Origin of the sequence: Hymenobacter cyanobacteriorum (assembly GCF_022631375.1) — a bacterium.
In the GTDB taxonomy this organism is placed as follows: Bacteria; Bacteroidota; Bacteroidia; order Cytophagales; family Hymenobacteraceae; genus Hymenobacter; species Hymenobacter cyanobacteriorum.
In genome coordinates this window covers 453811-511264 of sequence record NZ_JALBGC010000004.1, presented here as the reverse complement: position 1 = coordinate 511264, position 57454 = coordinate 453811, and the positions used below count along the sequence as shown (strand labels likewise).

The 57454-nt window shown below is 64.4% G+C and carries 48 protein-coding genes (2 of these 48 running past the window's edge); 15 read left to right on the top strand and 33 right to left on the bottom strand.

Translation table 11 applies throughout. From position 1 onward, the window contains the following. Both rseP and MON38_RS16455 read left to right on the top strand, forming a co-directional pair. Window positions 1-308, top strand: partial view of an RIP metalloprotease RseP gene (rseP, locus tag MON38_RS16460; protein WP_241937240.1) — the 3' end only. The gene continues 1033 nt to the left of window position 1, outside the view; only the last 308 of its 1341 coding nucleotides appear in the window; its start codon lies off the left edge, out of view; the stop codon is at window positions 306-308. 182 nt (window positions 309-490) lie between these two features. Continuing rightward, a complete protein-coding gene (locus MON38_RS16455; RefSeq protein ID WP_241937239.1) occupies window positions 491-994 on the top strand; it encodes a DUF6702 family protein in 504 nt (167 codons plus the stop codon). A gap of 70 nt (window positions 995-1064) precedes the next feature. Here MON38_RS16455 and MON38_RS16450 read toward each other — a convergent pair whose 3' ends face one another. The 4 genes from MON38_RS16450 to MON38_RS16435 form a co-directional block, all read right to left on the bottom strand. Next, window positions 1065-1730, bottom strand: coding sequence for a DUF2461 domain-containing protein (locus tag MON38_RS16450; RefSeq protein WP_241937238.1), 666 nt, complete (start codon window positions 1728-1730; stop codon window positions 1065-1067). A 198-nt stretch (window positions 1731-1928) separates the two neighbouring features. Further along, window positions 1929-4406: a bifunctional YncE family protein/alkaline phosphatase family protein gene (locus MON38_RS16445; protein ID WP_241937237.1), complete on the bottom strand. Its 2478-nt coding sequence runs from the start codon at window positions 4404-4406 to the stop codon at window positions 1929-1931. A 314-nt stretch (window positions 4407-4720) separates the two neighbouring features. Continuing rightward, window positions 4721-6151 carry a T9SS type A sorting domain-containing protein gene (locus MON38_RS16440; RefSeq protein WP_241937236.1) on the bottom strand — a complete coding sequence of 477 codons (1431 nt, stop codon included), beginning with the start codon at window positions 6149-6151 and terminating at the stop codon, window positions 4721-4723. A 40-nt stretch (window positions 6152-6191) separates the two neighbouring features. Continuing rightward, window positions 6192-7646, bottom strand: coding sequence for a glycine-rich protein (locus tag MON38_RS16435; protein WP_241937235.1), 1455 nt, complete (start codon window positions 7644-7646; stop codon window positions 6192-6194). 153 nt (window positions 7647-7799) lie between these two features. Between MON38_RS16435 and MON38_RS16430 the strand changes: the two genes are divergently transcribed. Beyond that, entirely contained in the window at window positions 7800-8456 is a 657-nt protein-coding gene (locus MON38_RS16430) for a LuxR C-terminal-related transcriptional regulator (RefSeq protein ID WP_241937234.1), read from the top strand. A 160-nt stretch (window positions 8457-8616) separates the two neighbouring features. Here MON38_RS16430 and MON38_RS16425 read toward each other — a convergent pair whose 3' ends face one another. Further along, a complete protein-coding gene (locus tag MON38_RS16425; protein ID WP_241937233.1) occupies window positions 8617-11610 on the bottom strand; it encodes a sensor histidine kinase in 2994 nt (997 codons plus the stop codon). A 177-nt stretch (window positions 11611-11787) separates the two neighbouring features. On the opposite strand from MON38_RS16425, the gene MON38_RS16420 reads away from it, so the two are divergent. The 3 genes from MON38_RS16420 (at window position 11788) to MON38_RS16410 (ending at window position 15256) form a co-directional block, all read left to right on the top strand. Continuing rightward, complete coding sequence (locus MON38_RS16420; RefSeq protein WP_241937232.1) at window positions 11788-12540, top strand: L,D-transpeptidase family protein; 753 nt, start codon at window positions 11788-11790, stop codon at window positions 12538-12540. 127 nt (window positions 12541-12667) lie between these two features. Next, entirely contained in the window at window positions 12668-13981 is a 1314-nt protein-coding gene (locus MON38_RS16415) for a glycosyltransferase family 87 protein (RefSeq protein ID WP_241937231.1), read from the top strand. A 186-nt stretch (window positions 13982-14167) separates the two neighbouring features. Further along, window positions 14168-15256: a TolB family protein gene (locus MON38_RS16410; RefSeq protein WP_241937230.1), complete on the top strand. Its 1089-nt coding sequence runs from the start codon at window positions 14168-14170 to the stop codon at window positions 15254-15256. A gap of 153 nt (window positions 15257-15409) precedes the next feature. Here MON38_RS16410 and MON38_RS16405 read toward each other — a convergent pair whose 3' ends face one another. Continuing rightward, window positions 15410-16849, bottom strand: coding sequence for a DUF5723 family protein (locus tag MON38_RS16405; protein WP_241937229.1), 1440 nt, complete (start codon window positions 16847-16849; stop codon window positions 15410-15412). Window positions 16850-17024: 175 nt separating this feature from the next. Between MON38_RS16405 and meaB the strand changes: the two genes are divergently transcribed. Beyond that, complete coding sequence (meaB, locus tag MON38_RS16400; RefSeq protein WP_241937228.1) at window positions 17025-18008, top strand: methylmalonyl Co-A mutase-associated GTPase MeaB; 984 nt, start codon at window positions 17025-17027, stop codon at window positions 18006-18008. 139 nt (window positions 18009-18147) lie between these two features. Here the strand turns inward: meaB and MON38_RS16395 are convergent, their stop codons facing one another. Then, on the bottom strand, window positions 18148-18627 hold the full coding sequence (locus MON38_RS16395) for a hypothetical protein (protein WP_241937227.1): 480 nt from the start codon (window positions 18625-18627) through the stop codon (window positions 18148-18150). A 355-nt stretch (window positions 18628-18982) separates the two neighbouring features. On the opposite strand from MON38_RS16395, the gene MON38_RS16390 reads away from it, so the two are divergent. From MON38_RS16390 to MON38_RS16380, 3 genes are all read left to right on the top strand, one after another. Next, window positions 18983-20605 (top strand): S8 family peptidase, encoded by a 1623-nt coding sequence (locus tag MON38_RS16390; RefSeq protein ID WP_241937226.1) that lies wholly within the window; start codon window positions 18983-18985, stop codon window positions 20603-20605. A gap of 181 nt (window positions 20606-20786) precedes the next feature. Further along, window positions 20787-23711: a PAS domain-containing sensor histidine kinase gene (locus MON38_RS16385; protein ID WP_241937225.1), complete on the top strand. Its 2925-nt coding sequence runs from the start codon at window positions 20787-20789 to the stop codon at window positions 23709-23711. A 26-nt stretch (window positions 23712-23737) separates the two neighbouring features. After that, the gene (locus MON38_RS16380; RefSeq protein ID WP_241937224.1) at window positions 23738-24154 is read left to right on the top strand and encodes a response regulator; all 417 of its coding nucleotides are present in this window, start codon (window positions 23738-23740) and stop codon (window positions 24152-24154) included. A 138-nt stretch (window positions 24155-24292) separates the two neighbouring features. Here the strand turns inward: MON38_RS16380 and MON38_RS16375 are convergent, their stop codons facing one another. The 6 genes from MON38_RS16375 to MON38_RS16350 form a co-directional block, all read right to left on the bottom strand. Continuing rightward, on the bottom strand, window positions 24293-26914 hold the full coding sequence (locus MON38_RS16375; RefSeq protein WP_241937223.1) for a DUF5916 domain-containing protein: 2622 nt from the start codon (window positions 26912-26914) through the stop codon (window positions 24293-24295). Between the two features lie 268 nt (window positions 26915-27182). Next, a complete protein-coding gene (locus MON38_RS16370) occupies window positions 27183-30179 on the bottom strand; it encodes a M56 family metallopeptidase (protein WP_241937222.1) in 2997 nt (998 codons plus the stop codon). Next, on the bottom strand, window positions 30166-30591 hold the full coding sequence (locus MON38_RS16365) for a BlaI/MecI/CopY family transcriptional regulator (RefSeq protein WP_241937221.1): 426 nt from the start codon (window positions 30589-30591) through the stop codon (window positions 30166-30168). The genes MON38_RS16370 and MON38_RS16365 overlap by 14 nt, the downstream gene beginning before the upstream one ends. A gap of 294 nt (window positions 30592-30885) precedes the next feature. Further along, window positions 30886-31254 (bottom strand): dihydroneopterin aldolase, encoded by a 369-nt coding sequence (gene folB / locus MON38_RS16360; RefSeq protein WP_241937220.1) that lies wholly within the window; start codon window positions 31252-31254, stop codon window positions 30886-30888. Window positions 31255-31425: 171 nt separating this feature from the next. After that, on the bottom strand, window positions 31426-32505 hold the full coding sequence (locus tag MON38_RS16355) for a DivIVA domain-containing protein (protein WP_241937219.1): 1080 nt from the start codon (window positions 32503-32505) through the stop codon (window positions 31426-31428). Between the two features lie 93 nt (window positions 32506-32598). After that, complete coding sequence (locus MON38_RS16350) at window positions 32599-33525, bottom strand: WD40 repeat domain-containing protein (RefSeq protein ID WP_241937218.1); 927 nt, start codon at window positions 33523-33525, stop codon at window positions 32599-32601. 126 nt (window positions 33526-33651) lie between these two features. Between MON38_RS16350 and MON38_RS16345 the strand changes: the two genes are divergently transcribed. Then, the gene (locus MON38_RS16345) at window positions 33652-34335 is read left to right on the top strand and encodes a 4'-phosphopantetheinyl transferase superfamily protein (protein WP_241937217.1); all 684 of its coding nucleotides are present in this window, start codon (window positions 33652-33654) and stop codon (window positions 34333-34335) included. A gap of 44 nt (window positions 34336-34379) precedes the next feature. Then, entirely contained in the window at window positions 34380-34961 is a 582-nt protein-coding gene (locus tag MON38_RS16340) for a redoxin domain-containing protein (RefSeq protein WP_241937216.1), read from the top strand. A 234-nt stretch (window positions 34962-35195) separates the two neighbouring features. On the opposite strand, the gene MON38_RS16335 is transcribed toward MON38_RS16340, so the two are convergent. From MON38_RS16335 to MON38_RS22900, 20 genes are all read right to left on the bottom strand, one after another. Beyond that, on the bottom strand, window positions 35196-36116 hold the full coding sequence (locus MON38_RS16335) for a helix-turn-helix domain-containing protein (protein ID WP_241937215.1): 921 nt from the start codon (window positions 36114-36116) through the stop codon (window positions 35196-35198). A gap of 149 nt (window positions 36117-36265) precedes the next feature. Then, the gene (locus tag MON38_RS16330; RefSeq protein WP_241937214.1) at window positions 36266-37153 is read right to left on the bottom strand and encodes an alpha/beta hydrolase family protein; all 888 of its coding nucleotides are present in this window, start codon (window positions 37151-37153) and stop codon (window positions 36266-36268) included. Between the two features lie 225 nt (window positions 37154-37378). Further along, entirely contained in the window at window positions 37379-38377 is a 999-nt protein-coding gene (locus tag MON38_RS16325) for an aldo/keto reductase (protein ID WP_241937213.1), read from the bottom strand. A gap of 99 nt (window positions 38378-38476) precedes the next feature. Continuing rightward, window positions 38477-39520 (bottom strand): aldo/keto reductase, encoded by a 1044-nt coding sequence (locus tag MON38_RS16320; RefSeq protein ID WP_241937212.1) that lies wholly within the window; start codon window positions 39518-39520, stop codon window positions 38477-38479. Window positions 39521-39726: 206 nt separating this feature from the next. Beyond that, entirely contained in the window at window positions 39727-40653 is a 927-nt protein-coding gene (locus MON38_RS16315) for a transglutaminase-like domain-containing protein (protein WP_338423783.1), read from the bottom strand. A gap of 102 nt (window positions 40654-40755) precedes the next feature. Beyond that, window positions 40756-42483 (bottom strand): ubiquinone-dependent pyruvate dehydrogenase, encoded by a 1728-nt coding sequence (gene poxB, locus MON38_RS16310; protein WP_241937211.1) that lies wholly within the window; start codon window positions 42481-42483, stop codon window positions 40756-40758. Between the two features lie 97 nt (window positions 42484-42580). Further along, on the bottom strand, window positions 42581-43366 hold the full coding sequence (locus MON38_RS16305; RefSeq protein WP_241937210.1) for a DUF2490 domain-containing protein: 786 nt from the start codon (window positions 43364-43366) through the stop codon (window positions 42581-42583). Between the two features lie 90 nt (window positions 43367-43456). Beyond that, on the bottom strand, window positions 43457-44101 hold the full coding sequence (locus tag MON38_RS16300; RefSeq protein ID WP_241937209.1) for a hypothetical protein: 645 nt from the start codon (window positions 44099-44101) through the stop codon (window positions 43457-43459). A gap of 4 nt (window positions 44102-44105) precedes the next feature. Next, on the bottom strand, window positions 44106-44831 hold the full coding sequence (locus MON38_RS16295; protein ID WP_241937208.1) for a hypothetical protein: 726 nt from the start codon (window positions 44829-44831) through the stop codon (window positions 44106-44108). Continuing rightward, a complete protein-coding gene (locus MON38_RS16290; protein ID WP_241937207.1) occupies window positions 44831-45220 on the bottom strand; it encodes a GntR family transcriptional regulator in 390 nt (129 codons plus the stop codon). Before MON38_RS16290 ends, MON38_RS16295 begins: the two co-directional genes overlap by 1 nt. Before the next feature lie 12 nt (window positions 45221-45232). Beyond that, window positions 45233-46006, bottom strand: coding sequence for a hypothetical protein (locus MON38_RS16285; protein WP_241937206.1), 774 nt, complete (start codon window positions 46004-46006; stop codon window positions 45233-45235). After that, entirely contained in the window at window positions 45990-46847 is an 858-nt protein-coding gene (locus MON38_RS16280; RefSeq protein WP_241937205.1) for an ABC transporter ATP-binding protein, read from the bottom strand. Before MON38_RS16280 ends, MON38_RS16285 begins: the two co-directional genes overlap by 17 nt. Window positions 46848-47115: 268 nt before the next feature. After that, window positions 47116-49341, bottom strand: a complete 2226-nt coding sequence (locus MON38_RS16275) for a xanthine dehydrogenase family protein molybdopterin-binding subunit (RefSeq protein ID WP_241937204.1) — start codon at window positions 49339-49341, stop codon at window positions 47116-47118. A gap of 134 nt (window positions 49342-49475) precedes the next feature. Continuing rightward, a complete protein-coding gene (locus MON38_RS16270) occupies window positions 49476-49721 on the bottom strand; it encodes a hypothetical protein (protein ID WP_241937203.1) in 246 nt (81 codons plus the stop codon). A 244-nt stretch (window positions 49722-49965) separates the two neighbouring features. After that, the gene (locus MON38_RS16265) at window positions 49966-51189 is read right to left on the bottom strand and encodes a 5-(carboxyamino)imidazole ribonucleotide synthase (RefSeq protein WP_241937202.1); all 1224 of its coding nucleotides are present in this window, start codon (window positions 51187-51189) and stop codon (window positions 49966-49968) included. Between the two features lie 23 nt (window positions 51190-51212). After that, on the bottom strand, window positions 51213-51746 hold the full coding sequence (gene purE, locus MON38_RS16260; RefSeq protein WP_241937201.1) for a 5-(carboxyamino)imidazole ribonucleotide mutase: 534 nt from the start codon (window positions 51744-51746) through the stop codon (window positions 51213-51215). A 143-nt stretch (window positions 51747-51889) separates the two neighbouring features. Next, a complete protein-coding gene (locus MON38_RS16255) occupies window positions 51890-53167 on the bottom strand; it encodes a dihydroorotase (RefSeq protein WP_241937200.1) in 1278 nt (425 codons plus the stop codon). Window positions 53168-53244: 77 nt separating this feature from the next. After that, window positions 53245-54225, bottom strand: coding sequence for an aspartate carbamoyltransferase catalytic subunit (locus MON38_RS16250; RefSeq protein ID WP_241937199.1), 981 nt, complete (start codon window positions 54223-54225; stop codon window positions 53245-53247). 66 nt (window positions 54226-54291) lie between these two features. Beyond that, a complete protein-coding gene (locus tag MON38_RS16245) occupies window positions 54292-54489 on the bottom strand; it encodes a hypothetical protein (RefSeq protein ID WP_241937198.1) in 198 nt (65 codons plus the stop codon). A 208-nt stretch (window positions 54490-54697) separates the two neighbouring features. Further along, on the bottom strand, window positions 54698-55006 hold the full coding sequence (locus MON38_RS22900) for a dihydroorotate dehydrogenase (RefSeq protein ID WP_241937197.1): 309 nt from the start codon (window positions 55004-55006) through the stop codon (window positions 54698-54700). Window positions 55007-55579: 573 nt separating this feature from the next. Here MON38_RS22900 and MON38_RS16235 point away from each other — a divergent pair. The 3 genes in view from MON38_RS16235 to MON38_RS16225 are tightly spaced (at most 56 nt apart) and all read left to right on the top strand, a layout consistent with a single transcriptional unit that may run on beyond the window. Beyond that, a complete protein-coding gene (locus MON38_RS16235; RefSeq protein WP_241937196.1) occupies window positions 55580-56005 on the top strand; it encodes a hypothetical protein in 426 nt (141 codons plus the stop codon). A gap of 56 nt (window positions 56006-56061) precedes the next feature. Then, window positions 56062-56718, top strand: coding sequence for a hypothetical protein (locus MON38_RS16230; protein WP_241937195.1), 657 nt, complete (start codon window positions 56062-56064; stop codon window positions 56716-56718). 54 nt (window positions 56719-56772) lie between these two features. Further along, a protein-coding gene (locus MON38_RS16225) for an ABC transporter ATP-binding protein (protein WP_241937194.1) crosses the window boundary here: on the top strand, window positions 56773-57454 show its 5' portion. The gene runs 1133 nt beyond the window's last position; only the first 682 of its 1815 coding nucleotides appear in the window; it begins with the start codon at window positions 56773-56775; the stop codon falls past the right edge of the window.

The following is a 57454-nucleotide window of genomic DNA, read 5'->3' as shown; positions in this document are numbered from 1 at the left end:
TTACCGGGAAGGCCTCGGCCAAGAACCTGGGCGGCCCGGTCGAAATTGCGCAGCAGTTTGGTGGCGTGTGGGACTGGCAGCACTTCTGGGGCCTGGCTGGCATCCTGAGCATGGTGCTGGCGTTTATGAACCTGCTGCCCGTGCCGGCTCTCGACGGTGGCCACGTGGTATTCCTGCTCTACGAGATGATTCTGCGCCGCAAGCCCTCCGATGCCTTCCTCGAAGGCGCGCAGCGTGTGGGCACGGTGCTCATTCTGGCGCTGATGGCCTATGTTATTGTCATCAAGCAGGTGCTGAAGTTCTTCTAGGCACTTCCTGGCCATAATGAACGTCATGCTGAGCGTAGTCGAAGCATCTCGCATGTGGTAGTAATCAAAATCGTTAGCCGATTGAATTACTATGGCACGCGAGATGCTTCGACTACGCTCAGCATGACGTTCTTTCGTTAGCCTTATCATCTATTCCTTCTCCCCTATCCCCTAACCCAACTATGCGTCTCCTCGCCACTTTCGCCGCTGCGTTGCTGCTGTTTCCGCTGGCCGGGGCGCGGCCGGCGCGCCACGCCTACCACTCCACCCTCACCGAGCTGCGCTACAATCCCGCCAAAAAGCAGCTGGAACTGTCGGTGAAGGTGTTTGCCGATGATTTCGAGAAGGCGATTTCGCAGGGCCAACCCAAGGCCGTAACCCTGACCGAGCCCGGCCCGCGCCCGTTGGTGCTGGCCGATGCCTACTTCCAGCGCACGCTGCAAATCAGCACGGTGGCCGGGGCGCGGCTGCCTATGCAGGTGCTGGGCATGCAGGCCGAAAACGACGGCTACTGGTTCTACTGCAAGGTGCCGCTGCCGGGTCCGGTGGCCGGCATCAAATTGCGCCAAGCCGTGCTGCTCGATGCATTTGCCGATGAAATGAACATCGTGAACGTGGAGGCCAACGGCAAGAAGCAGAGCGCGCTCTTCCGCGCCGGCCACGAGGAAGAAGTGGTGAAGTGGTGATGTAGCGCGGACTTTGCAGTCCGCGCATCGAACAAACGAACCGTGCCACTCGCGGACTACAAAGTCCGCGCTATACCTCCACCGCGCTGCGCAGAAACTGGCAGAAGGGCACCATCGCCGCAAATACCTCCGGCACGTAGGCGCGAAAATCGGCGTGGCTCAGCACCTCGGCGTCGCTTAGGGTGTGGCTGGCGGTGAAGCTTTTGTGCTTCAGCAATTCGATTTCAGGGTGCGACACGTCGTAGGCGGCGGGCGACTTCTTGAGCTTGTCGCCGCCCATCGCGCCGAAATAGCGCTGGAAATCGGGCGCGGCCAGAATGGCTTTCAGCTCGGCGGCGTTGTAGTCGATTTCCTGGCGGATGGCGGCCAGCTGGTTTTTATCGGGCATGTACCAGCCGCCGCCGATGAGCGTGTGGCCGCCGGGGCCCACCTGCACGTAGTAGCCGGGCGTTTCAATGTCCTTGCCGCTGGCGGTGAAGTAGGCCGAGAAATGCAGCTTGTACGGGTCCTTGTTGTTGCTGAATCGCACGTCGCGGTAGATGCGGAAGATGCTTTTGCGGCCCAGCGGCCCGGCCAGCGCGGGGTCGAGCTTCTGCAATTCCTGGTACCAGAACTCGGCGTCTTCCTCGAATTGTTTGCGCAGCTGGTCGTAGGTAGGCTTGCGCTCCTGAAACCAGGCGCGGTCGTTGTGCTTGGTGAGGCCGGTGAGGAAGGTGAAGAGGGGCTTGAGCTGCATGAGATTGTAAATGAGCTTGGCGGTCAAACTCCCCTCCTTACCAAGGAGGGGATGTTTCAGCGAAGCTGAAACGGGGGTGGTTGCGGGCGTTGAACAGCTTCGACAGTCTTTCGTTCAGGCGTGGCTCAACGCCTACAACCACCCCAGCTGCCGCTTCGCGGCAGCATCCCCTCCTTGGTAAGGAGGGGAGTCGATGTTCTAATCATCCCCTTCTTCCTCTTCCTCCTCGCGCTCAGCCTTTGCCTCGCGCAGAAAAGCGGCGCGGCGCGGAGCCGGCATCTGACTGTGCTCGCCGCGCACGGCCTGCCAGATGTTCTGGTTGAAAGCCAAATCCGGCGCGGCATCTTCGCGGCTCATGTCGAACTTTTCGGCGCGACGGGCGGGGGCGTTGTAGGCGGTATTGCGCACGTCCTGCGGGGTGGATGCAGGGCGCAGGGCGTAGGGGCGAAAATCGGGCTTGGCGGTGAAGCAGGCCCAGAGTGGCAGCGCGGCGGCATCGTACTGGCTCATGGGCGGCAGGCCCAGAATCAGCTCCAGCGTGCGCAGCATGCCCGAGGTGGTGTAGGCGGTATGCACCACCGCGTGCCGCCGGATGTAGGGGCCAACGAGGTAAGCCGTGGAGCGGTGCGCGTCGATGTGGTCGGGGCCGTTCTGGGCGTCATCCTCCACTATCATCACCACCGATTCTTTCCAGACCGGGCTTTTGGAGAGGTGCTCAATCAGGCGGCCCAGGGCCAGGTCGTTATCGGCGGCGTAGCTCAGGGGGCTGAGCTCGCCCTTGCGCGCGCCGTAGGTGTGGTCGTTGGGCAGGCGGATGATGCTGAGGTTGGGTAGCTTATTAGACGCTACCAGCTGGTCGAAATCGGCTTCCCACACTTTCTCGCGGTCCACGTCCTTCACCCGCAAATTGAAGCCCGCATACTCCTTGCAGTAGTTGGCCGCGATGGCCGGCTTGGTGGGTTTGCCCTGGAAAACGAACTCGCCATAGCTGCGGAACGTGCGGCCGGCGCGCAGGCAGTAATCCCACAGGAAACCGTCTTTCGGCTCGGCCACCTCGCCCTTGCTGCCCTCGAAGTCGTAGTCGCCCCCGCGGCCGCTGTAGTTGCTGGGCCAGGTTTTCTCCACAAAATCGGTGGCGTAGGCGGCCGTGCTCCAGTTGTGGCCATCGGCGCTCACTTCGGCATCGACGTAGAAATTATCGAGCAGCACAAACTCCCGCGTGAGGGCGTGGTGGTTGGGCGTCACCTTCTCCGGAAACAGGCAGAGGCTGGCGTCGCCGTTGCCGGCGGGCAGGTCGCCCAGCACCTGGTCGTACGTGCGGTTTTCCTTGATGATGTAGAAGACGTGCTTGATGGGCGACTGTTCGCCCACGCGCTGCGGCACGGGGCTGCCCGCCGCCACCTCGGGCGCGGCCTCCCGCGTTTTGCTGAAAGGTGTGTTGGCGTACACCTGGGCCGAGTAGGCGGCCAGCGCTTTTTCATCCGGCACGGGCAGGCGCGAAAGGCTGCCAGCCAGCAGCCCGCCAATGTAGCCCTTGCCGACTTCGCCCACGTCGCGCCCGGGGTTGGGGCCGTTGGGGTTAGGCCGCGAGGCTGTGCCTTTGCCGTTGGCTATCAGCAGCTGGCCACCCACCACGCGCACGGCCGTAGGGTACCAGCCCGTGGGAATAAAGCCCAGCGGCCGGCTCGTGGCCGCGTCGCGCACGTCGAACACGGCCAGGCAGTTGTTGTCGGCGTTGGCGATGAAGAGCTGGCTGTCGTCGGCGCTCAGGGCGAGGCCGTCGGGGGTGCTGCCGGCGGGCGAGGCCGGGAACAGGGCCGTATTGAGCGTTTCGGTGACGCGGCCGGCGCGGGTATCAATCACCGAAACCGAGTTGCTGTTGGCATTGGCCACAAACAGGCGGCGGCCGTCGCGCGTGAGGGCCAAGTCGTTGGGGTGACTTTCGACGGGGATGCTGGCCAGTAATTGCTGCTGCTCGGCATCGTACACCGCCACCGCGTGGCCGCCCCAGAGGCTGATGTAGAGGCGCGCGCCGTCGGGGCTGAGCTGGGCATCGTAGGCCTCGGCCGGCAGCCTGAGGGTGCGCAGGATTTGCCGGGTTTTCAGGTCGAAAATGTAGAGCGAATTGTCCTCCCGCGTCACGGCGTAGAGCACCTGGCGGCGGCCATCAACGGCGAGACCGGCCACGCCGCTTTTCTGCTTCGGCCACTTCGGGCCCAGCACCAGGGCGCTGTCGGGCTGTAATTTCTGGCCTTCGACTTTAAAACTATGAATGCGGTTGTGCTGCCCGCCCGAGGCGTAGAGTGTACGGCCATCGGGGGCCCAGGCCAGGCCGGCCCAGGCTGCCGGCACCACGCGGGTGTCGAGCAGGCGGCCGGTGGCGGCATCGAGCAGCTGCACCGAGTTTTCGCCCCAGCCGCCGTTGGTCACGGCCGCCAGGCGGCCGTCGGGGCTGATTTCCAGGCTCAGGGGCAGGTCGCCGAGCGGGGTGGCGGTGCCGGCGGGGCTCAGCTTCCAGCCGTTGGGCAGCCGGGTTTGGGTGGTACCGGCAATGGGGCCGGGCAGCACGCCGGGCGCTTCGGCGGCGGGCTGCTGGCTGGCGTTGCCCGAGCAGCCGAGCAGCGCCAGCAGCGGCAGGCTCAGGGCCAGGCGGGAGGTAATCGAGGAAAAAAGCATGGGCGGTGCAGCCGCGGCACCCCGGCCGCCGCTGCGGCTACGAAGGTAACGGGTACCAGAGCCCGCCGCCCGCCCAACAGCCCAACTGTAGGGCGTGGGGCAACTCCGCGCGGCCCGTAGGCGGCGGCCCCGCGCCAGCAATAAACCTGAATTTTAGCAGGGTGGAAAATTCGTTACCCAAAACGAGAAGATACAGGGTGCCTGCACGCCGGATATACTCATCCTATACCTAGCCTCCCCCGCCCGGCCCCAAGCAATGCACCAAAAATCGAATGGTGCGGGGAAGACGCTCTGCCTTGCAGCACGTCAGCGGTTTATTCCACCGTCAAGCGCAGCGCCTTATCGTCGGCTCGCACCACGTACACGCCCGTGGCCAACCCGACCGGCAGGGCCAGCGCGGCGGTGCCCGTGGCATCGGCGGTGGCGGTTATCACGACGCGGCCCAGCGCGTCGAATACTTGCACTACCGTGCCGGGCCGCGTGCCCGTGAGCATGGCCCCGGTGCTGGCTGGGTTGGGAAACAGGGCCAGGCCGGTAGCCGCCGCCGTCAGGGCAATGGTGCGCACCGGCGAGTAGCTGGCCGTGCCATCGGTATCGACCTGCCGCAGGCGGTAATACACCAGGTCGGTGCGGTAATTCAGCAGGTTGGGGTCGGTGAAGGTGTAGTCGATGGGCGCGCTCACGGTGCCCTGGCCGGGTACCGGGCTGCCCACCGGGCGGTAGGTCTGGCCGTCGGCACTCGCCTCTACCACGAAATAATCATTGTTCAATTCCTGCGCAGTGCGCCAGTTCAGGCGGGCCGCCGGGCCCTCGCGCCTGACGCTGAAATCAATCAGTGTGACGGGCAGTGGCGAACTGGCGGTGCTCACGGTGAAGAACGAGAGGCCGCTGGCCGGGGCCGTGCCCACGACCGTGCGGGCGCTGCCCGCGTTCTGGGCGGGGCTGATGCGCGCCCAGCCGGAGCCGGCCATCGGGGCGGCGGTACGGCCCCATACCTGGGCCACACTAAAATTGGAGAGGCCGTTGTCATCGTCGGGCAGCCAGTTCAGCTGCACCGCTCCCTTCACGGCGGCCGACGCGCTCCAGATGCGGTCGATGCCCCGATTGCCGCCGACACTGGTGCCGAAGCTGACCTGGGCGGTGGTGAGGCCCGCCCGGCGGGTTACGGTCAGGGAGGTGGTGGTGGCGGTGGGGGTGAGGGTGAAGCTGTTGGGAAAAGCGGTGGTTGCGCCGCCGGGCACGTTGGCCTTCACGGCCGCCAGGTTGCCCTTCACGTACCGGCCGCTCTGCTCGCCGCTGAGGGTGGCGCCGTTGAGCAGACGTAGCGTGGCAGAAGGGTCCGTCGTCACCATGCCGCCGCTCAGCGTGAGCGCGCCGGCGATATCCGCGTTGCTGTTGGCGGGCAGGCCGACGCCGCCGCTGGGCTTGTTCACGGTCAGGTTGAAGAGCTGCGCCCCGTTCAGGCTGAGCTGCTGGGCGGCCGTGCCGTTAAGGGTCACGGTGCTGGCGGTGCCGGGCAGCAGCGTGGCGCCGGCGTCATTCAGCAGGTTGCCGCCCACGTACACTTCGTTGGGGCCGCTGCTCAGGTCCAGCGTGCCGCTGCTGTTTTGCAAGCTGCCGCTCACCGACAGCGTGGCGCCGCCCGTCAGGCTGATGGTCGCGCCGTTGTTCAACAGGTCCTGGGCCCGGGCCGGCGTCAGGGCCGCCACGGCCACCAGCCATCCGAGGGAGATAAGCTTTTTCATGTGCAACAAGAAAGAGTGGGTAGCAGAGGCCCCGCCCCGGCTACGGGTTGACCGTGAGCTTGATGTAGCCGTTGCCGGTGTTCACGCCCTGCTGGTGCACCACGTTGGTGATGCGCGCGTTGCTGAACGCATACGAGGCCCCGCCGCCGCCGCCGCCCACGCCAGGATTGGTTCCCCCGGCGCCGTAGGTGCCCGAGCCGCCCCCGAAGTAGCCGCCGCCGCCGCCGCCCGGGCCGTACCCCTGGCTTATCCGCTGCGACGTTGTGTTCGCGTTGCCGCCCAGGCCGGCCGCCCCGTCGTTGCCGCCCGAGCCCATGCCCTGGCGTCCGCCCGACGTGCTGGTGCCGCCACGCCCGGCGTAGCTCGCGGCATTGGGATTGTTGTCACCGTCCTGGCCCTGGGTTACTAGGTTGCCGGTGCTGCGGTCGACGCGAAAGCCGCCACCGCCGCCATTGGCGTAGCGAATACCTCCCGTGCTTGGGAGAAACGAACCGCCGCCTCCGCCGCCCCCGGCCACCAGCTGCGTGGTGCTGCGCCCGGGCAAGCTGCCCGGCGTGGGCAGCGAGGTCACGTAGCGGACCTCGCTGGCGCCGCCGCCGTTCTCGCCGTTGGGGTTGGAGGCCGGGGTCCGGGTGTTGGTATCGAGGCTCAGGCCGCCGCTGCCGTTGGGGTCACCGTTGCTGCCGTCGGTGCCGCCCACCAGCAGGTACAGGGTGCTGAGGGGGGTCACCTGCACATCGGCCGACACCAGCCCGCCCGGGCCCGACAGGTCCTGCCCCAGGCGGTTGCTGCCCGAGGCGCCCGCCACTTCCAGGTGCACGGACGTGACGCCGTCGGGCACCACGTAGGTGTGCACGCCCGGGGCCGTGTAGGTATATTCGGTGGCCGAGCTGGCGGTGGTGCTCACCTCCTGCCAGCTCGTGCCGTCGTACACGTTGAGGTGGTTGGTATCGGTATTGAAAAACACCAAGCCCTGGGGCGGGGTCGTACCCAGGGCAGCGCGGGTCTGGTAGTTGAAGCGCGGCAGCACCACGCCTTTATCGCCAATGGTAAAATCGAGCACGGCGTTGTTGTCGGGCCCCCGGCCGCCGCCTAAGCCTTCGATGCGCAGCCCGACGTTGCCACCCGAGCCCACCAGCTTGTTGCCGTTGAGGTTGATGTTGGTGCCGGCCACGCCGTTGCCCAGGTTGTCGCCCTGGGTCTGGAGCGGCAGCCAGCCCCCGCCGGTGTAATAATAGTAGCCCGCACCCGGCTGCCCGCCGGGCGAGTCGGACTGGTACACCAGCATGCCGGCCACGGCGTTGGTCATGCCCACACGGTTGGCGTAGGTGAGGCGCGGCGGCAGGAAACCCTTGGTATCGGAGCGCACTTCGAGGGCCGCGCCGGCCGCCGCCGTGCCGCCGCCCGCCGGGCCAATGAGCACGCCCTGCGCCAGGGCCGAAAAAGGCAGGGCCAGCAGCGCCGCGCCAGCCAGAAAAGTAGAGAAACGAGCCATCGAAAAAGCAAAAAGTAGCCGCACTGGGCGGGCCGGGCTAGTGGATGGGGCAAAGGTCTGGCCGGGGCCGAAGGGCGGGCAAGCCGCCGGCATCACTCAAATGCGGTAGGCACAGCCCTTTTTTCAGGGCCGAAAAGCCTGGACCTTTGCCTGATGTCTGCTGCTTTCTCCACCACTGCTCCTCTGCGCTTAGCCTTGGTCGAAGACGACCCCGAGCTGCGCCAGCTGTATTCCGACTACCTCTGCCGCCAGCCCGAGCTAAGCTGCGTGCTGCTGGCCGGCTCGGCCGAAGCTTTCTTCGAACAGCTGCCTGACCTGCTGCAAGCCCCGCAAGTGGTGCTGCTCGACGTGGGCTTGCCCGGCCGCAGCGGCCTCGATTCGCTGCCCCGCCTCAAGCAGTTGTTGCCCGACACCGAAGTGGTGATGCACACCGTGTTCGACGACCCCGACCGCATTTACCAGGCCCTGTGCCGGGGCGCGAGCGGCTACGTGCTCAAAAACCAGCCCCTGGCCGAACTCAAAGCCGCCGTGCTGGAAGTGGCCCGCGGCGGCGCCCCCATGAGCCGCGCCGTGGCCCGGCAGGTGCTGGCCCACTTCAAGCCCACCCCCACCGCCCAGGCCGGCCTGCTCTCGGAGCGCGAGCAGCAGGTGCTCGAAGGCATGGTGGACGGCCTCGGCGACAAGCAGGTGGCCACCCGCCTCGGCCTCTCGCCCGACACCGTGCGCACCCACGTCAAAAACATCTACCGCAAGCTGCAAGTCAGCAGCCGCGCCGAGCTGCTGAGCCGCCACGCCAAGGGGCAGCTATAGTCAGACCCAGATAAGCCGTCAGAATAGTCATGCTGAGCGCAGCCGAAGCATCTCTACTGCGCAACGCAATTCATTCGTTTGATTTACTATTGAGGTAGAGATGATTCGACTCCGCTCAGCATGACCGTTTTGAAGTATTTTTTCTGATTCAACCAGCCGCTTAATCGGGCAGCGGCACTTCCAGCCGCACCTCGAACCCGCCGGTAGGCTGCGCTTCCGCGCGCAAGCGGCCGCCCAGCCCGGCCGCCCGCTGCGCCATGTTCAGCAGGCCCATGCCGGTGCGGACCGGCTTGGCAGGCTGCGCCACTCCGTCGTCGGTAATACTGAGCATCAGTTGGTTGGCCCGGCGGCTCATTCGCACGCGTAGCAGGGTGGCGCCCTGGGCGTGGCGCACGGCATTGGTCACGGCTTCCTTGAAAATGCGGTACACCGACTGGCGCACGGCTGGCGGCAACGGGGTCGTATCGGGCCAGTCGGTGGTGCTGAGCTCGGTTTGCCAGCCGGCGGCCGCGGCCGTCTGGTCGAGGTACTCGCGCATGCGGTCGAAGAGCGAGCCGGCCGAGTCGGCGCGGGCATCGATGCCCCACACCACGTCGCGCATGGTGCTGGCGGCGGCGCGGCTGTTGCGCAGCAGGCGGTCGAGGGCGGCTTCCTGCAGGTCGGCCGGCAGGCCCCGCAGCAGCTCGGCCTGCACGCTCACGCGGGTGAGCAACGTGCCCACCTCGTCGTGCAAATCGGCGGCGATGCCGGTGCGCAGTTGGGCTTCGCGCAGGGCGCGGGCCAGGCGGCGGCGGTGCAGCCAGTAGCCCGCGCCTGCCAGCAGGGCCAGCGCCAGCACCCACACCACCGGGCGCTGCCACCACAGGGCCTGCACTTCCAGCGGCAGGCGCAACGCATTGGCAGCGAATAATCCCTTGGCCGTTTCGCCCCGCACCAGCAGGGTGTAGCGCCCCGGCTGCGGCACGGGCAGCAGCAGCGTGCGTGGCGTGAAGGCGTGCCACTGCACCCGGCCGCTTTTGTCGAGCAGCCAGTACTGGAAGCGCGCTCCTTCGGGCGTCAGGTAGTCGCTCAGGGCCAGGTGCCAGGCGGCGAACTGGGTGCCGGCCGGCAGGCGCAGCGGGGCCCCGGCCGGAGCCACCGCGTAGCTGGTGCGGCCGCGGGGGCCGGCCTCCTGGTAATTGGTGGTGCCGGTGAGCAGCAGCCGCGGCGCAGGCACATCGGCCGGGGCGCGGGCAGGCTCTACCCGGTGCAGGCCACCCACGCCGCCGAAGTAGAGGGTGCCGTCGGCGTCGCGCCAGGCGGCCTGGCGGTTCAGCTCGGCGTTGCGTAGGCCGTCGGCTTCGCCGTACACGCTGGCGCGGCGGCGGGCGGGCTGCACGCGCACCAAACCGGCGTAGGTGCCGGCCCATACCTCATCATTTCGGCCCGGCAGCACCGACACCACGGTAGCACTCAGCAAGCCGGTGCCCACCGTGTAGCGCTGCACGATGCCCCGGCCGGGGTCGAGCAGCAGGAGGCCCTGGTCGCGGGTGCCCAGCCACAGCTGGCCCGTGGGCGTGGCATAAACGCACAGCACATCGGCCGTGGGCAGGTGGTGGTAGCCAGCCTGCGCCGGGCCATAGGGCACGAGTTGTCCGCTCGCCGGACGCAGGCAGTACAGGCCTTTATTGGTGGCCAGCCACAGTTGGCCGTGCGGGCCCTGGGCGAGGCCGCGAACGTCGAGCTGTGGTAGAATGGCGGCGGCCGCACCCGTGGCGTAGGGCCGGGCAAGGTGCCGGGCGGTATCGAGCAGAAACAGGCCCGGCTTGGCCCCACCCCACACGCGGCTCTGCGAGTCGTGTAGCATTGCCTGGGCCACGGCGTTGGGTGGGCTGCCCGGTCCGAAGTTATACGCCAGCAGCTCGCCTGTGCGCGGGTTCAACTCCCCAAAGCCGTGGTTTTCTTCGGCATAAAACACGCGCTGGCCCACGGTCAGCAGGCCGTATAGAATGCGGGGCAGCTGGTTCTGGCCCAGCCGTAGGGGCTGCAAGGGGGCAGTGGGCGGGCCGGCAGCCTGCACCAGCGTCTTCCCATAGCCGCCCACCAGCAAGCGCCCGTCGGGCAGGCGGGTGAGGCCGCGCGTGCTGTAGGTTTCGCCGCCGGGGCCGGCCAGCGGGGTGATGAAGGGCGGCAAGGGTCGCAGCTTGTAGCAGCCGCGTCGGCCGCGCGAATACGTCCAGTGCAGGCCATCGGAGGTGGCCTGCACGGTGTATTTGAGCGGCGTGTTGGAGCTGCCATCGCGGGGGGCCGGGCCGAGGCTGACTTCGGGCAGGCCCCCCGCGGGCCAGTGCAGGGTAATCAGCTGGCCCCGGCTCACCATTTCCCAGGTGCGGCCGGGCAGCCGCAGCGGCTGGAAGCCCTCCTCCCCGCCAGCCGACTGCCAGCGGCGGCGCTCGCGCAAGGGCGCGCCCGGCGTGGCCTGCTCGTACAGCGCCTGGGTGCTCACAAACTGCTGCGGCTGCGTGTCGGGCACGGGCAGCAGGAAACGGCCGGGCAGCCCGGGCGTTTCGGTGGCCCGGCCGCCGGCCAGGTGGAAGAGGCGCGCGCCATCCGTCAGCACCCAGCGGCCCGCGCCCCTGGCTTCGGGGGCCAGCCAGCGCACCGGGCGCGGCAGGTGCCAGATGGGCGCGGCGGGGTCGGGCCGGCCATCGGGCCCCAGGCAAACCAGGCGGCCGGCGGCGTAGCTCACCCACAGCCGGCGGGTGCGCGGGTCGGGCCACAGCTCGTAGACTTCGGCGCGGCCCCGGGGCACCTCGGGCAGCGCCACGCGGGCCAGATGGCCCGTGGCCGGTACGTAGCGAAACAGCCCGGCCGGGCCGCCCACCCACAGCGCGCCCGTGGCATCGGCCGCCAGGCCCTGCACGGGGCCGGGCGGCAGGGTGTCGGGGGTGCCGGCGCGCAGCAGCCGGCGCAGGGGCACCAGCTCGTAGCCGTCGTAGCGCAGCAGGCCCTCGTCGGTGCCCACCCACATCAGGCCGGCGGCGTCGCGCACCAGTTGCTTCACCAGCACCTGGCTCAGTACGGGGTCGCGCTGCCAGTCCTGCGCTTGTGTCCGGGCGGGTAGTCCGATTAATAGGACTGCCAGAATAATCAGGGCAAAACTTCGAATACCCATTTTGTGCATAGCGGAGGCGAATGAGACGCAAAATAGGCAGGTGACCTGCTATTTCCCGCGCTGCCAGGGCCGGAAGCCGACCTTGGCAGCGCCAGCAAAAAACGGCAGCTTGCGGACAAAATATAAATTCCTGAATACCGTTGTAGGCCCATTCCTCATCGTTCCGGATTGTGCCTTATGCTGCGTCGGCTGTCGTGCTACCTGTTGTTGCTATTTCCCGGCTGCCCGCTGCTGGCGCAGTCGTGCACCAAACCGGCCCCGGTAGATAGCAGCGCGGCATTCTGGCGGCAGCAGCTGACGTATCCGCGGGTGCGGGCGGCGCGGGCCACGGCGGGGCCGGTGGTGGCCGCCCGGCTGCGTGCCCGCTCCCTCGACCCCGACCGGCTCGAAATCCTGTTTCGGCTCCTGAAAACCCACCGCGAGCTCGAAGTGTGGGCGCGCAACCGCAACGGCGGCCCGTATGAGCTGCTGCACGCCTATCCGCTGGCGGCTACTTCGGGCACGCTCGGGCCCAAGCGCCGGGCCGGCGACGGCCAGGTGCCAGAGGGCTTCTACGAAATCGACCGCTTCAACCCCAAAAGCAATTTTCACCTCTCGCTGGGCCTCAACTACCCCACCGCCGCCGAGCGCGCCCTGGGCGAGCCCGACCCGGGCGGCGACATTTTCATCCACGGCGGCGAGGTAACGATTGGCTGCCTGCCCATCACCGATGCGGGCATCGAGGAAGTGTATTTGCTGGCCGTGCTGGCCCGCGCGGCCGGGCAAACGGCTATTCCAGTGCACATTTTCCCGTTTCCCATTACCGATGCAGAGCTGGCGAAACGGCCCAACAGCCCGCACCTGGCCTACTGGCGCGGGCTGCGGCCGGGCTACGCGTATTTCGAGCAGCACCACGAACCAGCCGCACCGGCTGCCCTGGCCGCGCAGTAGCTGTAGTGCGAACTCTACATTTTGCGCACCCGGACGGTTTTAACGGCGCAGATACGCGGACTACAAAGTCCGCGCTACATTGAGCGGGCCGGCGACGCGAACTAAAAGTTCGCGCTACATTGCCCCCGTGCCGCGCCTGCTCCTGCTGTTTCTGCTTCTGATTGCCGCCTTCCACGCCAGCCGCGTGCTGCGCGAGCCCCGGCCCGATGCTGACCGGCCCATGGATTTCCGCACCTGCTACGTGGGGCAGGAGGTGCTGCGCCAAGGCGAAAACCCCTACGACGATGCCACGCTGAAAGCCGGATGGCAGCGCATTGCGCAGCGCGAACACCTCGCCAGCCGCACCCAACCGGGCCTGCCCAACCTGCCGTTTCTGTACCCGCCGTGGGCGGCGGCGCTGTTTGGCGTGTCCGTCGGGCAGCTGCCGTATGCGGTGGCGTGGCCGCTGTGGTACGCGCTGGCCGTGCTGAGCCTGGGGTTGCTGGCGAGGCTGTGGCCCCGCGTGCTGCGGGCCGAAGCTGCCCCAGCAGTACTATGGTGGCAGTTTTTGCTGCTGGCGCTGGCACTGAAGGGCACGGTGCCGGCGCTGCTCACGGGCCAGCCGACGTTTGCGGCGCTGGCGCTGGGCGTGGGGGCGCTGGCCGTGGCAGCGGGTAGCACCAAAGCACTGGCGACGAGTGGCGCTGGGATTACTGAAGCAGCTGTCGAAAGCGCAGCATCGCCTCTTCTGGCGCGCGGGTGGCGGCCGGTGCTGGCGGGGCTGCTACTGGGGCTGGCCGCATTTAAAGTCACGCTGCTACTGCCGTTTGTGGCATGGTTTCTTTGGCGGAAGCAGTGGCGGGCGCTGGCCGTGGCCGCTGCCGTAGTGGCGCTGCTGAGCGCGCTGGCGTGGCACTGGGCGGCTTTTCCGTCGGAGCTGCTGCCCACCTACCAGCACTTGCTGGCGCAGGTGCGTGCCCAATCCTTCGACCCGGCCGACCCCGACTATCCGCTTACTCAGGGCCTCACACTGCGGCTGGAGCTAGGCAACGTGCTGGAGTGGCTGCGGCCCGGCAGCAGCGCCGGGCACCCGTGGCTGCACGGGGCGCTGTGGCTGGCGGCGCTGGGCTGGCTGGCGCGGCAGTGGCGGCGGGGCCAGCGGCTGGCCGGCTGGTATTTGTTTTTGGTAATCAGTACGCTCACGCTGCTCACCACCTACCACCTGTATTATGATGCCGTGCTGCTACTGCCGCTGCTGGCATTTACGCAGCAGCAGCCCCGGCGCAGGCAGTTCTTGCTGCTACTCCTGTTGCTGCCGCTGCTGCTGCCACTCAATGGCGTTGCGCTGGCACTGGGTAACCCGGTGGAGCTGCATTTTCTGTATTTCCTGCCGCCGCTGGGGCTCCTGGGCGTGCTGGGGCTGCTGCTGGCCCGGCCAGTAGGAAATTTTACAACGAGATAAAAAAAGAACGTCATGCTGAGCGCAGTCGAAGCATCTCTACCGCAGTAGTAATCCTTTCGATTGGATTGCATTACGCGGCAGAGATGCTTCGACTGCGCTCAGCATGACGTTCGTTAGATGTACTCATTACACCACCCGGCACGGTTTTTTCGTTTACGCCGCATCATCACCCGCTTTGCTTACCCTATGAAACGCCTTTTTCTTGTTTTGCTGCCGCTGTTGCTTGCCGGGGCGGCCCGCGCCCAACGTCCCACCGATATCTGGTATTTCGGCCAGCAGGCCGGCCTGACCTTTGCTGATGGCACGCCCAAACCGCTGAACGACGGCAAGATGAGCACCTACGAGGGCTGCGCCGTGGCCACCACGGCCAAAGGCGAGCTGCTCTTCTACACCAACGGCGAAACCGTGTGGAACCGCCTGCACAAGCCCATGCCCAACGGCGTGCACCTGATGGGCAGCGGCAGCAGCACCCAGTCGGCCCTCATCGTGCCCGACCCGGGCTCGGGCAACATCTTCTACATTTTCACGGTGGCTCCGCAGGGCACGCCTAACGGCCTGCGCTACTCCATTGTCGACATGACCCGCGCCGACGGCCTCGGCGACTTGCCCCGTGTGAACATGCTGCTCATTCAGCCGGTGGCCGAGAAGCTGGCCGCCGTGCGCCACGCCAACGGCAAGGACGTGTGGATTGTGGCCCACCGCTGGAACTCCAACGCCTTCGTGAGCTACCTGCTCACGGCCGATGGCGTGGCTGGCAAACCCCTGATGAGCAACGTGGGCAGCATGAACGCCGGACCCGGCCGCAACGCCATCGGCGCGCTCAAGTTCTCGCCCGACGGCCGCCACCTGGCTGCTGCCCTTTGGCGCGAAACCAACCGCTTCGAGCTCTACGATTTCGACCGCAGCACCGGCAAGGTGAGCAACGCCAGCAGCTTCGGGCCCTTCGCCGAGGCCTACGGCGTGGAGTTTTCGCCCGACGGCAGCAAGCTCTACGGCACCTGCAACGGCGTGGGCGGCGGCGAAACCCAAATCTGGCAGTTCGACCTCAAAACCAAAGCCAAGACCCTAGTGGGCAAGTCGGCCAACCGCAAAATCGGCGCCCTGCAGCGCGGGCCCGACGGCCGCATCTACGTGGCCCGCGAAGACAACCCTAACCTCGGCGTCATCGAGCAGCCCAACGCCCTGGGCAAGGACTGCAAGTATGTCGATGAAGGCCTGAAGCTGGGCGGACGCCGCAGCAAATTGGGCCTGCCCGCGTTTGTGGTAGTGCCGTAGCGGTTTACGAAACGAGCAGAAGTAACGTCATGCTGAGCGCAGCCGAAGCATCTCTACCGCAGTAGTAAACCATTTAATTGGATTGCATTGTGCAGTAGAGATGCTTCGGCTGCGCTCAGCATGACGTACTTATTGTTCTTTGTTGCCTTCGCCCTACTCGCTGCCGCCAATCTTGAACCGCAGTACGCCAAACGCTGCCGACGAGTAGGGTGAGTTTTCACTGACCAGGCCCACCACGTCGCGGGTACTGATGCCGGCTTCCCACACCGAGGTTACCAGCGTGAGGCCCACGGGCAGGCTGGTGCCGTAGCCCGCGCCGCCGCTGATGCCGCTGCTTAGCTTCAGCCAGCTCAGGGGGCGCACGTCGAAGCCCACGCCCACGAAGGGCGCGGTGAGGTTGCCGGCCACTTTGTTTAGCGGTGCGGTTACATCGAGGCCGGCTTCGAAGAGCTTGCTGATGCGGATGCCGCCGCCCAGGCGCAGCTTGGTAGGCAGCGCGGCGGTGCGCTCCTTGGCCGTTTCGTAGGTGAACAGGTTGCGGTTGTTCACATCGAATTGCCGGGCCAGCTCGGCCAGCACGTCGTAGGTCTGCACGCCGGTAGAGGACACTTGCTGCAGCTTCTGGTCAGAGGCTTCGAGCACGTTGCCTGTCCAGGTCATCGAACCCAAATCAGTCACCGAAGCGCCCAAACGCACGATTTTGCCCACTTCGGCGGCCAGGCCCACATCGAAGCCGTGGCCGTGGCCCACGGGCTTCAGGCCGGAGCCCGCCTCGTAGTTGAAGTTGGCCGCGTTGGTGGCCAGCGCCCCGTAGTCTACATCAAACACCGGCGAGAGCGAGGTGTAGGCCGTGAGCGTGCCGCCGGTGGCACGGATATCGGCAATGCCAATGCCCTGAATGTAGCGGTAGCCGGCCCCAATCGAGAGATGAAAGCCCGTATTCTCAATGACTTCCACTCCGTAAGCCACGTTGAATTCGTTGGTGACGGCGGCCTGAATGCTGGTACCGTCGAGCACCGTCGAGATGAAGGGCGCGTTGGGGTTGGTGGGCGTGGGGTTGCCGCTGGTGTTGGGCGTGGGGTAATACTGCCGGATGACGTCGGCGTTCTGGCCGTTCACGAGGATGTCGGCGGTGTTGCGGTTGAACGCCAGGTGGCCGGCCACGCGCTGGCGGCTGCTGAAGGCAATGCCGCCGAGGCCGCTGGGCAGCGTGATGGCCAGCCCGAGCAGGTTGGTGTCCACGTTCAGGTTCAGCACGTTGTCGCCGGTGAGCTGGGTCACCAGCGAGGCCCGGTCGGCGGGGCTGAGAGTCTGGCTGCCTTTCGAGAGCAGGTTCTGGAACGTGGTGCGGGAGAGCGACTGCGAGCCGATGCCCGCCCCCACTTCGCCCACCGTGAAGGCCACCCGGAAATTGGGCACTCGCCCCAGGTTGGCGGGATTGATGCCAATCACCTGATAATCCGAAGCAAACGTATTGATAACGCCGCCCCGGCCGGTGGCCGAGAAGTTGCTCAGCTCGTTCTGGGCGCGGGCGGCGAGGGGCAGCGCCAGCCCGGCGGCCAGCAGCGAAACGGTAATTGCAGAAGCTTTCATGGCACGGGCGGCGCGGCAACAGGCCCGCGCCAGCTTACAAAAGAAGCCGGTTCGGCGGAAGCCGCCAACTCACGTCGGCCAAAGCCGGGATAAAGTCGGCCGGTGCGGCTCCGAAAGCCAACTCGGGTCGCAAACCCCCGTTCTTTGCAATCCGACGCTAAGCCCAATTATTCCCTTGCCACCCTCCCGCCTTTCCGCCGCCGAGTACGCCGCCGGCATCCGGGCCGGCTCCCGCACCGTGCTGGGCCGCGCCATCACGCTGGTCGAAAGCACTCTACCCTCTGACCAGGCCCTGGCCCAGCAGGTGCTGCAGGAAATATTGCCCGACACCGGCCGCAGCCTGCGCGTGGGCATCACGGGCGTGCCGGGCGTGGGCAAAAGCACGTTTATCGAGGCGCTGGGCCGGCATTTGGTGGAGGAAAAGGGCCTCAAGCTGGCCGTGCTGGCCGTGGACCCCAGCAGCCAGCGCGGCGGCGGCAGCATTCTGGGCGACAAAACGCGCATGCCCTGGCTGGCGGCCCAGCCGGCGGCCTTCATCCGGCCTTCGCCCGCCGGGCGCAGCCTGGGGGGCGTGGCCCGCGCCACCCGCGAGGCCCTGTTGCTGTGCGAAGCCGCTGGCCACGACGTCATCATTGTCGAAACCGTGGGCGTGGGCCAGTCCGAAACTACCGTGCACGGTCTCGTCGATTTTTTCCTGCTGCTGATGCTGGCCGGGGCCGGCGACGAGTTGCAGGGCGTGAAGCGCGGCATTATGGAAATGGCCGACGCGCTGTGCATCACCAAAGCCGACCACGGCAACGAGCAGGCCGCCCGCCGCGCCCGCGTCGACTACCAGAGCGCGCTGCATCTGTTCCCGGCCCCGCCCTCGGGCCAGACCGTGCCGGTGCTGCTCACCTCCGCGGTGGCCGGCACCGGCATCGCCGAGGTGTGGCAAACCATCGAAGCCTACGCTGCCGCCACCCAGGCCAGCGGCTACTTTGCGCAGCGGCGGCAGCAGCAGCAGCTCCAGTGGCTGCACCAAAGCGTGGCTCAGGCCTTGGAAGCGCGTTTTTATGCCAACCCGGTCGTGCGCGAGCGGCTCCCCGCAGTGCAGGCGGCGGTGGCGAGCGGGCAGCTCACGCCGTGGGCCGCGGCGGAGGAGCTGCTAGGGCAGCAGTGAGTCTTAGGTTTAGAACGTCATGCTGAGCGCAGCCGAAGCATCTCTACTGCACAATGCAATCCAATTAAATGGTTTACTACTGCGGTAGAGATGCTTCGGCTGCGCTCAGCATGACGTTCTACATGCCACTCCACGAAACCTACAGCCGGGCCGTTGCCAGTCCGCTTTCGACGCGGTGCGTGGTAGTTTCGCGCACGGCAATAGTGGGCTTGCCGGCTGCATTGGCGGCCACCTGCACGGCGTAGCGGTACCGGTCGCGCCCCACGCGCAACGACACGGCATAGGAGCCGGCTGGCAGCTTATCGAACAGAAGGCGGGTGCCGTAGGCGGCTTCGCGGTGGATTTCGCTGAGCACCAATTCGCCGTTGTTCAGATTCAGCACGGCGAGGTAAACCGGCCGCATGGTTGGATTATCAAAGCGCAGGCGTAGGCTTGAGGCATCGGGTTGGCTCATTTGCACGGCGGGCTGCTGGGTCTGGGCTGCTGCAGTCGATATTACGCCGAAGATGGCGGTCAGCAAACTCAGCCGCAGCGCAGGTACGATGCGACGGTTCGAGCGGCTGGCAGCAAGGTTTTCGGGCGCAAGCGTGGCGGGACGGAGGTTGGCAAAACGATTCATACTAGTGGAGAAAAAAGGAGATGGAAGAAGGAAAACCCCGGACCGGACTGGAATCCCGCCGCTGTTCGTGTCCGGTTTCGAGCAGTAGCGGGCCGGGGACATCAATAGTATTTCCAGCAGCGTGCCATTTTTTCAATATGCTGATTATCAATAATTAATATCTAAAAATCAGCATTATGCCTTTTCATAAATCGTCCGCCATCGGCCAGGTGCCCGGTTCCGAACAATGCCCAGACGAAAACCCCGCGCATTGGCTTTTTTTCCGGTCTTTCGCGGCGAATGAATAGCTTCGTCGCGGGCTTTATCTTCGCTGCCAGGCCGCGCCGGCCTGCGGCTGCTTTTCCCTTGCTTTCTCATGCCTCTCCCCTTCTCCCGCCTCGCCCTGCTGGGCCTGCTCTCCTTCGCCTCCCTCGCCGCCCGCGCCCAGTCGCCGCTCACGCCCGAGCAGATTCGCCGCTGGCAGCACCTCGACTTGCAGGCCGACGGCGTACCCGGCATCAGCGCCGACCGGGCGTACCGGGAGCTGCTGGCGGGCCGCACCGCCACGCCCGTGCTGGTGGCCGTCATTGACTCGGGCATCGACTCGACCCACCAGGATTTGAAGCCAATTTTCTGGCGCAACCTGCGCGAAGTGGCTGGCAACGGCCTCGACGACGACCACAACGGCTACGCCGACGACGTGCGCGGCTGGAGCTTCCTGGGCGGGGCCGACGGCCGCAACATCGCCGTGGAAACCTTAGAGCAGACGCGCATCTACGCTCGCTACCGAGCCCAGTTCGAGGGCAAGACGCGCAAGCAGGTGCCCGCTGCCGAGCGCGCCAACTTCGACCTCTACGAGCGTGCCAAGGCCTCTTATGAGAAAGACAAGCAGGCCGAGCAGGCCCGCTACGCCCGCATGACCGACGCGCAAACCCAGAACGCGGCCGTATTCGACCGCCTGAAGCAGGCGCTGGGCACGGCCGCGCTCGATTCGGCCACGCTGCGCACCGCCGCCGCCACCCGCCCCGAGCTGAGTGCCGAAGCCGGAGCCGTGTACGCCTATCTGCGCCGCGCCGGCCTGGGCAGCGCCGATGAAGCCGCCAAAAGCCTGACCGAAGCCGTGGACCGCTCCCGCAAGCGCCTCGACATGAGCCTGAACCCCGACTACAACCCGCGCGCCCTGGTGGGCGACCACGTCGACGACCTTACCGAAACCCGCTACGGCAACCCCGACACCCAGGGCCCCGACGCCAGCCACGGCACGCACTGCGCGGGCATCATCGGCGGCCTGCGCGGCAACGGGCGCGGGGCCGACGGCGTGGCCGGGGCCGTGCGCATCATGGGCGTGCGCTCCACGCCCAGCGGCGACGAGCGCGACAAGGACGTGGCCAACTCCATCCGCTACGCCGTGGACAATGGCGCGCAGATTATCAGCATGAGCTTCGGCAAGGACTTTTCGCCCGAGAAAACCGTGGTGGATGCGGCCATGCGCTACGCCGCCCAGAAGGGCGTGCTGCTGGTGCACGCCGCCGGCAACAGCGGCGACAACACCGACCAGACCCCGCATTTCCCCAACACCCAATACCTCAGCGGCGAGGAAATTGCTAACCTGCTGACGGTGGGCGCCAGCAGCCGCCAGAACACGCCGGAGCTGGCCGCCAGCTTCTCGAACTACGGGCGCAAAACCGTGGACGTGTTCGCGCCCGGCGTGGCCATTTATTCGAGTACGCCCGGCAATACCTACTCCACGTTCAGCGGCACGAGCATGGCCGCGCCGGTGGTGGCGGGCGAGGCGGCCGTGCTCAAGGCCTACTTTCCGCAGCTCACGGCGGTGCAGCTCAAGCAGATTATTATGCAGTCGGCGGTGCCCTACCACACCCAGGTGCAGCAGCCGGGCAGCAAAAAGCTGGTCGATTTCGCCACGCTCTCGCGCACCGGCGGCATCGTGAACCTGTACGAAGCCGTGAAGCTGGCCCAGCAAATGACCGCGGCTAAGTAAGTAGCCGCGGGCAGCTTTTTTACGTAAGGCAGCACGACCGTAGTCGCTGCGAACCGGAAACCCAGGAAACGTCGATTACCGCACGTTTCGGCCTTGGCTCGTATCTTCCTAAGGTCGGGTTTACCGGGTGCTCAACCCTGAGACCGCGGCCGGGCAGCGCCGGATTTCTCTTCAATTATTTATGCCTGATTTTACGGTTTCGGCCCTGCCTTCTGCTACTCCGGCGGCCGATGAAATGCTACGCACCGTGCTGGAAGTGGCCCTCACGCCCATTCTGCTGCTGCGCCCGCACTACGCGGCCGAGGGCGGCGAGTTGGCCGACTTCGGGCTCGATTACCTCAACCCCGCCGCGCTGCAGATGGGCGGCTGGCCCGGCCAGCCGGGCGGCACGCTGCAAGGCCACTTCCCGGTTTCCTGGACCAACGGCGTATTCGCGTTTTTCCGGCGCGTGTTCGAGACGGGCGAGGCCGGGCGGCACGATTTCCACTACCAGGCCGAGGGGTTCGACAATTATTTTGAGGTGGCCGCCCGGCGGCAGGGCGAGCAGCTCGTGGCCAGCTTCCTGGACACCGCCAGCCACTCGCGCACCACCGTGGAGGCCGTTCTGCGCGAAAGCCAGGCCCGCGAGCAGGCTGCCCGCGCCGAAGCCGAGCGTCAGCGCGGCGAGCTGGAGCGCGTGTTCGAGCAGGCCCCCATTGCCATTGCCGTGTACCGCGGCCCGAACTACATCATCGAATTGGCCAACCCCACCGTGGCCCGGCTGTGGGGCCGCACCCAGGAGCAGCTTATCGGCAAGGGCTTGTTTGAGGCGCTGCCCGAAGTGGCCGGCATGGGCTACGAACAATTGCTGGATGGCGTGATGGCCACCGGCGTGCCCCACGTGGCCCACGCCATGGAAGCCCAACACGACCGCAACGGCCACCGCGAAACCGTGTACTGGGATTTCGTGTACGTGCCCATGTACGAGGCCGACGGTAGCGTGTACGGGGCCATGGTAGTCGCCACCGAGGTCACCACCCAGGTGCTGGCCCGCCAGCAGATGCAGCAACTCAACGAAGAGCTGGAAATGCGCGTGACGGCCCGCTCGGCCGAAGCCCGCGCCGCCCAGTACGAGGCCGAGCAGCAGCGCGAGCATGCCCGGGCGCAGCAGGCCCTGTTGGGCCTGATTCTGGGCCAGGTGCCAGCGTCCATTGCTACGCTTAGCGGGCCCGAGCACCGTTTTTCGTACTTCAACGAGCCTTACCAGACGCTGGTGGCCGGCCGCGCCGTGCTGGGCCAAACCGTGGCCGAAGCCCTGCCCGAAGTGGCCGAACAAGGCTTTATCAGCCTGCTCGACCAGGTGTACAGCACCGGGCAGCCCTTCATCGGCACCGAAACGCTGGCCCTGCTCCACAACCCGATTACCGGCCAGGACGAGCAGCGCTACATCGACCTGCTCTACCAGCCCCTCTTCGACGCGCAGCAGCAGCCACAGGGCATTCTGGCGTTTGTGCTCGATGTGACCGACCGGGTGCGCGCCCGCAAGCAGGCCGAAACCCTGCAAACCGCCATGATGGCCGTGCTGAAGCGCCAGGGCCAGCAGCGGCAGGACCTGTACCAGATTTTCGAGCAGGCCGCGCCGGCCATTGTGCTGCTGCGTGAGCCCAACCACCGCATCGAATACTTCAACCCGGCCTTCGCCGAGCTCTTTCCGCCCGAAGAATGGACCGGCCCGCTCCTGGGCCACACCATTGCCGAGGTGTACCCGCGCATCCGCATGGCCGGCTTGGTGAAGCTGATTGACGAGGTGTTCAACACCGGCGAAAGCCAGACCGTGCTCGACCTGCCGCTGGCCGAGTTGCAGCCCGGCAGCCCGCGCTACGTCACGCTCGCCTACCAGGCCTACCGCGAAGACGGCCGCATCGTGGGCGTGGCCGCCTTTGCCTACGACGTGACCGAGCAGGTGCGCGCCCGCCTGCAGCTCGAAGACCAGCAGGCCGAGCTGCAGCGCATTTTCGAGCAGGCCCCGGTACCCATCACCATTTTGCGCGGCCCCGAGTTCAACATCGAGCTGGCCAACGAGGCCGTGCAGGCCATCTGGCAGCGCCCGGCGGCCCAGGTAATGGGCCGACCCTACTTCGAGGCCCTGCCCGAAACGGCGGGCCAGGGCTTCGAACAGATTTTTGCGGAGGTCATTCGCACCAGCAAGCCGCACTTCGTGACCGAGGCCCCCGTGCAGCTGCCCCAGCTCGGCACCAGCGAAACGCGCCAGGGTTACGTCAACTTCGCGTTTCAGCCGCTGTTCGATGCCCAGCAGCAACCCACCGGCATCATGGCCATGGGCGTGGAAGTGACCGACCAGGTGCGCGCCCGCCAGCAGGTGCAGGCCCTGAACGAGGAAATGCAGGCCACCAACCGCGAGCTGCACGACACCAACCAGCGCCTCTCGCGCACCAATGCCGACCTCGACACCTTCGTGTACACGGCCTCGCACGACCTCAAAGCGCCCATCGCCAACATCGAAGGCTTGCTGAATGCCCTGCGCCACGACCTGCCCACCGAGGTGATGCAAGGCCGCCTCGTGCCCCGCCTCCTCAACCTGATGGAGGGCTCGGTGGCGCGCTTCCAGCAAACCATTGGCCACCTCACCGACATTTCGCAGCTGCAGCAGCCCGAAGCCACCGAAACCGTGGACCTGGCCGCCCTCATCCGCAACGTGCAGCTCGATTTGGCCCCGCTCATCGAGGCCGCCTCGGCCAGCCTCACGGTGCAGGTTACCGACTGCGAAACCGTGCGCGTGGCCCCCAAAACCCTGCGCTCGGTGGTGTATAACCTGCTTTCGAACGCCGTGAAATACCGCGCCCCGGGCCGTCCCGCCCAGGTGCAGCTGCGCGCCCATTGTACCGCCCAGCAAGTGGTGCTCGAAGTGCAGGACAACGGCCTCGGCCTGAACGAAACGCAGCAAACGCAGTTATTCGGCATGTTCCGCCGGCTGCACACCCACGTCGAAGGCTCGGGCGTGGGCCTGTTCATGGTGAAGCGCCTGATTGAGAATGCCGGCGGCACCATCGAAGTGCGCAGCCAGCCCGATGCGGGCACGACTTTCACCGTTACCTTGCCCGCTTAGGCCGGCTTTTACCCCTTACTTCCTCCATGGAAAAGCTTTCCAGCGTGCTTCTCGTCGACGATGACACCACCAACAACTTCCTCAACGAGCTCCTGTTCCAGCAGCTCAACGTGACGGACCACCTGCTCACGGCCGAGGACGGGGCGCGGGCGCTCGACATCATCGAAAACACGGCCGGCCCCGACGAGCCCGCCCTCATCCTGCTCGACGTGAACATGCCCGGCATGGGCGGCATCGAGTTTCTGGAGGCCTACCGGCGGCTGCCCAAGGCCCAGCGCGGGGCCACGGTCATCATCATGCTCACCACGACGATGGATGCCCGCGACCTGAGCCGCCTCGAAGAGCTCAACATCGCCGGCCTGGTCAGCAAGCCCCTCACCAAAGAGAAAATCGACAGCATTTTGCAACTGCATTTTCAGCGGCAGCTGCCGGCCGGGGCGTAGGGATGTTGGGTGCTAAGTATTTAGTCCGTCTGTCATCCTGAGCGCAGCGAAGGACCTTATCACGTCAGAACACCTCGTTCGAACGTGATAAGGTCCTTCGCTGCGCTCAGGATGACAGACGGACTCCAATTCAAACCCCTACCCCCGCCGGGGCCGCAGCGCCAGGTAGTCGAGGTAATACAGCACCTTGATGGACACGTTGTTGTTGTGCGGGGTGTTAATAGTGTTGCTCAGGTTATCGAAGTAGAGCGGAGTGGCCTGGTTGGCTTCGAAGCGCGTGGCGCTGGCGTTTTTCCACACGATGCTAACCTGTGAGCCGGGCGCGAACCACCACGAATACACGGCGTCGATGTTGAAGGCATTGAAAGTATTGTCGCGGTTGCGCTGGTAGGCGGGCACGGGGGTTTCGACGCCGCCGGGGCTTAGCTGCGCGTAGTCGCGGTAGTGCACATTGCTCACGTAGTGCCGCAGCCGAATGTTGAACGACATGCGGTTGGTGAAGGTGTAGGTAGCGGTGGCCGTGTTGGTGATGGTGGCCACGTCGCGGCGGCCCAGCAGCGGGTCCACGGTGCGGCCATCGGGCAGGAAGCCGCCGAAGCCCAGGGCGGTGGGCGCGTCGAGCGGGTTGCCGCGGCTCAGCTCGCCGGCGAAGCCAATCTGCTTGATTACCTGATTGAAGCCCAGCGAATACACGAAACTCAGCTTGTCGTTCACGCGGTAGCGCGGGCCCAGCGTGATGGCGTAGGAGTAGCGCCCGGTGCGGTCGCCGTCGGCGGCAAACGTGCGGCCGCCATAGCTCAAATCCCAGGCAAATTTCTTGCGGTAATCGGACGAGAAGTAGCCGTTGAAACCAAAATTGGCGGGCTTGCGCACGTAGTAGCGGCCCAGCGGCTCACGGCGCGGGTCGAAGTAGTCGTGGGTCGTCGGCGAAGCATCCAGGTTGAAGCCCAGCGCCAGAAAGCTCTTGGTGACGGTGGTGTTGAAACCGCCGTAGAAGCCCGCGTCCTGGTACAGCCGGGGCTGCTCCAGCAGCGAGTAGCTGATGCCGGCGAAGGTGTTCAGGCGGTTGAGCTTCCAGAAAGGCTGGTAGATGTTGTAGCCCACGTTGGCCGACTGCGAGATGTTGTTGTTGGCGAAGAGCAGGCCCAAATCGTTGGGGTTGTAGGAATGCGACTCGATGCCGTGGTCGATGTTCCAGGTGAATTTGCCCGAGATTTTACCAAAGTTCAGGTAGTATTTGAAGCCGTCCTGGTCGTCAATCTCCTCGTTTAGCCCGAAGGCCTGGCCCCGGCGGCGCGAATACACCACGCGGCCGTCGAGGGCGTAGCTGTTGGCCTTGTTGGCGAAGCGGAACAGGCCGCCGGTTACGTTGGCGTCGTAGGTGCTGCCGGCGCGGGTCACGTTGGTGTTCACCAGGCTCACGTAGGAGTTGTTTTTCAGGCTCTGGTCGAGCACCACGATGTTGTAGTTGGTAAAGGGCTGGGTCAGCACTTCGCGGCGGGTGCCCGTCAGGCTGTCCTGCACCGTGGCGTACACGTCGTTGCTCAGGGCGTTGAAAATGCCCACGCCCAGCCCCGACGCCGTGCGGCCCGACACTTTCGTCGCATTCAGCAGCCGCGTGATGCCGGGGTTCTGCACCACAAACTCGCCGGGGCGGCGCTTGCCATCCACGCCGATGCTGCTGGCGCGCAGCTGCTGGTCTACCCCATAAAAGCCGATGGGCTGCGCCCCCACCCGGCGCGAGTAAAACAGGCCGCCCTTGTTGAACAGCTCGGTGCCCTCGGTGAAAAAACCCCGGTTTTCGTTGTACTGCACCTCAAAGGGCGAAAGGTTGAGCACCTGGTTGTCGCTCTGCACCTGCCCGAAATCGGGCACCAGCGTGGCATCCAGCGTGAAGCTCTCGTTGATGCCCCACTTCACGTCGGCCCCGCCGTTGAAGCTGGTGGTGTTGTTTTGCTTGCCCTGCTCGTTGTAGGGGTAGTGGTTCACGTAGGTGCTCACGTAGGGCGTGAGGGAGAGGCGCAGCGGCGGCTTGAGGTTGCGCAGGCCCGTGAGCAGGCCCCATTGGTTCACAAACCCGTCGACCTGGGGCCGGATTTCATTCCAGAAAAACTTCTGCCGCGTGATGCGGCGCTGGCGGGCAAAGTTGATGCCCCACACCTGCTCGGCCGCCGCGCTGAAGCGAATGGCCGAAAACGGAATGCGCAGTTCGGCCACCCAGTCGGTGCCGCTCATCACGGCGCGCGATTCCCACACGGCGTTCCACGAGCCGTCTTCGCCGTTGGTGGGCGACTGCCGGGCATCGACCTGCACCCCGCCCGAGCTCACTAGAAACTCGTAGCCGTTGAGGTGGTCGTTGTAGGTGTCGATGAACACGCCAAACCAGTCGGTGTTGCCAAAATCGTCGCGGGCGCTGAGCTGGTGCAGAATTGAATCCGGCGACACGTCGTGCATCACCGCGCCAATGTAGAGCGCCGCGTCGTCGTAGAGCACACGCACTTCGGTTTTATGCTTTTCGATGGGGCCCGGCTTGGGCTCCAGCTCGTAGAAATCGGTGGCCACGGGGGCCGTCTGCCACACGGCTTCGTCGAGCACGCCGTCCATTTTGGGGGCCGCGGTGCTCAGGCGCACGGCTTGCAGTTCGCGCTTGGGCGCGGGCTTGGCCAGGTTGGTTTGGGTAGCGGCGGGGGCGGCCGGCGTCTGGGCGTAGGTCAGCCCCGCCAGGCACATCAGCCAACAAATAAGTAAGAAACGGTACATATACTTACTTCGAATAAAAGACCTTCGAAGGGGCCAAGAGATGCAGAGACAGAGCCAATAGTTGCTTGCCGCGGGCCAGAATTCACAGTTTATTCACGGCCGCCGCCGCGGCTGCCCCTGTTTGGGCGGTGGAGTGCTCGGGGTACCGGCGGCACGGCGTTCCGTTACAGCCCGAGCCTTTTTTTTTCGTACGCCCCCGACCCGGCACGCACGCAAAAGGCCGGCTTCCCTCGCAGAAAACCGGCCTTGCGTCGCTCCTTCGCCCGGGCTAGTCTTCCTGGGTCGAAATCATCACGTTGAAGTTCTTGCCGTCGGTGTGGCCGGTCATTTTCCGGTACTTATCCGCCAGCGCATCGGGCTGCTTTTTGCCGTTCACCGTCAGCCCCGAAGCGTTGAGCTGGAACTGCAGGTTCTTCTCGTCGGCGGCCAGCACACCATCCTTGCGCAGCTCGCGCCGCAGTTCATCGGAATTGATGCGCGGCGGGCGGGGTGGCGCGGGCGCATCCAGCACCGGCGGGGCCGGTGGGCCCGGGGCCAGCAGGGGCGTAAGCGGAGCCCGGGGCGCCCGCGGCGGCTGGGGCAACCGCGGCGGGCGCGGCCCTGCACTCTGGCTAAAGCTGGTGTTGCTGTCGCCGTTGCGCGTAATCACCATCGCGTCGTTGCCACTCAGCGTACGGCCGGTGGCTTCGGCGTGCAGCTTCAGGTACTTGTCGCGCAGCTTGGCGGGCTGCTCCTTGCCATTCACCGTAAAGCTATTGGGCGTGAGGCGCACCTGATAGTTGTCCTTGTCCTGAATCAACCCATCTTTTTGCAGCTGGTCGGCCAGCGCCTCACTGCGCTTGCGGTCGCGCTCGGCCCGTTCCCGGTCCCGTTCGGCGCGCTCCCGGTCGCGTTCAGCACGTTGTCGGTCCCGGTCGGCACGTTCACGGTCGCGGTCGGCCATTTCCCGGTCGCGCTCGGCACGCTCGCGGTCCTGGCTGGCACTGCCCTGCTCCATTTCCTGCAGCTCGCGCTGCGATTCACGAATGCGCTCCTGCAATTCCCGTTGGTGCTGCTGCAGGTCGCGCTGATGCGCCCGCATTTCCTGCTCGTGCTCGCGCATTTCCTGTTCGTGTTCACGCAGGTCGATGTTCAGATTCATCCCGCCGTTCAGGCGCTGCAGTTGGTTGGTGGCGGGGGCACTTTCGGCTTTTTTGATTTGGGCCCGTACTCTCTCCAGCTCTTTGTTGATTTGCTTGCGCTGCTCGGCATTCAGGCCTTTGGTGGCCGCGGCGGTACGCAGGCCCCGCTCGGCCCCGCGCAGGGCATCCAGCGTGGCGCGGCGGGTTTCGGGGTCCGAGCCGCCGTTGTTGAGGCTTTTAAGGCGGTACACGCGGTTGAGCGACGTGCCCGGTGCCATCCGGAAGGACTTATCGAACTGGTCGCCAAAATCCGGAAAATTGAAGCTGAAATTGTCGTTGCGCTTCAGCTCTCGCTCTACGTCGCGGCGCACGTCGCGCTCTACCTGCCGCCGCACGGTGCGCTCCACTTCGCGGCGCACCAGCGGGTCCAGCTCACCGCCATCGGTGCGGAAGGCAAAGCCACGCACATCGGCCCCGCCGAACGGCGCTACCTGCACCACTTCCACCTGCTGGCCTTTGCCGCCCTTGTTCTTTTTGCCTTTGCCAACAGCCGTTTCCACGTGCTGGCCATTCACCACGAGGTCGGTGAGGCGGCCTTTTTTATCCTTCGTAATCACCACCGTGCCGGGGTTTCCCCGGAAAGTCGCCGGGTTCATTGCGCGGCCATTGATGATGACGCGGCGCTCCCGCCGCCGGCCGGGGCGGCCATCGCGCGGGTCATTGTCGTTGTCGCGGTCGGCACCATCGCGGCGCTCTACAATTACTTCTTCGCGACGTTCCTCCACCGGCGGTGCAGGTGCTGCCGCAGCTTCGGGAGCCAGCGGAGCGGCGGGCGCCGCCGGGGCCGCAGGAGTTGCCGGGGCGGCGGGTGCCACACGAGCGGCGCGCTTGTTGGTGTCGGCCACGCCCGCGGCTTTGGCTGCGGGCGTCGGGCCGGTTTGCCCGGCAGGCTTGGTGCCCTGGCTGCCAGCCAGCGGGCCGGCCAGCGCCACGCTGCCGCCCAGCAGGCCCAGCCCGCCCAGCACCAGTGCGCCAGCCATCAGGCCTTCGGCCAAAGTAGGCGCGGCGGGACGGCGCTGCACCAGCCGCCGCACGCGCAGCAACAGGGCGCCGGGCCGGTTTATGGCAGCCAGGGCCAGGCGCGGCGCAGGAGCTACCACGGCGCTCTGGCTCCACTCGGCCAGGGCCGTGAGGGCGCGGGCCAGCCGGAGCGGGTCGCCGCCCACGAGGTCCGTGGCAGTGTCGTCGCAGCAGTTTTCGCGCTCGGTGCGCACACAGCTGGCCACAAACCACACGGCCGGGTGGTAGAAGAACAGCACCTCGGCCACGGTTTGCAGCAGGTTCACGAGGTAGTCGCGGCGCAGCACGTGGGCCAGCTCATGCGCCAGAATGGCTTCCAGATAAGCCGGCGACAAGCCCGCCACCGTGCCCAGCGGCAGCAAAATGACGGGGCGCACGTGGCCCACCACCAGCGGCACCCGCACCAGCGCCGATTCGAGCAGCGCCACCGGCCGCTTCACGCCGCTGCGGGCGGCCAGCACGGCCAGCCGCTCCTGCCAGGCCGCCGACAGCGGGCGCACCCGGTAGCTGCGCAGGCGCTGCACGTACAGCAGTCCGCCCAACATGCGCAGGCTCATGGCCAGCAGGCCCAGCAGCCAGGCCACCACCAGCAGCGGCAGGTTATTGTCGAAATACCGCAGGCCGGTAGCCAGCCAGTTGGGCGTGGACGCTCGGGCAACCGGACCACCAACCGTAGCTGCTGCCTTGTGTAAGCCCGCCGCATTGGCAGCGGCTGCAACTGGCTTCTCAGCCTCTTTTACAGTCAAGGAAACACGCGTCACAGGAGTTTCAACGTGCTTCAATGGCACCAGTGGCCGTGTTTTGACCGTGCCAGGGCTCAGCAACACGCCTTGCGCCGGGCTCGAGTTGAGATACAACCCGAACGTGATGCCGGCCAGCGCCACCACTACGCCCAGCGCCCCGGCCGAGGCCGCGTAGCGCACTTCGGCCCGCTGCCGGCGCAGCAGCAGCAGTGCCCCGGCCAGCACGGCCGCCACCAGCGCGCCCTGCCACAGCGAGTGCAGCAAGGTCCAGCCCAGAGCCCGCGTGAGAGCAGGCGAAACGAATTGCTCAAGCGTGGTCATCGTCGTCGGAATTAGGAGTGGAATTCTGGATTTCAATGTCATTCAGCAGGCGGCGAATTTGTGCCAGCTCGTCGGCCGAAGTCTGGCGGCTGCCTAGGGCCTGCATCACCAGCTTCAGGGCCGAGCCGCCAAACGTGGCGTCCACAAACTTGTCGAGGAGCAGGCCTTGGGTTTCCTGCTCGCGCACCGCGGCCCGGTACACGTGGCTGCGGTCGGCGTCGTCGCGCCGCACCAGCGCCTTCTCCAGCATCAGCTGCAAAATCTTGAGCGTGGTGGTGTAGCCCACCTCCGCCTGGCGGCGCTGGCTCAGGTGGTCGTTGATGGCCCGCACGGTGGCGGGGCCGTGCTGCCAGAGCACGTGCAGGATTTCCAGCTCGGAATCCGTAGGTTTGGGGGGCGGTGCCTTACTCATAACGAAAGATACGAGGTTACTACGAATTATTTCGTAGGATGAGGCAAAGATTATACGAATACCTTCGTAGTTGCAAGCAACATCTACGAAATAATTCGTATTGCTCTTGCATATTGAATTAAATACCTGATTTAAAGGGGGAATAATTTTATCGCAAAAGCTAAATATTGCTACACGGATGGTGTAGCATTAAGGGCCGGCGCAGTAGTGACTGCTGGCACTGGCTGTCGGGAACCTGCCCGGCCATCGTTCAACGAGAGATGCAAAGTGTTGCGTCTCTACACCATTCTGCTGCTACTTCTGCCGCTCCCGGCGCTTCACCAGCGTAACGCGGGCGCGGTGACAGATGCCGCCCAGCGGCGGGTTGAACTTGCTGACGCTGATTTTCACCTTGCGCACGCCGGGTAGCTCGGCCGTGATGCGGTCGAGCACGCGGTGGGCCACGTGCTCGAGCAGGCGGGCGGGGGCGCGCATTTCCTCGGCCACGAGGCGGTAGAGCACTTCGTAGTTCACCGTCTGCTGTAGCTTATCGGACTCGCCGGCGGCCAGCAAATCGGTTTTGATGTAGAGGTCGACGCCGTACTTGTTGCCGATTTTCTGCTCTTCATCATAGTAGCCGTGGAAGGCAAAAAACTCCAGTCCTTCGAGTGCAATCTGGCCCATGCGGTGAGGTAGTGAGTGGTGAATTAGTGAGTAGTGTCATGCGCCGCCGCTTATCCCCGCGCTGCCGCAAAGGTCGGCGCACAAAAAAGGAAAGCCCGTCCGTAGACAGGCTTTCCAGCTTTTCTTACGCCATAAATCGGCGCAATCCGTCAAATCCGTTAAATCTGCGGTCTAGATTTCATCAAAAAACGACTTCTCCGCTACCGCTGCTTCAGCCGGGGCGGCCGACATGCCCGGCTGGCCGGGGTGCGTAACGGGCGAGGGCTGGTTGATTTCGGGGTGGTTGGGCGTTACGGGCTGGATGTCCGGCGCAGCGGGCTGCACGTAGGGCGGGTTGGGCTCGGGCACCTGCGAGGGTGCGGGTGGGTCGATGTGCGGGGCGGGCGAGATGCCGGGGTTTTCGGCCGGAGCACCGGGGCGCTCAATTTCGGGGCGCGGCGCTTCGGCGGGCGCGCCGGGGTTGGGCTCCTGGCCGGGGTCGGGCTGCTGGCCGGGCTTGGGGTTGTAGCCGGTGGTCTGGGCGGCGCGTTCCAGCGTTTCCTCGGCGCGGCCGAAACGGCCGGGCGCGAACGAAGCGGGCGTAGCAGCAGCCACGGCGGCGGCCGACGAAACAGCGGAAGAAGTAGTTACCTGCATGGCGGAAGGAGTTTCGGGCGTGGGTTCGGCGGCCGAATCTTTCGGCCGCTCTACCTGTACGCGGGCGGCGCGCGAAAGGATGGCCGCCGTGCCGCCCTTGGGCCGCGTGCGGGCTTTCTCCACCTTCTCCAGCGCGTCGGAGGCCAAGTGGTGCAGGTCGCGCACGAGGCTGTCGAGCTGCTGCTCGAGGCGCTGGCATTCCTGGCCCAGGCCGCCGACCTCACGCTGCATATCGGCCACGGTTTTTTCGGCCTGCTGGTAGGCGCCATCCACCACTTCGCGGGCGCGCTGGCGGGCTTCGCTCAGGATGCCTTCGGCCTGAAACTGGGCCTCGCGGATGCGCAGGTCGGCTTCGCGCTGGGCCTGTTCGGTGATGTTGTTGCCGGTGTCCTCGGCGGTTTTCAGCGTACGGTAGAGGCTGCTTTCTACTTCGCGCATCTTCTGCACGTCCTGCTGGGCGTGTTCGAGCTTGAGGCGCAGTTCGCGGTTTTCGTCGCCCATGCGCTCCCACTGCTGCGACACGGTGGTAAGGAAGGCCTGTACCTCGTCCCTATCAACCCCACGGAAGGATTTTTCAAACGTTTTCTGGCGGATATCGAGGGCGGTGAGTTTCATTTCTTAGTTGTCAGTTGTTCGTTGTCAGTTATCAGTCTCTTCGCCTCAGTCGGGGATTTTAACCCCTAACAACTGACAACGAACAACTGACAACTACACCTCTAATTGCCAAACGGCCAGGCTACGGTCGTCGCTACACGAAACTAGCCGGTTTTCGGTGCCCGGCCAAACCAGCCGGTTCACCGACGTGCCGTGCCCGGCCGAGCGGGCGCGGTCGAGCACGCGCAGCAGCGTGAGGGTGGCCGCATCCCAAAGCTTGATGCTTTTATCGAGGCTGCACGAGGCCAGGTAGCGGCCATCGGGGCTAAAAGCCAGGTGGTTGATGGTGTACATGTGGGCCGGCACGGTGTCAATCAGCGCGTAGCCGGCGGCCACGTCCCAGCGCCGAATCTGAGCATCGCGCCCGGCCGTGAGCAGGTGTGCGCCATCGGGCGAAAAGGCCACCGAGAACACTGAATTGGTGCTTTCGCCCAGCGTGAATTTGGTTTCGAGCGAATCCAGGTCCAGTACGCGCGTCAGGTGGTCGGAGCTGCCGATGACCAACTCGCCGCGCCCTTCGTGCAGCACCAGCGTGCGCAGGCTTCTGTCGGTGATGCGCAGCAGCTTTTCAAGCCGGAAATCGGGCAGGCGCAACACCGCCAGCGTGCCATCGGCCAGGCCCGCGTAGAGCCGCTGGCGGCTGGCCGAAAACACGATTTCGAAGATGGCCACCGGCGGCAGGGCCGTGGCGTGGGCCAGCGCCTTCCCACGCAAATCGATGGCCTGAATGCCCTGGAAATTGTGCCCCAGCACCAGCAAATCCAGCTCCGGCAGGTGGCGCAGGGCGTACACCGAGTTCTGCACGCGGGCCAGCAGCTCGCCGTCGCGCTCCGGCTCGGCGGCATCCCAGCCCACCACCATGCCGTCGGCACTGCCCGAGAAAACGCGGCTGCCGGAGCCACCCGTGAGGGCATACACGGCATCGCGGTGGCCGGCGAGGGTGGCAATTCGGGTAACGGGCGGGCGGAAGATTTCGGACATATCGGGTGGCGCAAAGGTAGCTTCGTGGATAGTTGTCAGTTGTTCGTTGTCAGTTGTCAGGTTTAAGAATGCCTATTTTGACTGCTGCTCTGACAACTGATAACGAACAACTGACAACTAAGACCCATGCCCCTGCACTCCGTCCAGCGCCTCTCCCCTACCGCCGTGCTGGGCCTCTGGCACCTCACCGAAACGCCCGAAGCCCTCTGGGCCGGCCTGCCCAACGCGGCCACGTACCAGCCGCTGCTGCCCGCCCGCGCCGACGCCCGGCGCGAGGCGCAGTGGCTGGCGGGGCGGCGGCTGGCGCACGCGCTGTTTGGCGAGCTGCCCACGCCCCTGCCGCCCGAAACGCTGGTGCAGAACGACGCCACCGGCCGGCCCTGGCTACTCGGCGCGCCGGCCGATACGGTCGTGTCGCTGTCGCACTCGGGCGAGTGGGCGGCGGCGGTGCTGGCTCAGGGCGGCCGCGCCGGGGTCGACATCGAGCTCATCCGCGACAAAGCCCAGCGGCTGGCCGGAAAATTTCTGGCCGAAAACGAGTGGAACCACGCCCGCGCCGCCACCGCTGATATTGCCCCCGACGCGCATTATTCCCTGCTCTGGAGTGCTAAAGAGGCCCTTTACAAGCTGGCGGCGCAGCGCGGCATTATCTTCCGCCAACAGCTGCTGCTGCACGAATTCAGCCCCGCAACATCCGGCGAAATCCCGGCTACGTTAGTGCTGGGCGGGGCCGAGACGCGGCACCGCATTTGCTATACCCAGCCCGCGCCCGGCTACGTGCTCACGTACTGCCACGAATCGGCCGGGTAGCCGCGCGCCTGTTGCGCCGCGCCGTTTTGTCTTACCTTACCGCCATGTCTTTCCGTCGCATTTCTATTCTTACTGCCGTAGCCATGTTGGCCGTGACCCTCGCCGTGGGCGTGGCCCGCGCCCAGGGCGGCGGCACCGTGTCCGATTTCACCCTGAAAACCGCCGCTAACGCCGACGTAGCCCTGAAAAGCTACGCCAAGGACAAGGCCGTGGTGGTGGTGTTTCTGAACCCGGCCTGCGCCTTTTCGCGCCTCTACCAGGAGCGGCTGGCCTCGCTCAGCAGCGCCTACCGGGGCCGGGGCGTGCAGTTTCTGTTCATCAACGTGCCCATCAACCTCGACGCGCCCGGCACCGCTGCCCCCGGCGAAGTCGAGCTGCCTACCCTCACCGATGCCAGCCAGCAGGTGGCCGGCCTGCTCGGTGTGACGAAAACCGCCGAAGCCGTGGTGCTGGAGCCCGCCGCCGGTGGCTTCGCCATCCGCTACCGCGGCGCTATCGACGATAACCCGCAGGTGGCCGGCAGCGTGCAGCAGCATTATTTGCAACAGGTACTCGATAACGTGCTGGCCGGCCGCCCCGCCGGCGTGGCCGATAAGCGCGCCGCCGGGTGCTTGATTAAGCGGTAGAAGCGACGTCTGTCATTGCGAGTGGAGCGCAGGGCAACGCGCAATCCGTCCTGTCAAAACCAGACGCATTCTTTTAATACAGAAAGCCCCTACACTGCACAGTGCCGGGGCTTTTTATGTTAATCGAGAACGATGCAGGGGCGGGGCCTGCCCCTGCCCGGACGTTCGCACCGTTGCAACGGTTCCGTTCAACGGCGGGCGGGGGCAGGCCCCGCCCCTACATCGTTCAGACGGTTACTGCGCCGAAAACCGAAAGGCGGCCGGCGTGAGCCCGGTTTTGCTTTTGAAGAGGCGGGTGAAATACTGCGGATACTCAAACCCCAGTTGAAACGCGGTTTCGTTGATGGTGAGCGAGGTGGTGAGCAGCAGGCGCTTGGCTTTCTCGATAAGAGCCTGGTGGAGGTGCTGCTGGGTGGTCTGGCCGGTGAGGGTGCGCAGCATGTCGCTGAGGTAGGCGGGCGACACGTGCAGGGCATCGGCGAAGTGCTGCACGGTGGGCAGGGGCTGCTCGGTATCGGCGGCGAAGTAGTGGGTTAGCAGGTTTTCGAAGCGGCTGAGCAGGTCGTGCTCAACCGTGCGACGGGTGAGGAACTGACGGTGGTAGAAGCGGTTGGCGTAGTTGAGCAGCACATCGAGCTGGGCCACCAGCACGTCCTGGCTGAAGGCATCGATGGGCCGACCGTATTCGGCCCGAATGTTATCCAGCAGTGCATCCAGAGCCATTTCTTCCTGGGCCGAGAGGTGTAGCGCCTCGTGCACGGCGTAGGAAAAGAAGCCGTAGCCGGCAATTTTCTGGCCCAACGGGTACTTGCGCAGCAGGTCGGGGTGAAACACCACCATCCAGCCGCTGATTTGGGAAATATCCAGCGTGGCATCGATGGCAAACACCTGGCCGGGGGCCTGAAAACCCATTACGCCCTCGCCAAAATCGTAGTTCTGGTGGCCGTAGTGCACCTTGCCCTTCAGGTTTTTCTTGACCCAGACGGTGTAGAACTGCTGGAGCACCGGCGTCAGCTTTTCGGGCAATACGTTGCCGCGGGTCTGCTCCAGGTCGATAACCGTGAGCAGCGGGTGGGCCGGCGCGGGCAGCCCACACAGGCGGGTGTAGTCCGTCACGGTTTCAAGGATGCGGATTTCGGCGGGCGGCTGTTTCATAGATGGTTTTGTTTTCTTCTGTCATCCTGAGCAGCGCGAAGGACCTTATCACGTCGAAACAGTTCGCTGTAATTCTAACGGCGCTAACGTGATAAGGTCCTTCGTCTCTGCTTAATGCGCAGAGTGCTCAGGATGACAGGTTACTACCGTTACCCAGCAACTGGCAGCGGCAGCTGCTGCCTCAGAAACGCCAGAATCTCGACTTGCATTTCCGTCTGAAACCGCGCCCGATCGAACCCCGGCGGGTCCTGCGAGGGCGGGAAGGCCGGACCGGTGCGCTCGGGTGGAAACGGGCTGAAAAAGGAATAATGGCCAGCGTTTTCGACAACGCGGTGGGTTACCTGGTCGCGGTCGGCCACGCCGGTCAGGACGATTTGGGCGTGGAAATTGGGCGTCCATTCGTCCTTTTCGCCCATCATGAGCAGGATGGGCACCCGCACGTTGCGCAAGGCTTCGGCCGCCCGGTACCACACGGTGGCCGGGGCCAGCAGCACCAGCGCCCGCACCCGCGCATCGGGCACCACCGGGATAGGCTGCGGCGTGCCATCGGCGTGCTCGTGCGGGAGCGAGCCGGGCTGCCCGCCGGCCAACGCCAAGGCCGTGTAGCCGCCCAGCGAATGCCCAATCACTGCCACCCAATCGGGCCGTAGCGCCGCCCCAAATTCGGCCAGCAGGCTATCAATGGCCAGGCTGAGGTGGCGCGGCCGGGCCACGAGGTTGTCGGGGGTGTTGTGCCAGGAATTGTCGTCGCGGTGGTTGGCGTGGTGCCGTACCAAGCCCACCACAAAGCCGTGGCGGGCCAGAAAATGCGCCAGCAGCCGGTGCGTGAGCGGCGTGCCGCCAGTACCGTGCGAAATCAGCACCAGCGGAAACGGGCTGGGCGCGATGGGCGCATCAAGCGCTACGTCGAGCATGTAAGGGCCAATGGATTCGGGCCGGCCGGGCATGCCGGTGGGGTACAGCACCAGCAGCGGGAAGGTCAGGTTCAGAGCCGCATCGGCGATTCCAAGGGTGCGGCAGCCTACAAAGTCGGACATGGGTTGAGGGGATGGCGAGAGGGCAAACTTAGCGCGTATTGGGGCCGTCGCTCCGTAACATAGTATGTCATGCTGAGCGCAGTCGAAGCATCTCGCGTGCTACTACTAACCCTTTTTCAACAATAGTCGGCATAGCCAACGCTTGGATTAGTGCCACGTGCGAGATGCTTCGGCTGCGCTCAGCATGACGTTTTTGTTTTAACCGTTCTGAACCTCTTCAACACCTTAAAACCCTTCCGGGTAGGCCGCGCCCGCTGAGCTGCCCACCGGCATAATGGCTTCCAGCTCGGCCAATTCAGCCGGGCTCAATACCATGCTGGCAGCGGCCACGTTCTGCTCCAGGTACTTGCGGCGCTTGGTGCCGGGAATAGCCACCACGCCCTGCGCCAGCACCCAGGCCAGGGCCAGCTGCGCGGCGGTCACGCCTTTGGCCTGGGCCAGGGCTTGCAGCTTCTCCACCAGCGCCAGGTTTTTGTAGAAGTTCTCGCCCTGGTAGCGCGGAAACCAGCGGCGCGAGTCGTTGGGCTCGAAGTCGTCGGGGGTTTTGATATCGCCCGACAAAAAGCCCCGGCCCAGCGGCGAATAGCCTACGAAGCCAATGCCCAGCTCGCGCGCGGCCTGCAACGCGCCGGTTTCCTCCACGCCCCTGTCGAAGAGCGAATACTCGGTTTGCAGGGCCGTGATGGGGTGCACGGCGTGCGCCCGGCGCAGGATGTCGCCCGACACTTCGCTCAGGCCCAGGAAGCGCACTTTGCCTTCCTCCACGAAGCGGCTCATCATGCCCACGCTGTCTTCGATGGGCGTTTCAGGGTCGAGGCGGTGCAGGTAGTAGAGGTCCACGTAATCGGTGCCCAGGTTGCGCAGCGAGCGTTCGATGGACTTGCGGGCGTACTCGGGCCGGCCGTTCAGCTTGCCCGTGAACTTCTCCTCGTCGCTCACCTCGAAGCCGAATTTGGTGGCCAGAATGATGTCGGCGCGGCGGCCGGGCAGCACTTTGGCCACCAGCCGCTCGTTCAGCATCGGGCCGTAAAGGTCGGCGGTGTCGAGCAGGTTGATGCCCAACTCCAGGGCGCGGTGCAGGGTGGCCAGGCTCTCGGTTTCGTCGGCCTCGCCGTACACACTCATGCCGTCGATGCCGGCCGTCATGCCCATGCAGCCCAGGCCTTCCACGGGCACTTCCAGCCCCTGGCTGCCGAGGGCCACGCGTTTGATTTCAGTTGTCATGTTGCGGTTGGTTTTGATGGGGTTTTGATGCCTCAAAGGTCCGGTGCACCCACCGCGGCTGGCCTATACAAAACTCCGTTTCTACAACACAAAACGCCGCTACTGCCAACCCTGTACGCTGCCGCCGCCAAACACGGCACGCTTCAGCATCGGCCATATCCGGTCCTGAAACGGGTCGAGAATGCTGGCATCGTCCAGAGTCTGCAGCTGCGCGGGGCTGAGCTGAATTTCGAGCGATGCCAGGCTGTCATATAGCTGCGCTACTTTGCTGGCCCCCACAATCAGCGAGCTGATGCCGGGCTGAGCGGCGGCCCAGGCCAGCGCCACCTGCGCCAGCGGGCGCCCCAGCTCGGCCGCTACCGGCCGCAACGCCTCCAGCACGCGCCAGTTGTGGTCGGTGAATTTCATATTGCCGAAGGGGTTGGGGCCGGTGAGGCGGCCTGCGCCGCTGGCACCGCTGCCTTCGCGCTCGTACTTGCCGGCCAGGAAACCGGCCGCCAGCGGGCTCCAGGGCGTGATGCCCAGTCCCATTTCCAGAGCGGCTGGCACGTGCTCGGCTTCGATGCGGCGGGCCACCAGCGAGTATTCCATTTGCAGGGCCACGGGCCCGGGCACGCCGTGGGCAGCGGCCAGCGTGGCCGCTTTGGTGGCGTACCAGGCCGGCACGTTGCTGAAACCGAAGTAGCGGATGCGGCCCGCCCGCACGAGGTCGCCCAGGGTTTGCAGCACTTCTTCCACGGGCGTCACGCCGTCGTAGGCGTGCAGCCAGTAGAGGTCGGCGTAGTCGGTTTGGAGGCGGCGCAGCGAGCCTTCGAGCGCGCGGTGGATGTTTTTGCGGCCGTTGCCGCCCACGTTGGGGTTGCCGGCCTGCCCGCCGAAGCTGAACTTGGTGGCCAGCACCATTTGGTCGCGCATGCTGCGCCGGGCGATGTAGCCACCCAGCATTTCCTCGCTTTGGCCGCCCGAATACACGTCGGCCGTATCCACAAAATTGCCGCCGGCGTCCACGTAGGCATTGAAAACGGCTTCGGACACGTCGTCGCCCGAGCCCCAGCGCGGGGTGCCAAAAGTCATGGTGCCCAGCGCCAGCGGGCTAACCACCAAGCCGGAGCGGCCCAGGGTGCGGAAATCGGTGAGCTTCATCGGGAACCGGAGATTATGGCTGAGGCAGAGGTGCTTCGGCTACTGAACACGCAGTGTCCCACAAAGGTCTTAGGCCGGGACGCGGCCAGGGCTACACAAACCGACGTTTGTGCAACACAAAACGAAGTAGGGTGCGGGGCTTGCCCCCACCCGTCGTTGAACGTCCGCGTTGTAACGGTTCGACCGGGCGGGGGCAAGCCCCGCCCCTACTCCAGAATGCTCAGCAGCACCGCTACTTCGGCGGCTTTCACCGGCTCCTGCAGGCGCTCGAAGCTCATTTGCAGGTTGCGCATGGCGCGGCGTACAATGTCGAGGTGCGAGCAGGGCTCGAAGAAAATAGGGTTCGGCGTGATGTTGAGTTGGGCCACGTAGTGCTCAATATCGGTGCGCGAAAGCACCAGGCCGCGGTTGTAGCAGTTGATGTAGAACGGCTCGGCGCCCGGCAGCTCGGGGCGGAAGGTGAGCACGAACAAGTTGGGCAGATTCACCCCAAAAACGGGCAGTTTCAGACGCTGCGCCACCAGCAGGTAAATCACGCACAGCGTGAGCGGATTGCCGCGCTTGGTTTCAATCACGCGCTGCAGCATGGAGTTGGCCGGCGAGTGGAAATGCTGGGTATTGGCCGCGAATTTGTGCGTCCGGAACATCACGTAGTTCAACGTCTGGACCTGGTCGGCGGGGTGCATTTCGGGGCGCAGGGCCGTCCAGGCCTCGAAGCGGAGCTGCTCGATGGCACGGTTCAGCGCCTGGTAGTCGGCATCCGGGTATTGGTAGGTATTCAGCAGCCACATGCCTTCGAGCAGGTCGGTAGCGCCGGCTTCGCGCCACACTTTGAGGCGCTGCTGCAGGCCCTCAAACTGCAGGTGGTGAATCAAATCCTCGAGCCGATGCTGCTGCTGGCCGTCGAGGGTTTCCTCCCACGACTCCTCCAGAAAGGGAATGATGCTCTCGCCCAGGTTCTGAATTTTATCCTGGATTTGCGGCGCGATTTCCGGGTCGTCGAGCAGCGAGATAAGGGCTTTGATTTCTTTGTTGGTCATTGGATGCGAAACGGCCGCCGCTAGGGTTGCGGGGCCGAATTTAACACGCAGCAGGGCCTTTTGGGTTTCGTTGAAGCTGCGATTAACCGTCATGCAGAGCGCAGCGAAGCATCTTGCCCGCCCCAGTAAACCTTTTGGTTGGATTAGTGGTGGCGGGCAAGATGCTTCGCTGCGCTCTGCATGACGTGCTTTTACCTACCGAAACAGGTTGGTTTTCGCCACTTCCAGCAGCTCACTGCCGCGCCCATTCATTAGCGCCTTCAGCGCATACAATCCAAAGCCCGCCGCCTGCTTCGCCTCGATGCTGGGCGGCATGCTCAGCTCCTGGCGCTTCACCACGGCATCCACCAGCGCGGGGCCGTCGTGGGCCAGGGCTTCGCGGAGCACGCTTTCCAAATCGGCCGGGTCGCTCACGCGGAAACCCTTGAGGCCAGCAGCGGTAGCCAGCGCCCCGAAGTCGGGGTTATCGAGCTCGGTGCCGTATTCGATGATGCCGGCGGCTTTCATTTCCAGCTCCACGAAGCTGAGCGCGGAGTTGTTGAAGACGATGATTTTGACCGGGATTTTGTGCTGGCGAATGGTCAGCAGTTCGCTCAGCAGCATGGCCAGGCCGCCATCGCCGCACATCGCAATTACCTGCCGGCCGGGCTCCACCAGGGCCGCACCATAGGCCTGCGATACGGCATTGGCCATGCTCCCGTGCACGAACGAGCCGAGGAGGCGGCGCTTGCCATTCATGTGCAGGTAGCGGGCGGCCCAGATGGTGGGCGTACCCACGTCGCAGGTGAAAATGGCGTTTTCGGCGGCTATTTCGTCGAGCAGGCGGGCTACGTGTTGGGGGTGCAGGCTGGTATCGCCGGCCTCGCCGGTGGCCAGCTCGGCGAGGTGGGCGTCGTCGTCGCGGTGGCGTTTTTGGGCTTCTTCGAGGTGGGCGCGGTCGGTGCGCGGCGTGAGGTGGGGCAGCAGTTGGCGCAGGGTTTCGGCCACGTCGCCGGCCAGGCCGATTTCGACGCGGGTGCGCCGGCCGATGTTTTCGGGCCGGATATCGACCTGCACCACGCGGGCCTTCTCGGGGTAGAACTGGCGGTACGGAAAGTCGGTGCCCAGCATGAGGATGGTGTCGGCGTCCATCAGGGCGTGGTAGGCGGCGGGCATGCCCAGCAGGCCCGTCAGGCCCACGTCGTAGGGGTTGCCGGGCTCCACGTGCTCCTTGCCGCGCAGGGCATGCACCACGGGCGCTTGCAACGCAGCGGCGGTGTGCACCAGCTCATCCAACGCCCCCGCGCAGCCGATGCCGGCCAGAATCGTCACCTTTTCGCCCGCGTTCAGCAACTCCGCAGCTTGCTTAATATCGGCCTCCGAGGGCCGCAACGCGCTGCGGCGGCCTTGGGTGGGCAGCAGCACCTCGGGCGCTTCGGTTTCGAGGTAGGCCACATCGCCGGGCAGCACCACCACGGCCACGCCGCGCTGGCCCAGGGCGGCCGCCACGGCACTTTCGATGGTGCGCACGGCTTGCTCGGGCACCGAAATCAGCTCGCAGTAATGGCTGCATTCGCGGAACAGGCGCTCGGGGTGGGTTTCCTGGAAGTAGCCGGTGCCGATTTCTACGTTGGGAATCTGGGCCGCCAGGGCCAGCACCGGCACGCGGCTGCGGTGGCAGTCATACAGGCCGTTGATGAGGTGGGTATTGCCGGGCCCGCAGGAGCCGGCGCACACGGCGAGGTCGCCGGTGAGGTGAGCTTCGGCCCCGGCGGCGAAGGCGCCGCCTTCCTCGTGCCGCACGGCGATGAACTCGATGTCATCGCGGGTGCGAATGTTGTCGGTGATGCCGTTGAGGGAGTCGCCCACCACGCCGAAGACGCGCTTTACGCCGGCGGCGACGAGGGTATCGACAATGATTTCGGCTACGGATTTTTTGGGCATGGTATCACAGGTTAAGATGAAACCTGTACGCAAAAACAAAAGGCCCGGCAGTGCTTGCCGGACCTTTTGCTCACAGAAAAAAAGGCATTTGCGGGCGCTAATCCCGCTGCGAGGGCAGCTGCTCGGTGGCCGGCACCGCCGAGCGGCGCGCCAGCTTGTAGGTTACGGCCAGCACGAGGTTGTTTTTGGCCGAGTTAATCTGGGGAATAAACTGGCCCGCTTTGTAGGCCGGCAGGTTGTAGTTGGCCTGGTTCACAAATCCTAGCTGCAAAATAAGATGCGCCGTGGGCTGGTAGCCCAGGCCGCCGTACACGCGGTTGCGCTCGAATACGGGGCCTTTGGGGTTGAGGAAAATCTCGTCATAAGCTGACAAAAACCACGTGCCGGCCGCAATGGTCGGCTTATTCAGGGGATAAAATGCGTTGAGCCGGTAGCGCAGCCGCTGCCGGAATGCGCTGCTGTCGTTGCGAAAATCCAGCCAGCGCTGCTCGATACGGTAGCGGTGCTCCAGCTTCAGGCGCTTGGTTACCTGCGTCAGCGTGAGCTGCTGCCACAGGCGCCTTTCCACGTTCAGTGGGCCGGCGCTTAGGTCCTGGTAGTCGGAAGTGACGTAGCGGCCGCCGCCCACCAGCACCGAGAAGTTGGGGTCGATGTCGAAGCTCACGCCCGCTTTCAGCTCGTGGTAGAAATACTGGCGGAACACGCCGTTGAGGCGGGCCTGGGCCTCGGCGTAGCCGCCCAGCTTGTGGTCGGACGTGCCCGGCAGTATCACCGTGCCGATAAACCAGGTGCCCCAGGGCTGCGTGGAGTTGGCCTGCGCCCGGGCAGCCAGCGGGCCGGCCAGCAGCAGCGGCAGCAAGCCCGCAAAAACGTGTTTATTCATGCAACAGCCCCGGCCCGGAATTATCTCCGCCGCCTTGGATGGGTAAAGATATCGACTCGCCCCCGGTGGCGGCCGGCCGGGCCGTGGCCGCTACCCAACCGGCTGCGGCCGGAACTGCCCCGCAGCGTGGCGCCGCCACGCCAGCAGCAGCCCCGCCGCGCCCAGCCCCACGCAGCCGCCCAGCCACAGCAGCATGTTGTATCGGTCAGTGAAAGCCCGGTAGCCGGCTGTGAAGGCGAACATCACTGCCCCCACCACCTCCCACAGCCGGCTCTCGAACAGCGGCGAGGTGGTTTCGGGCACCACCGGCAGGTTCACCACCACGCGCAGGCGGTTCCAGTCCCAGGCCAGCAGCAGCAGGCCCGCCAACAGCATCAGCCCCGTAATAATGGGCGTGCCCGCGAAGTCGTAGGCAATGGTGATGACGAAGATGCTGGCCATAATGGGCAGGTAAGCCAGCGCCCCCAGCAAGGCGAAGCGCTGCGTGAGCAGCAGCAGCCCCGCCACGCACTGCGCCACGCCGATAAACTGCCAGTACAGCCCCGACTGGTACATCATCTCGAAAAAATGCCCCACGCTGTGCGCGCTTCCGGTGTCTGGTATCTGCGTGAAGCGGTGGCCTTTGATTTTAATCAGGCTGGCAAACACGAACGCGCCGCCCACCAGGTACCGGGTGTAGATGATGCCTAATTGCAGCAGCAACGAGCTTTTCAGGGATTGGCGCAACGGCTTCATGGCGCTATTTTGTGGGAGTCAGGCTGCGGGCCGCCGCTCCACTCAGGGCAATGGTGGCGCTGTCGGAGAACTGATAGCGCAGGCGCGGAATGGCGGTGGACAGCTCCAGATGCGCGCGGTTGTTGATGGCCAAATCGGCGGCCTGAATGTGGTTGTTCGGTTCAACCTTCAACGCTGGCTCGCCGCCGGGCAGGGCCCCCACAGTGGCTCGCAGCCAGTTTAAGGTATTGCCCGTCAGCAGCACTGCATTGCTCTTTTCCTGCCGCACGGTCAGGCTGTCCTGCCGGAACCCCTGTACCGTCACTTCTCCCCCACCGTGCAGTTGGTCGAGTTGCGGCTTGCCGCCCACTGTGTAAGAACCGTCGGCGGTTAAAGCCGAGAGACGGGGGCAGGAAATCCGCACCGCATCCCGGGGGCCCAGCCACTTCCATTCCTTCGGGTAGTCCAGCGCCACGCTCAGCTGCCCACCGTGCTGCGTAACGTGCACAAACTCGGCCGCATCTTTATCTACATGCACGGCAAACGGCCCGGCTACAATTTTCACGTTCATCACGCCAGCGGCAGGCACGCGCACCGCGTCGAAATTGCGCAGGCCCAGCGCTTGATAGTTGCGCAGCGGGTCTTTGTAGCGGCCGGTGCGGTATTCGGCGCGCAGGGCGGCATCGTAGGTGGCCAGCGAGCCGAGCACCAGGGCCACGGCGGCCACGAATAGTTTATTGCTGGTTTTCATCAGGAAGTGGCGGGAAGGGGTTGCGGTTGGGTATTCTTGAACTCTTCGTAGCGGCGCTGCACCTCGGGCAGCCCGATGCCAAGCAGCAGCATGGTGCCGAACACCTCCGGCAGCTCCTGGCTCAGAAACCGCTCGCGCCGGGCGGCCTGCACCTGCTGCACCGCGGCCGGGGCCACAAAAAAGCCGATGCCGCGCTTGTTGTACAGCACCTCCTGGCTTTGCAGCAGCTCGTAGGTGCGCATCACCGTGTTGGGGTTCACCTGCAGGTCGCCGGCCAGCTCGCGCACCGACGGAATCTTGCTATCCGGCGGCCACTTGCCGCGCAGTATCAGCTCGCTCACATACCCGGCAATCTGCAGGTAAATGGCCTCGTTGTCTTTGAATTCCATGATTATCTCGGCTTAAATCTGCTTTTCGGTGAGGCGCTGGTAGGCCGCGGCCCAGGCCAGCAGCATCAGGCCCAGCGGCACCAGCCCAAACCAGTCGCCCAGCCCCTCGGGCAGGCTCACGACGTAATTCTCCTTGCCCTCGTGCAGCGTCATGGCCGAAAACGGCACTGCCGTGCCCAGCTCGTGCCCCAGCAGCGCCTGCAGGGCCTGGAAGTTGAGGAACACCAGCAGCGCCCCGGCCAGCAACACCCCAAACGCGGTGCGCACAAATTGCTGCTTCACAAAGAAGATGCTGCCCCACAAAAACACCGCATTCACCGCCGCGTAGGCCGCCAGCGACGTGTGCAGGCCGCGCTCGCCCCCAAACAGCCGCACCATTTCGGCGGGCTTGCCGTGGCTGCTCAATTGCAGCACCAGGCTATCTACCAGAAAAAAGCAGCCCACGTACACCGCCAGAAAAAGCGGCAGCGAATACAGCCACGCCACCGCAAACTTCTCGGCGTGGGAGGCCGGCAGCATCAGCGCCGCCGTGGCCTGCTTCTTATCGCCGAAAAACGCCAGTACCGTACTCGTAAAAAAAGCCCCGGCCCCCAGCATCCCGATGACAAACACCACGCTCTGCACATCCGGCGGTATCGTGCTCGACGACATGTAGGCCAGAAAACCCAGCACCAGCCCCAGGCCGCCCAACACCACGCCAGTAGCCATGGCATAGGCCCCCGCGTGCTCGGTGGTGTGCTTATTAAACAAGCGCCCGAAGCGCGACAAACTAAAGAACTGGCTCATGAGCGGGTTGATTTTGCGATAAATAAGCAGTAAGCGCGGGGGCCTGCCCCACCAGCGCATTGAACAGCAACTCCAAATCGACGCGCCCGCCCAGGCCGCCGCGGTTGGCCCGAATTACCTGCGCGCCGCGCACCGATTCTTCGGCGTAGAGGTCGGCCGGGCCAGCCTCGGGCACCGTCGCAAACGTCAGCCGCTCGGCCAGTTCGCCGAGGTCGGCATTCAGCACAATGCGCTGGCCGTGCAGTACTACCACGGTATCAATCAGACTCTCCAAATCGCGCACCTGGTGGGTCGAGATGATGAGGCAGCGCTCCTCAGTGAGGGCCGTGGCCATCAGCTTGCGGAACTGCGCCTTGCTCGGAATGTCGAGGCCGTTGGTGGGCTCGTCCATCACCAGCAGGCTGGTGTTGGCCGCCAGCGCAAAGCCAATCATGAACTTCTTCTGCTGCCCGAAGCTCAGGGCCGTGAGCACCGCCTGGGCCGGCACCTCAAACTCGGAGAGGTAGTGCGCCAGCGCGTCGTGGTCGAATTTGGGGTAGAAGCCCGCCGTCTGCTCCACGAATTTCGCGGCCGTCACGGCCGGCACGTAAATTTCTTCGGGCAGGAAAAACAGGTCGGCCAGCACCGCCGGCAGGCGCTTGGCGGCCGGCTGCCCCAGCACCTCACAGACGCCGCCATCGGGAAATGCCAAGCCCACGATGTTCTTGAGCAGCGTGGACTTGCCCGCGCCGTTCTTGCCCAGCAGGCCGTAAATGTGCCCGCGCTCCAGCGTCAGGTCGAGGTTTTGGAAGAGCGGGCGCTTGCGGGAGTACCCAAAATGAAGGTTGCGGATGCGGACCATGTGCGTGCTTGTCTAGTGTATTATTGTTCTAGTACACCACAAACGTAAGCAGGCATTTTGATATTGCAAGTGCGCAGCTGAAAATATTTTTCGGGCATGAAAAAAGCCGCTGGGTGGAGCGGCTTTTTCATGCCCCGTGTTATACAGCGCAATTTCCGAGCGGATGTAGGGGCGGGGCCTGCCCCCGCCCATCGCTGCGCGTCTCCTTTGGGCTGCGTTCAACGTCTGGGCGGGGACAGGCCCCGCCCCTACCCGCAGTACCCGTCAATCACACCAGCTTATCCGGCGTGATGGGCAGCTCGCGCACGCGCCGGCCGGTGGCGTGGTACACCGCATTGGCCACGGCCGCGGCGAAGCCCACCAGCCCGATTTCGCCCAGGCCCTTGGCTCCGATGGGGTCGAGCACGGGGTCGGGCTGGTTGATGAATTCGACTTCTATGGCGGGCACGTCGGCGTTCACGGGCACGTGGTATTCGGCCAGGTCCGAGTTCAGGAAACGGCCGAAGTGGTGGTCGAGGCGGGCATCTTCCATCAGGGCCATTCCGATTCCCCACACCACCGAGCCCAGCACCTGGCTGCGGGCCGTCTTGGCATTCAGCACCCGGCCCGCATCCACCACCGACACCACCCGGCTCACCCGCACCTGCCGCGTGAGCGGATGCACCTGCACTTCCACGAAGCTGGCGCAGAACGACTTGCCGGAGTATTTCTTCATCTCCGGCGATTCTTCGGCTTTCTGCGTCACCTCCAGGGCCGGCAGCTGGTGCTGCTTCAGCACCTCGCCGTAGCTCAGGCGGCGGGCCTTCTTGCCACTGGCCTGCACAAAGCCGTTTTCGGCCCTGAGCTCGGCCGCTGAGGCTTTGCCCAGCGCCTTACCGGGCAGGCGGGCGGCTAGGTCCAGCAGCTGCGTTTTTAGCGCCGCGCAAACCTCGTGCACGGCCGTGCCTACCGAGGTGGCCGTGTGCGAGCCCGCCTGCAAGGGCGCTTCGGGATAAGCCGCATCACCTAGCTCGAAGCGGATGTCGGCCGGGGCCACGCCGCTGGCATCGGCGGCAATCTGCGTCATGATGGTGGCGGTGCCGGGGCCGGTGTCGGCGGTGGCGCTTTGCACCAGCAGTTTGCCGTCGGGCAGCAGGCGGGCGCGGGCGGTGGCGGCGCTCCGCTCGGCTTTGTAGATGCCGGTGCTCATGCCCCAGCCCATGAGCAGGCCGTTGGGCGTGCGCATCGAGCGCGGGGCGGGCGTCCGCTTGCGCCAGCCAAAAAGCGTGGCGCCGCGCTCGTAGCATTCGCGCAGGTGCTTGCTGCTCCAGGGTTTGTCGTTTTCGGGGTCGCGGTCGGCGTAGTTTTTCAGGCGCAGGGCCAACGGGTCCATATTTAAGGCTTCGGCCAGCTCGTCCATCGCGCATTCGAGGGCGAAGGAGCCCGTGGTTTCGCCGGGGCCGCGCGTCCAGCAGGGCGTGCTCATATCGAGCGGCACGAGGCGGTAGCGGGTGTTGAGGTTGGCCACGGCGTAGGCCGATTTGGTGGGGTGCACGATGCGCTCCTCGAACTGCTCGTGGCGCGACGTGAGGCCGTAGGCCTGGTGCGTGATGCCCACCAGCGTACCGTCGGGCAGCGCGCCCAGGCTCATTTTCTGGATGGACTGCGGCCGGTAGCCCACCAAGTTGAACTCCTGGTTGCGCTGGCCCATCACCTTCACCGGCCGCCCCACTTTTTTGGCCGCCAGAATAGCCGCCATTTCCGGCGGCCAGATGCGCGACGAGCCTCCAAACGCCCCGCCCACGAACGGCGAATGCACCCGCACCTGCTCGGCCGGTAGCTGCCACATGCGCATCAAATCCTGCTGCGCCAGCTTCGGGCCCTGGGTTTTGTTGTACACCGTCAGCGTGTCGCCCTCCCAGAGGGCGATGGCGGCGTGCATTTCCATCGGGTTGTGCACGTGGACGGGCGTGCGGTACTCCTGCTCCACGCGTACGGGGGCAGTTTTGTAGGCATCGGGCTGGCCCCGGCTGTATTCGGCTTCCTTTTTGGGGGCAAGGTTGGCCGCCAGGTTTTGGGCCAGATTGGTCTGGTGCGGGGCCGCTTCGTACTCCACGCGCACCAGCGCGGCGGCATGCTGGGCCTGCTCCAGCGTTTCGGCCACGGCCAGCGCCACGGGCTGGTTGCTGAAATGAAGCTGGTCGTCGAAAAACACCCGGAACTCCTGGCCTTCTACGCGGGGGTTGTGGTTGGTTTCGGCGCTTTGGTAGCCGGGCACTTTGGGCGCGTTCAGGTGCGAGATGATGGCCAGCACGCCGGGCAGCTTTTCGGCCGCCGCGGTATCGAGGCGCCTGATGCGGCCCCGGGCCACGGCGCTGCATACCAGCACACCGTGCACGCAGCCCGGCACGGCGTGCTCGGCAGCATAGCGGGCCTGGCCGGTCACTTTCAGGCGGCCATCGACGCGGTTCAGGGGTTCGCCGGTGCTGGTTCCGGCGGGCAGAAGGGTATCCATGATGAGGCAATGGAGGTGTGGAAACTGTACGCCCGGCCCGCCGGGGGCGTTGCGCGGAATGACACCCAAACGCGAAGCGGCTGCCCCCGAACCGGGAGCAGCCGCTCATCAGTATCAATCAGAAACCGCCAGCCCTACAGCGTGCCGCGCCGCTTATGACCCAGGTGCGAGAAGAACCCTCCTTTGTTTGAACGCCGCTTCGAGAACTTCCGGAACCGGTCTTTGTGGCGGCCGGGGCCGCGGTAGTACCGGTACACGGGCCGGAAATCGCCCGCCATGGGCTTGTGCCGATGAATAGGCCGGCGAGCCGCCGAAGCAGTCTGAACATCGGCCGCGCAAAGGCCCACCAGCAGCAAAAACAACATGAACGTACGCAGCATACACAAGGGGTTATCAGGTGAGTAATTCAGCTCGTAGCAACCCGCCGGAGCGGGCTTTAATTATTATTTCAACGCGTAATTGACCTGAATTATTACCGCTGCCGGATTATTTACTGATTCGGCATGCATTACACACACCGAATTCGCAAGCTTACTACCTGAATCACAATACGTAATTTGTGATGAATTATTTTTATGGCAGAGCGGCAGAGCCTCGATGTATGACCAGCAAATGATTGAGTCCTTAGCTGACGTCCAGCCCCGGCAAGCCAAGCACATCAGCGGCGCGCCGCGCTGCGGTTTTGACACTGACGACATCCGGGCCGGTGATGGTCAGGTGCCCCATCTTGCGGCCGGCGCGCGCCTGCGTCTTGCCATATAGGTGCAGGTGCGTTCCTGGCAGGCGCAGCACGGCGAGCCAGTCCGGCTCACGCCGTTGCCCGCTGGCATCAAACCACACTTCGCCCAGCAGGTTGAGCATGATGGCCGGGGAATGCTGGCGCGGCTGCGGCAAGGGCAAGCCGGCCAGGGCATGCACCTGCAGGTCAAACTGCGACGCGTCACAGGCATCCAGGGTGTAGTGGCCGCTGTTGTGCGGGCGCGGCGCCATTTCGTTCACCACCAGGCCGCCGTGCGCGCTGCCGTCGTCCACCACAAAAAACTCGACGCACAGCACCCCCACATAGCCAAGATGCTGCGCGATGGAAACGGCCGCGTCGCGGGCCCGGGTGGCCAGGGCCGGCGGCATATTTCCTTCGTAGGCGTGGGTCACGGCCAGAATGCCGTCGACGTGCACGTTGCGCTGCGGGGCGAAGCTGACGACTTGCCCGTCCCAGCCGCGCGCCACCAGTACCGAGCACTCGGCCGTGAGCGACAGCATCTTTTCCAGCACGCAGGCACCGCGGCCCAACTCCGCCCAGGCGGCAGCCAGCTCAGCAGCGGTTCTGACGCGGACCTGGCCCTTGCCGTCGTAGCCCATGCGCGCAGTTTTCAGGATGCCGGGCAGCAAATCGGCCCGCCCGTCCTGGACGGCCTGCAGCTGGGCCGGCATTTCAATTACCGCGTAGGGCGCGCAGCCCACCCCCGACACGTCGGCACAGGCCGTGAAGTGGGCTTTTTCCTCGATGCGGTTTTGCGCAATGCCCACCACGGCCGCGCCAGGTGCCACGGGTCGGGTCAGGGCCAGCGTTTGCAGGGCCTGGGCGGGCACGTTTTCAAACTCGGTGGTGATGGCCTGGCACAGCTGGGCCAGTTGCGCCAGCCCGGCCGGGTCGTCGTACGCGGTCTGGATGTGGTGGTGGCTCACCAGCCCGGCCGGGCTTTGCGGGTCGGGCTCCAGCACGGCGGTGAAGTAGCCCAGGCGCTGGGCGGCGTGCACAAACATGCGGCCCAGCTGGCCGCCGCCCAGCACCCCCAGGGTGGCCGGCTGGCCCGCGGCGTCTGCACTGCCCGGGAAAAGGGGGAGCATGGCAGGAACGTGAATACCGGCGCTCATACGGGCAGCGTCATGGCGCGGGCGGCTTCGGTTTGTTCGGCGCGAAACGCCCGCAGCTTGGCCGCCAGGCCCGGGTCGTGCAGGGCCAGCATGCTCACGGCGAACAGCGCGGCATTGGCCGCCCCGGCAGTACCAATCGCAAACGTGGCCACCGGCACGCCCTTGGGCATCTGCACGATGCTGTGCAGCGAATCGACGCCCTGCAAATGGCGGCTGGCCACCGGCACCCCCAGCACGGGCACCGTGGTTTTGGCGGCCATCATGCCCGGCAAGTGAGCGGCCCCACCGGCACCGGCAATGATGGCCTGCAGGCCGCGCGGGCCGGCTTGTTCGGCGTAGGCAAACAGGTCGTCGGGCATGCGGTGGGCCGACACCACGCGCGCTTCGTGGGCAACGCCGAAATGCGCGAGCATCTGCACGGCGTGCTGCATGGTTTCCCAGTCGCTGCTGGAGCCCATAACCACGCCGACGACCGGCTGGCCCGCGTCGGCGCTGGAATGGGGAGTGTTGGATGGGAGTTGTATACTCATTGGAAGACAAATTTGAAAAAGAACGTCATGCTGCGCTTGCCGAGGCATCTCTACCACGCAAGTAATTGATTTTACTATTGCGGCAGAGATGTTTCGGCAAGCGCAGCATGACAGACAACTATTATCTGGGCAAGCTTTGCCTGTTAGCGCTCCAGCAGGATTTCCGCACCTAAAATCACCATATCCACCCGGCCTTTCAGCGTCTGGTTGATAAAGGGCGTGTTCTGGGACTTTGATTTCATAAAATCCCGGGTGAAGGTGGTTTCCGCTTCGGTGTCGAACAGGAGGCAATCGGCGGGCTGGCCGACTTCAAGAGCGGCTGCCGGCAGCCCCATCAGGCGGCGGGGCTCGGCCGAATAGCGCTTCAATACCAGGTCCCAACCGAATTTACCGGGCTCGACGAAGTGGTGGTAGAGCGAGACGAGGGCCGTATCCAGACCGGTGATGCCGTTGGGCGCGCTGATGAAGTCCTGGGCTTTTTCGAACGGCGTGTGCGGCGCGTGGTCGGTGGCAATGAGGTCGAACACGCCTTCCTTGAGTCCCTCGAGCAGGGCATCACAATCGGCCTGCGTGCGCAGCGGCGGGTTCATCTTGTAGTTGGTGTCGTAGTCGCCGATGTGCTCATCGGTGAACAGCAGGTGGTGCGGGGCCACTTCCGCCGTCACTTTCACATCGCCGCGCGATTTCCACCAGCGAATGGTTTCCATGCCCAACTTGCTGGATACGTGCTGAATGTGCACGTGAGCTCCCGCCGCCCGGGCCAGGCGAATGTCGCGGTCGATGATGATTTCCTCGGCGCAGGCCGGCGAGCCCTTGATGCCCAACCGGTAGCTCATCACGCCTTCGTTGAGGGCGCGCGGGCCGGCCAGCTCCGGCACCTCGCAGTGGCTGGCGAAGAACATCCCGAACTCGGTGGCGTACTGCATGGCCCGCAGCAGCACCGCCGGGTCGGCCGTGGTGTCGCCGTCGTCGGTGAGCATTTTCACTCCGAGCTCGCGCATGCCCTCAATCTCGGCCAGCTCCTTGCCCTCGCGGTTCTTGGTGACGCAGCCGGAGGTGTAGACCGGAATGCGGGCCCGGTCCCGGGCGTTTTCCAGCACGGTGGCCACCGCCGTGGCCGAATCAAGGGCCGGGCGGGTGTTGGGCATCATCACCACGCCGGTCACGCCGCCGTTGATGGCCGCTTCGCTGCCCGTGGTGATGGTTTCCTTGTTCTCGAAGCCGGGGGCACGGAAATGGACGTGGGCATCAAACATGCCCGGCATCAGCACCCGGCCGCGTGCGTCGACGAGGCGGGCCCCCTCGGGAATGGCCAGGCTGCTGCCGATGGCCTGAATTTTCCCTTCGACAATCAGGACATCGCTCTCGACAAGCACAGGTGAATTTTCGGAGGCGATGCGGGCGTTTTGAAGGAGGAGCATGAAGTGGGGATTTCTGTAAACCGTAAGATTTTTGGAGAGGCAAATTGAAGTGCGGAGTCAGCCGCCGCGTCCGGCGTTTAGGGCATGATGACCGGTGAGCCGGCGCGCGGCTGGGCGGCATACGCTTCCTGCTTCGGAAAGTCGCCGCCCGGCGTAAGCCAGTCGAGCACGGCCATGCGCACGGAAATGCCGTTTTCGACCTGGTTGGTGATGAGGCTGCGCTCGTAGTCCATCACGGCGTCGCAGAGCTCAACGCCCCGGTTCACGGGGCCGGGGTGCATGATGTAGAGGCCGCGGTCGCGGATTTCCGCCAGCCGGGCGGTGGTGATGCCGTACACGCGGTGGTACTCGCGCACGCTGGGGAAAAACTGCACGTCCTGCCGCTCCAGCTGCACGCGGAGCAGGTACACCACATCGGGCCCCCAGGCCATGGCGGCCTCGTAGTCGGTGAAGCGGGGGATGCTGGCTGGCACGTACTTGGGTACCAGCGAGCCCGGACCGAGGTAAGCAACCTCCACGCCCAGCTTTTGCAGCAATGTGCTGGTAGAGCGCGCCACCCGCGAGTGCAGAATGTCGCCGATGATGAGGACCTTTTTGCCCCGGGGGTCAGGGAATTTCTCCTTGATGGTGAAGGCGTCGAGCAAGGCCTGGGTGGGGTGCTCGTGGGCCCCGTCGCCGGCGTTGATGACCGCCGCCGTGGTTTGGCGGGCAATCATGCCGGGCAGGCCGGAGTGGCTGTGGCGCACGACGATGTAGTCGGTGCGCATGGCCTGGAGCGTCTCGATGGTTTCGCGCACCGACTCGCCCTTGGTGATGGAGGAATGGTCGACGTTGAAGTTCGTGACCTCCGCCGAGAGGCGTTTGGCCGCCACCTCAAAGGACGAGTGCGTGCGGGTGCTGGCCTCGTAGAAGAGCATGAGCACGGACTTGCCCTCGAGGGCAGGGATTTTTTTCACCGAGCGGGTGAACAGCTTTTTAAACGACGTGGATTGGTCGAGCAGGAACTCGATTTCCTCACGGTGCAGGGATGCGATGTCGAGCAGGTCTTTGCGTGCCATACCGAAGATGGGGAAAATTAAGTGCGTAGTCAGTGCTTGCCAGTCGGCGGTTTTTACCCTATTCGTTTAGTAACTCCAACTCAATGGACATAAAAAAACCGTTTCGGAATCCGAAACGGTGGCGGGGCAAAACCAGGAAAAAACAACGGAAATACCAGCGGCAAAATCAGGAGAACCGATGATGGCAAAGACCTCTCGGTCCACTCGCGGTTCCCGGCCGAGCGAGGTTCCGCGCTTCATCAACAAGTCTTTTGGTTGAAGCATGGCGCAAAAATACGGCATTGTTACGTCCGGCAGTCCATCGGTAATGTTAACTTTATTTCATGCCCCCTTTCGCAACTTTTATTTTCGACCTAACGGGCTAAACGACGCACCTTTTGTCATTGCTCTCGCCGGCAAAAAAAATATGGCCCGCGTAAGCAATTGCCTAGCAAGCCCCATCCGGCTTACCTTTAGCTCTTTATTCCGCAGCCTAAGCGGGTGGCCCGTCATTCTTCGGCGGCAAGCCCCGCACCAGGCGCCGGTTTATCCGGCTCACCAGCGCCGGGCCTTCGCCGATAAAGCCGGTGTAAGGCTGAATGAGCGAAGCGTCCGCATCGAGTTTCTCCCCCGCATTGGCCACCGAATGAATGCCGCCCGCGCCCAGGCTGGCCACGTAAGCCGGCGCGGTGCGGAGGTTGTCGCGGCTGATGGTGGCATTGGTGGCCACCAGCCCGCTCAGCCAGGTTTCGCGGGCAATTTCCAGGATGTCGTCGAGCGGCGAATCCGTTAGGTTGGGCACGATTTTGAGAGGTAGGTTGGGTCTTGGTTATAGTTAACGGGACTTTTCTACCACTGGGCGCAGACGTATTCGTTTCCGTTTGCATTTCCGCAAAATCCACGTGCAGGTAGCCGATAGGCCGTCTTTGAATTTCTTTTTCGGGGGCTCTGTCCGTCTTCGTTCAGCGGTAAGCGGCTGATGCCGTGTTGCTGAAAGCACAGGTGCGAAGCCGCGCGGGAAAGGCGCGGAATCGTGCCCTGCATAGCGTAGAGGCAACCGTTGAGGGGCAAGAGCATATGGCGCCGAAACGCCACGACCACGGCTTCTTCTTCAGCCGTGAGCACCGTCGAAACCGGTGCTGGCCCCATCGGCGCATCTTGAGCCATAGGACGTTTGAGTCACTTGGCCACGGTTTTGGGGTTGAGCCGGTGGCGTGTGGCTAGCGTTTGCAGGCTTTCCTGACCACGCTGGATAGAGCGCCGTACTGCCTGAATAGTGCGCGCTGCCGTGGCGTATTTGTTCCATAACATTGCGCGAAATTCCAACCCGGAATTACACCATCACATGCTGGAACCATATACCTAACCTCCTGCGATGAATTACTTCCTATTTGCATTCGGGCTATTCGGGCTATTATTTTCAGTTCAGCCCCGGCTTGAAAAAACGTATTATAGTGCCAATAATCGCATTGGTGCTCATGCATTCACGATGAAGCTAACGATAGCGCCCGGTGGTTATAGCTATACGAAGTATCAAACCATCGCCACACCATTTTACCAAGTAACAGGCGAGTATAAAATGAAGTCGGACACCCTGGTTTTATGGAAACATAAAATTGTCACCGTTGATTACAGGGATAAGCCCCATCCCAAGCAAGTCAGCATTTGCCCGGCGAGCAAGATGTATCCCTGCGACCCTGATTATTACCTCATTCGCCAAGACAGTCTTCTATCCATTTATTATTCGAAAGAGACGCACAGCTACCAGAAGGGAACCCTCATGTTTGTGGCATCGCACTAAACCTACGCCAAACGGGTACCGGAGGCAGATACTACCCTGTTCATTTACAATATGCTATGAATTCGCTATCTGTCATCCTCCTGCTCGCTGCGATATCGAGCAGTATCAATAGGCCGTCAGAAAAGGTAATCGCCCCTGACGAAACTAACCAGGCGGGTATTCCACTAGCCAAGCATAATCCGGTGTGGGTTGACAGGCACAATGGACGTCGGTACGCCTTACCAACTTCAATTGGTGAAAAACCGGTTTCGTTTTATCTCAAAAACCCGGCGGTATCTCCACTTGCGAAAGCGCTCTATACCTCACGTTTCCGACCGACGGATAATGATTCCACTACGCAGCTATTGGCGCTTGCAACTACCAAAAACCAGGAAATTAGGCCTTTTTACCGGTGGTGCCTTGACTTTACAATCGCCATCAGTGATGGCGCCTTGGGCGAATATCCCGGTGAACCTGCTTTGGCTTACGCTACTACATACCCACAGGAATTCTTTAGCTATATGGACAAGGATAAATCCGGTAAAAGATATGAAAGGTGGAGAGCAATTATAGCATATAGCGGACCAGGCAGCTACAACGAAGCAAATTCCGCAGCTAAGAAAAAAATCATCGACAGAATGGCAAAGAATTGCCCGTCATGTAGCGATAAAATTAAGCACCGAATAAGCAGCTTTGCCAGCGACGTTACGCGAACACAAGCAGGGCACCGGTAACAACCCCACCCCCACCCCACTCGTCTAACCGGCTCCACTCCTAGCCCCGATTAGATGAGCCTTTGGCAGATTATCCAACGCCTGCTGCCCTTCGTGCGGCCCTACCGCCCGCTCGTCATTGCCACGCTGCTGCTCACGCTGGTGGGCTCGCTGGCCGCGCAGGTGAACCCCTTCGTGCTGCGCTACACCGTGGACACGGTGCAGGGCCTACTCGACCAAAACCGCGGTCTGAGCGCCGGCTGGACCATGCTGGCCTGGGTGAGCGGTATTCTGCTGGGCAAGGAAATCATCAACACCGTCATCACCTTCGGGCAGAAATACTACGGCGAGAAAATCCGCATCAACATTTCCAGCGTGCTCTCGCAAACGGCCGTGAGCAAGATTCTGAGCTATGAGCTGGGGTTTTTCTCCGACGAGGGCAACCAGACCGGCAAGCTCCAGACCCGCATCGACCGCGGCGTGGAGAGCCTGATGAAGCTGGTGCAAAACTTCTTCATCGACATCCTGCCGCTGTTTGCCAACGCCCTGGTGGCGCTGGTGGTCATGTTCGTGGCCAACAAGTGGGTGGGCCTGGTGGCGCTGGCCATTCTGCCGGTGTATTTCTGGCTGAGCTTCCGGCAGGCCGACCGGCTGCAGGGCGTGCGCCGCGGCCTGCAAAAGCTGCGCGAAAGCAAAAATCACGGCCTCATCACCATCATCGACTCAATTGTGGTCATCAAAAGCTTCGTGCGCGAGC

Coding starts and splice junctions, on each gene's coding strand:
- MON38_RS16455 (WP_241937239.1), top strand. CDS start 491: ATGCGTCTCCTCGCCACTTTCGCCGCTGCGTTGCTGCTGTTTCCGCTG.
- MON38_RS16450 (WP_241937238.1), bottom strand. CDS start 1,730: ATGCAGCTCAAGCCCCTCTTCACCTTCCTCACCGGCCTCACCAAGCAC.
- MON38_RS16445 (WP_241937237.1), bottom strand. CDS start 4,406: ATGCTTTTTTCCTCGATTACCTCCCGCCTGGCCCTGAGCCTGCCGCTG.
- MON38_RS16440 (WP_241937236.1), bottom strand. CDS start 6,151: ATGAAAAAGCTTATCTCCCTCGGATGGCTGGTGGCCGTGGCGGCCCTG.
- MON38_RS16435 (WP_241937235.1), bottom strand. CDS start 7,646: ATGGCTCGTTTCTCTACTTTTCTGGCTGGCGCGGCGCTGCTGGCCCTG.
- MON38_RS16430 (WP_241937234.1), top strand. CDS start 7,800: ATGTCTGCTGCTTTCTCCACCACTGCTCCTCTGCGCTTAGCCTTGGTC.
- MON38_RS16425 (WP_241937233.1), bottom strand. CDS start 11,610: ATGGGTATTCGAAGTTTTGCCCTGATTATTCTGGCAGTCCTATTAATC.
- MON38_RS16420 (WP_241937232.1), top strand. CDS start 11,788: ATGCTGCGTCGGCTGTCGTGCTACCTGTTGTTGCTATTTCCCGGCTGC.
- MON38_RS16410 (WP_241937230.1), top strand. CDS start 14,168: ATGAAACGCCTTTTTCTTGTTTTGCTGCCGCTGTTGCTTGCCGGGGCG.
- MON38_RS16405 (WP_241937229.1), bottom strand. CDS start 16,849: ATGAAAGCTTCTGCAATTACCGTTTCGCTGCTGGCCGCCGGGCTGGCG.
- MON38_RS16395 (WP_241937227.1), bottom strand. CDS start 18,627: ATGAATCGTTTTGCCAACCTCCGTCCCGCCACGCTTGCGCCCGAAAAC.
- MON38_RS16390 (WP_241937226.1), top strand. CDS start 18,983: ATGCCTCTCCCCTTCTCCCGCCTCGCCCTGCTGGGCCTGCTCTCCTTC.
- MON38_RS16385 (WP_241937225.1), top strand. CDS start 20,787: ATGCCTGATTTTACGGTTTCGGCCCTGCCTTCTGCTACTCCGGCGGCC.
- MON38_RS16380 (WP_241937224.1), top strand. CDS start 23,738: ATGGAAAAGCTTTCCAGCGTGCTTCTCGTCGACGATGACACCACCAAC.
- MON38_RS16375 (WP_241937223.1), bottom strand. CDS start 26,914: ATGTACCGTTTCTTACTTATTTGTTGGCTGATGTGCCTGGCGGGGCTG.
- MON38_RS16370 (WP_241937222.1), bottom strand. CDS start 30,179: ATGACCACGCTTGAGCAATTCGTTTCGCCTGCTCTCACGCGGGCTCTG.
- MON38_RS16365 (WP_241937221.1), bottom strand. CDS start 30,591: ATGAGTAAGGCACCGCCCCCCAAACCTACGGATTCCGAGCTGGAAATC.
- folB (WP_241937220.1), bottom strand. CDS start 31,254: ATGGGCCAGATTGCACTCGAAGGACTGGAGTTTTTTGCCTTCCACGGC.
- MON38_RS16355 (WP_241937219.1), bottom strand. CDS start 32,505: ATGAAACTCACCGCCCTCGATATCCGCCAGAAAACGTTTGAAAAATCC.
- MON38_RS16350 (WP_241937218.1), bottom strand. CDS start 33,525: ATGTCCGAAATCTTCCGCCCGCCCGTTACCCGAATTGCCACCCTCGCC.
- MON38_RS16345 (WP_241937217.1), top strand. CDS start 33,652: ATGCCCCTGCACTCCGTCCAGCGCCTCTCCCCTACCGCCGTGCTGGGC.
- MON38_RS16340 (WP_241937216.1), top strand. CDS start 34,380: ATGTCTTTCCGTCGCATTTCTATTCTTACTGCCGTAGCCATGTTGGCC.
- MON38_RS16335 (WP_241937215.1), bottom strand. CDS start 36,116: ATGAAACAGCCGCCCGCCGAAATCCGCATCCTTGAAACCGTGACGGAC.
- MON38_RS16330 (WP_241937214.1), bottom strand. CDS start 37,153: ATGTCCGACTTTGTAGGCTGCCGCACCCTTGGAATCGCCGATGCGGCT.
- MON38_RS16325 (WP_241937213.1), bottom strand. CDS start 38,377: ATGACAACTGAAATCAAACGCGTGGCCCTCGGCAGCCAGGGGCTGGAA.
- MON38_RS16320 (WP_241937212.1), bottom strand. CDS start 39,520: ATGAAGCTCACCGATTTCCGCACCCTGGGCCGCTCCGGCTTGGTGGTT.
- MON38_RS16315 (WP_338423783.1), bottom strand. CDS start 40,653: ATGACGGTTAATCGCAGCTTCAACGAAACCCAAAAGGCCCTGCTGCGT.
- poxB (WP_241937211.1), bottom strand. CDS start 42,483: ATGCCCAAAAAATCCGTAGCCGAAATCATTGTCGATACCCTCGTCGCC.
- MON38_RS16305 (WP_241937210.1), bottom strand. CDS start 43,366: ATGAATAAACACGTTTTTGCGGGCTTGCTGCCGCTGCTGCTGGCCGGC.
- MON38_RS16300 (WP_241937209.1), bottom strand. CDS start 44,101: ATGAAGCCGTTGCGCCAATCCCTGAAAAGCTCGTTGCTGCTGCAATTA.
- MON38_RS16295 (WP_241937208.1), bottom strand. CDS start 44,831: ATGAAAACCAGCAATAAACTATTCGTGGCCGCCGTGGCCCTGGTGCTC.
- MON38_RS16290 (WP_241937207.1), bottom strand. CDS start 45,220: ATGGAATTCAAAGACAACGAGGCCATTTACCTGCAGATTGCCGGGTAT.
- MON38_RS16285 (WP_241937206.1), bottom strand. CDS start 46,006: ATGAGCCAGTTCTTTAGTTTGTCGCGCTTCGGGCGCTTGTTTAATAAG.
- MON38_RS16280 (WP_241937205.1), bottom strand. CDS start 46,847: ATGGTCCGCATCCGCAACCTTCATTTTGGGTACTCCCGCAAGCGCCCG.
- MON38_RS16275 (WP_241937204.1), bottom strand. CDS start 49,341: ATGGATACCCTTCTGCCCGCCGGAACCAGCACCGGCGAACCCCTGAAC.
- MON38_RS16270 (WP_241937203.1), bottom strand. CDS start 49,721: ATGCTGCGTACGTTCATGTTGTTTTTGCTGCTGGTGGGCCTTTGCGCG.
- MON38_RS16265 (WP_241937202.1), bottom strand. CDS start 51,189: ATGCTCCCCCTTTTCCCGGGCAGTGCAGACGCCGCGGGCCAGCCGGCC.
- purE (WP_241937201.1), bottom strand. CDS start 51,746: ATGAGTATACAACTCCCATCCAACACTCCCCATTCCAGCGCCGACGCG.
- MON38_RS16255 (WP_241937200.1), bottom strand. CDS start 53,167: ATGCTCCTCCTTCAAAACGCCCGCATCGCCTCCGAAAATTCACCTGTG.
- MON38_RS16250 (WP_241937199.1), bottom strand. CDS start 54,225: ATGGCACGCAAAGACCTGCTCGACATCGCATCCCTGCACCGTGAGGAA.
- MON38_RS16245 (WP_241937198.1), bottom strand. CDS start 54,489: ATGCTTCAACCAAAAGACTTGTTGATGAAGCGCGGAACCTCGCTCGGC.
- MON38_RS16235 (WP_241937196.1), top strand. CDS start 55,580: ATGAATTACTTCCTATTTGCATTCGGGCTATTCGGGCTATTATTTTCA.
- MON38_RS16230 (WP_241937195.1), top strand. CDS start 56,062: ATGAATTCGCTATCTGTCATCCTCCTGCTCGCTGCGATATCGAGCAGT.